This window comes from Streptomyces sp. NPDC031379 (assembly GCF_055569615.1).
In genome coordinates this window covers 78509-133057 of record NZ_JBVIIT010000008.1, presented here as the reverse complement: position 1 = coordinate 133057, position 54549 = coordinate 78509, and the positions used below count along the sequence as shown (strand labels likewise).

The 54549-nt window shown below is 68.6% G+C and carries 59 protein-coding genes, 4 tRNA genes and 1 pseudogene (1 of these 64 running past the window's edge); 58 read left to right on the top strand and 6 right to left on the bottom strand.

The window, feature by feature from the left end; all coding sequences use genetic code 11:
- The 4 genes from ACZ5CW_RS14000 to ACZ5CW_RS13985 all read left to right on the top strand — a co-directional run.
- Window positions 1–16: transfer RNA gene (locus ACZ5CW_RS14000), tRNA-Tyr, on the top strand; it begins 66 nt to the left of the window's first position.
- Between the two features lie 137 nt (window positions 17–153).
- Complete coding sequence (locus ACZ5CW_RS13995) at window positions 154–507, top strand: DUF6233 domain-containing protein (protein ID WP_468600804.1); 354 nt, start codon at window positions 154–156, stop codon at window positions 505–507.
- Between the two features lie 44 nt (window positions 508–551).
- Window positions 552–776 (top strand): hypothetical protein, encoded by a 225-nt coding sequence (locus ACZ5CW_RS13990; protein WP_356940795.1) that lies wholly within the window; start codon window positions 552–554, stop codon window positions 774–776.
- 41 nt (window positions 777–817) lie between these two features.
- A complete protein-coding gene (locus ACZ5CW_RS13985) occupies window positions 818–1030 on the top strand; it encodes a hypothetical protein (protein WP_468600802.1) in 213 nt (70 codons plus the stop codon).
- 52 nt (window positions 1031–1082) lie between these two features.
- Here the strand turns inward: ACZ5CW_RS13985 and ACZ5CW_RS13980 are convergent, their stop codons facing one another.
- Together ACZ5CW_RS13980 and ACZ5CW_RS13975 are read right to left on the bottom strand one after the other, a co-directional pair.
- Entirely contained in the window at window positions 1083–1739 is a 657-nt protein-coding gene (locus ACZ5CW_RS13980) for an NAD(P)H-binding protein (protein WP_468600800.1), read from the bottom strand.
- Window positions 1740–1948: 209 nt separating this feature from the next.
- Window positions 1949–3214, bottom strand: a complete 1266-nt coding sequence (locus ACZ5CW_RS13975; protein WP_468600798.1) for an amidohydrolase family protein — start codon at window positions 3212–3214, stop codon at window positions 1949–1951.
- A gap of 453 nt (window positions 3215–3667) precedes the next feature.
- Here ACZ5CW_RS13975 and ACZ5CW_RS13970 point away from each other — a divergent pair.
- From ACZ5CW_RS13970 to ACZ5CW_RS13930, 9 genes are all read left to right on the top strand, one after another.
- A tRNA-Thr gene (locus tag ACZ5CW_RS13970) sits at window positions 3668–3740 on the top strand.
- 46 nt (window positions 3741–3786) lie between these two features.
- Window positions 3787–3859 (top strand) — tRNA-Met (locus ACZ5CW_RS13965).
- Between the two features lie 90 nt (window positions 3860–3949).
- Window positions 3950–4114 (top strand): 50S ribosomal protein L33, encoded by a 165-nt coding sequence (gene rpmG, locus ACZ5CW_RS13960; protein ID WP_003948671.1) that lies wholly within the window; start codon window positions 3950–3952, stop codon window positions 4112–4114.
- A 156-nt stretch (window positions 4115–4270) separates the two neighbouring features.
- The gene (locus ACZ5CW_RS13955; protein ID WP_468600796.1) at window positions 4271–4723 is read left to right on the top strand and encodes an FAS1-like dehydratase domain-containing protein; all 453 of its coding nucleotides are present in this window, start codon (window positions 4271–4273) and stop codon (window positions 4721–4723) included.
- A 7-nt stretch (window positions 4724–4730) separates the two neighbouring features.
- Window positions 4731–5159, top strand: coding sequence for a MaoC family dehydratase (locus tag ACZ5CW_RS13950; RefSeq protein ID WP_468600794.1), 429 nt, complete (start codon window positions 4731–4733; stop codon window positions 5157–5159).
- A gap of 121 nt (window positions 5160–5280) precedes the next feature.
- The gene (locus tag ACZ5CW_RS13945; protein WP_468600792.1) at window positions 5281–5850 is read left to right on the top strand and encodes a TetR/AcrR family transcriptional regulator; all 570 of its coding nucleotides are present in this window, start codon (window positions 5281–5283) and stop codon (window positions 5848–5850) included.
- Between the two features lie 86 nt (window positions 5851–5936).
- Window positions 5937–7394, top strand: coding sequence for a DHA2 family efflux MFS transporter permease subunit (locus ACZ5CW_RS13940; RefSeq protein ID WP_468600790.1), 1458 nt, complete (start codon window positions 5937–5939; stop codon window positions 7392–7394).
- Window positions 7395–7522: 128 nt separating this feature from the next.
- Window positions 7523–7903, top strand: coding sequence for a DUF3291 domain-containing protein (locus ACZ5CW_RS13935; RefSeq protein ID WP_468600788.1), 381 nt, complete (start codon window positions 7523–7525; stop codon window positions 7901–7903).
- A gap of 126 nt (window positions 7904–8029) precedes the next feature.
- Window positions 8030–9115 (top strand): UDP-N-acetylmuramate dehydrogenase, encoded by a 1086-nt coding sequence (locus ACZ5CW_RS13930; protein WP_468601104.1) that lies wholly within the window; start codon window positions 8030–8032, stop codon window positions 9113–9115.
- A 538-nt stretch (window positions 9116–9653) separates the two neighbouring features.
- Here ACZ5CW_RS13930 and ACZ5CW_RS13925 read toward each other — a convergent pair.
- On the bottom strand, window positions 9654–10286 hold the full coding sequence (locus tag ACZ5CW_RS13925; RefSeq protein WP_468600786.1) for an NAD(P)-dependent oxidoreductase: 633 nt from the start codon (window positions 10284–10286) through the stop codon (window positions 9654–9656).
- 104 nt (window positions 10287–10390) lie between these two features.
- On the opposite strand from ACZ5CW_RS13925, the gene ACZ5CW_RS13920 reads away from it, so the two are divergent.
- A complete protein-coding gene (locus ACZ5CW_RS13920) occupies window positions 10391–11002 on the top strand; it encodes a TetR/AcrR family transcriptional regulator (RefSeq protein ID WP_468600784.1) in 612 nt (203 codons plus the stop codon).
- A 45-nt stretch (window positions 11003–11047) separates the two neighbouring features.
- Window positions 11048–11764, top strand: a complete 717-nt coding sequence (locus tag ACZ5CW_RS13915; protein WP_468600782.1) for a hypothetical protein — start codon at window positions 11048–11050, stop codon at window positions 11762–11764.
- Here the strand turns inward: ACZ5CW_RS13915 and ACZ5CW_RS13910 are convergent.
- Window positions 11709–12749, bottom strand: a complete 1041-nt coding sequence (locus ACZ5CW_RS13910) for an adenosine deaminase (protein ID WP_468600780.1) — start codon at window positions 12747–12749, stop codon at window positions 11709–11711. The two genes, ACZ5CW_RS13915 and ACZ5CW_RS13910, sit on opposite strands and share 56 nt — an antisense overlap.
- A gap of 134 nt (window positions 12750–12883) precedes the next feature.
- Window positions 12884–14110, bottom strand: coding sequence for a pyridoxal phosphate-dependent aminotransferase (locus tag ACZ5CW_RS13905; protein WP_468600778.1), 1227 nt, complete (start codon window positions 14108–14110; stop codon window positions 12884–12886).
- A gap of 262 nt (window positions 14111–14372) precedes the next feature.
- On the opposite strand from ACZ5CW_RS13905, the gene ACZ5CW_RS13900 reads away from it, so the two are divergent.
- The 14 genes from ACZ5CW_RS13900 to tuf all read left to right on the top strand — a co-directional run bounded on the left by ACZ5CW_RS13900 (window position 14373) and on the right by tuf (window position 32613).
- Window positions 14373–14445, top strand: a tRNA-Trp gene (locus ACZ5CW_RS13900).
- Window positions 14446–14551: 106 nt separating this feature from the next.
- Complete coding sequence (secE, locus tag ACZ5CW_RS13895) at window positions 14552–14839, top strand: preprotein translocase subunit SecE (RefSeq protein WP_404049961.1); 288 nt, start codon at window positions 14552–14554, stop codon at window positions 14837–14839.
- An 80-nt stretch (window positions 14840–14919) separates the two neighbouring features.
- A complete protein-coding gene (nusG, locus tag ACZ5CW_RS13890; protein WP_468600775.1) occupies window positions 14920–15783 on the top strand; it encodes a transcription termination/antitermination protein NusG in 864 nt (287 codons plus the stop codon).
- Between the two features lie 168 nt (window positions 15784–15951).
- Entirely contained in the window at window positions 15952–16386 is a 435-nt protein-coding gene (gene rplK / locus ACZ5CW_RS13885) for a 50S ribosomal protein L11 (RefSeq protein WP_030747472.1), read from the top strand.
- A 97-nt stretch (window positions 16387–16483) separates the two neighbouring features.
- A complete protein-coding gene (gene rplA, locus ACZ5CW_RS13880) occupies window positions 16484–17209 on the top strand; it encodes a 50S ribosomal protein L1 (RefSeq protein ID WP_161298209.1) in 726 nt (241 codons plus the stop codon).
- A 165-nt stretch (window positions 17210–17374) separates the two neighbouring features.
- On the top strand, window positions 17375–18316 hold the full coding sequence (locus ACZ5CW_RS13875; protein WP_468600772.1) for an SCO4651 family lipoprotein: 942 nt from the start codon (window positions 17375–17377) through the stop codon (window positions 18314–18316).
- Between the two features lie 316 nt (window positions 18317–18632).
- Window positions 18633–19163: a 50S ribosomal protein L10 gene (rplJ, locus tag ACZ5CW_RS13870; RefSeq protein ID WP_468600770.1), complete on the top strand. Its 531-nt coding sequence runs from the start codon at window positions 18633–18635 to the stop codon at window positions 19161–19163.
- A gap of 116 nt (window positions 19164–19279) precedes the next feature.
- On the top strand, window positions 19280–19669 hold the full coding sequence (rplL, locus tag ACZ5CW_RS13865) for a 50S ribosomal protein L7/L12 (RefSeq protein WP_468600767.1): 390 nt from the start codon (window positions 19280–19282) through the stop codon (window positions 19667–19669).
- A gap of 568 nt (window positions 19670–20237) precedes the next feature.
- Complete coding sequence (gene rpoB, locus ACZ5CW_RS13860) at window positions 20238–23723, top strand: DNA-directed RNA polymerase subunit beta (RefSeq protein WP_468600765.1); 3486 nt, start codon at window positions 20238–20240, stop codon at window positions 23721–23723.
- A 98-nt stretch (window positions 23724–23821) separates the two neighbouring features.
- Window positions 23822–27721 (top strand): DNA-directed RNA polymerase subunit beta', encoded by a 3900-nt coding sequence (locus tag ACZ5CW_RS13855; RefSeq protein ID WP_468600763.1) that lies wholly within the window; start codon window positions 23822–23824, stop codon window positions 27719–27721.
- Between the two features lie 531 nt (window positions 27722–28252).
- On the top strand, window positions 28253–28624 hold the full coding sequence (gene rpsL / locus ACZ5CW_RS13850; protein WP_003948652.1) for a 30S ribosomal protein S12: 372 nt from the start codon (window positions 28253–28255) through the stop codon (window positions 28622–28624).
- A gap of 2 nt (window positions 28625–28626) precedes the next feature.
- Window positions 28627–29097, top strand: coding sequence for a 30S ribosomal protein S7 (rpsG, locus tag ACZ5CW_RS13845; protein WP_003992340.1), 471 nt, complete (start codon window positions 28627–28629; stop codon window positions 29095–29097).
- Window positions 29098–29136: 39 nt separating this feature from the next.
- Window positions 29137–31263, top strand: coding sequence for an elongation factor G (gene fusA, locus ACZ5CW_RS13840; protein WP_468600761.1), 2127 nt, complete (start codon window positions 29137–29139; stop codon window positions 31261–31263).
- A gap of 156 nt (window positions 31264–31419) precedes the next feature.
- Entirely contained in the window at window positions 31420–32613 is a 1194-nt protein-coding gene (gene tuf / locus ACZ5CW_RS13835) for an elongation factor Tu (RefSeq protein WP_073901448.1), read from the top strand.
- A 133-nt stretch (window positions 32614–32746) separates the two neighbouring features.
- Here the strand turns inward: tuf and ACZ5CW_RS13830 are convergent, their stop codons facing one another.
- A complete protein-coding gene (locus tag ACZ5CW_RS13830) occupies window positions 32747–33037 on the bottom strand; it encodes a hypothetical protein (RefSeq protein ID WP_468600758.1) in 291 nt (96 codons plus the stop codon).
- 903 nt (window positions 33038–33940) lie between these two features.
- On the opposite strand from ACZ5CW_RS13830, the gene ACZ5CW_RS13825 reads away from it, so the two are divergent.
- From ACZ5CW_RS13825 to ACZ5CW_RS13685, 29 genes and pseudogenes are all read left to right on the top strand, one after another.
- Window positions 33941–36970, top strand: a complete 3030-nt coding sequence (locus ACZ5CW_RS13825) for a glycosyl hydrolase 115 family protein (RefSeq protein WP_468600756.1) — start codon at window positions 33941–33943, stop codon at window positions 36968–36970.
- Between the two features lie 174 nt (window positions 36971–37144).
- Window positions 37145–37567, top strand: coding sequence for a hypothetical protein (locus tag ACZ5CW_RS13820; protein WP_468600754.1), 423 nt, complete (start codon window positions 37145–37147; stop codon window positions 37565–37567).
- Between the two features lie 51 nt (window positions 37568–37618).
- Window positions 37619–39847 (top strand): hypothetical protein, encoded by a 2229-nt coding sequence (locus ACZ5CW_RS13815; RefSeq protein ID WP_468600752.1) that lies wholly within the window; start codon window positions 37619–37621, stop codon window positions 39845–39847.
- A gap of 38 nt (window positions 39848–39885) precedes the next feature.
- Complete coding sequence (locus tag ACZ5CW_RS13810) at window positions 39886–40977, top strand: hypothetical protein (protein WP_468600750.1); 1092 nt, start codon at window positions 39886–39888, stop codon at window positions 40975–40977.
- Between the two features lie 440 nt (window positions 40978–41417).
- Window positions 41418–41726, top strand: coding sequence for a 30S ribosomal protein S10 (gene rpsJ, locus ACZ5CW_RS13805; RefSeq protein ID WP_003948644.1), 309 nt, complete (start codon window positions 41418–41420; stop codon window positions 41724–41726).
- 17 nt (window positions 41727–41743) lie between these two features.
- The gene (rplC, locus tag ACZ5CW_RS13800) at window positions 41744–42388 is read left to right on the top strand and encodes a 50S ribosomal protein L3 (RefSeq protein ID WP_020135811.1); all 645 of its coding nucleotides are present in this window, start codon (window positions 41744–41746) and stop codon (window positions 42386–42388) included.
- An 8-nt stretch (window positions 42389–42396) separates the two neighbouring features.
- Window positions 42397–43053, top strand: a complete 657-nt coding sequence (gene rplD, locus ACZ5CW_RS13795; RefSeq protein ID WP_468600747.1) for a 50S ribosomal protein L4 — start codon at window positions 42397–42399, stop codon at window positions 43051–43053.
- A complete protein-coding gene (rplW, locus tag ACZ5CW_RS13790) occupies window positions 43053–43472 on the top strand; it encodes a 50S ribosomal protein L23 (protein ID WP_145886671.1) in 420 nt (139 codons plus the stop codon). Before rplD ends, rplW begins: the two co-directional genes overlap by 1 nt.
- Window positions 43473–43512: 40 nt before the next feature.
- The gene (gene rplB, locus ACZ5CW_RS13785; protein ID WP_031167077.1) at window positions 43513–44349 is read left to right on the top strand and encodes a 50S ribosomal protein L2; all 837 of its coding nucleotides are present in this window, start codon (window positions 43513–43515) and stop codon (window positions 44347–44349) included.
- Between the two features lie 12 nt (window positions 44350–44361).
- The gene (gene rpsS / locus ACZ5CW_RS13780) at window positions 44362–44643 is read left to right on the top strand and encodes a 30S ribosomal protein S19 (RefSeq protein ID WP_003992359.1); all 282 of its coding nucleotides are present in this window, start codon (window positions 44362–44364) and stop codon (window positions 44641–44643) included.
- A gap of 44 nt (window positions 44644–44687) precedes the next feature.
- Window positions 44688–45035 (top strand): 50S ribosomal protein L22, encoded by a 348-nt coding sequence (gene rplV, locus ACZ5CW_RS13775; RefSeq protein WP_003974262.1) that lies wholly within the window; start codon window positions 44688–44690, stop codon window positions 45033–45035.
- Window positions 45035–45856: a 30S ribosomal protein S3 gene (gene rpsC, locus ACZ5CW_RS13770; RefSeq protein ID WP_003998826.1), complete on the top strand. Its 822-nt coding sequence runs from the start codon at window positions 45035–45037 to the stop codon at window positions 45854–45856. Before rplV ends, rpsC begins: the two co-directional genes overlap by 1 nt.
- Before the next feature lie 5 nt (window positions 45857–45861).
- A complete protein-coding gene (rplP, locus tag ACZ5CW_RS13765) occupies window positions 45862–46281 on the top strand; it encodes a 50S ribosomal protein L16 (RefSeq protein WP_030967307.1) in 420 nt (139 codons plus the stop codon).
- Window positions 46281–46505, top strand: coding sequence for a 50S ribosomal protein L29 (rpmC, locus tag ACZ5CW_RS13760; protein ID WP_018564811.1), 225 nt, complete (start codon window positions 46281–46283; stop codon window positions 46503–46505). Before rplP ends, rpmC begins: the two co-directional genes overlap by 1 nt.
- Window positions 46505–46789: a 30S ribosomal protein S17 gene (gene rpsQ / locus ACZ5CW_RS13755; RefSeq protein ID WP_004984524.1), complete on the top strand. Its 285-nt coding sequence runs from the start codon at window positions 46505–46507 to the stop codon at window positions 46787–46789. The genes rpmC and rpsQ overlap by 1 nt, the downstream gene beginning before the upstream one ends.
- A 100-nt stretch (window positions 46790–46889) precedes the next feature.
- A complete protein-coding gene (rplN, locus tag ACZ5CW_RS13750) occupies window positions 46890–47258 on the top strand; it encodes a 50S ribosomal protein L14 (protein ID WP_003998823.1) in 369 nt (122 codons plus the stop codon).
- 2 nt (window positions 47259–47260) lie between these two features.
- A complete protein-coding gene (gene rplX, locus ACZ5CW_RS13745; protein WP_030930498.1) occupies window positions 47261–47584 on the top strand; it encodes a 50S ribosomal protein L24 in 324 nt (107 codons plus the stop codon).
- Window positions 47584–48141, top strand: a complete 558-nt coding sequence (gene rplE, locus ACZ5CW_RS13740; RefSeq protein WP_061920719.1) for a 50S ribosomal protein L5 — start codon at window positions 47584–47586, stop codon at window positions 48139–48141. The genes rplX and rplE overlap by 1 nt, the downstream gene beginning before the upstream one ends.
- A gap of 5 nt (window positions 48142–48146) precedes the next feature.
- The gene (locus ACZ5CW_RS13735) at window positions 48147–48332 is read left to right on the top strand and encodes a type Z 30S ribosomal protein S14 (RefSeq protein WP_003948630.1); all 186 of its coding nucleotides are present in this window, start codon (window positions 48147–48149) and stop codon (window positions 48330–48332) included.
- Window positions 48333–48544: 212 nt separating this feature from the next.
- Window positions 48545–48943, top strand: a complete 399-nt coding sequence (rpsH, locus tag ACZ5CW_RS13730) for a 30S ribosomal protein S8 (RefSeq protein WP_007384075.1) — start codon at window positions 48545–48547, stop codon at window positions 48941–48943.
- 24 nt (window positions 48944–48967) lie between these two features.
- Entirely contained in the window at window positions 48968–49507 is a 540-nt protein-coding gene (rplF, locus tag ACZ5CW_RS13725; RefSeq protein WP_468600743.1) for a 50S ribosomal protein L6, read from the top strand.
- Window positions 49508–49510: 3 nt separating this feature from the next.
- The gene (rplR, locus tag ACZ5CW_RS13720; protein WP_067299854.1) at window positions 49511–49894 is read left to right on the top strand and encodes a 50S ribosomal protein L18; all 384 of its coding nucleotides are present in this window, start codon (window positions 49511–49513) and stop codon (window positions 49892–49894) included.
- Between the two features lie 39 nt (window positions 49895–49933).
- The gene (gene rpsE, locus ACZ5CW_RS13715; RefSeq protein ID WP_015658456.1) at window positions 49934–50539 is read left to right on the top strand and encodes a 30S ribosomal protein S5; all 606 of its coding nucleotides are present in this window, start codon (window positions 49934–49936) and stop codon (window positions 50537–50539) included.
- Window positions 50539–50721 (top strand): 50S ribosomal protein L30, encoded by a 183-nt coding sequence (gene rpmD, locus ACZ5CW_RS13710; RefSeq protein ID WP_003974250.1) that lies wholly within the window; start codon window positions 50539–50541, stop codon window positions 50719–50721. The genes rpsE and rpmD overlap by 1 nt, the downstream gene beginning before the upstream one ends.
- Window positions 50722–50723: 2 nt before the next feature.
- Window positions 50724–51179, top strand: coding sequence for a 50S ribosomal protein L15 (rplO, locus tag ACZ5CW_RS13705; protein ID WP_023547373.1), 456 nt, complete (start codon window positions 50724–50726; stop codon window positions 51177–51179).
- A gap of 234 nt (window positions 51180–51413) precedes the next feature.
- Window positions 51414–52727: a preprotein translocase subunit SecY gene (secY, locus tag ACZ5CW_RS13700; protein ID WP_468600740.1), complete on the top strand. Its 1314-nt coding sequence runs from the start codon at window positions 51414–51416 to the stop codon at window positions 52725–52727.
- Entirely contained in the window at window positions 52727–53389 is a 663-nt protein-coding gene (locus tag ACZ5CW_RS13695) for an adenylate kinase (protein WP_468600738.1), read from the top strand. Before secY ends, ACZ5CW_RS13695 begins: the two co-directional genes overlap by 1 nt.
- A gap of 123 nt (window positions 53390–53512) precedes the next feature.
- Entirely contained in the window at window positions 53513–54349 is an 837-nt protein-coding gene (gene map, locus ACZ5CW_RS13690) for a type I methionyl aminopeptidase (protein ID WP_468600736.1), read from the top strand.
- A 105-nt stretch (window positions 54350–54454) separates the two neighbouring features.
- Window positions 54455–54549, top strand: a pseudogene (locus ACZ5CW_RS13685) (type I methionyl aminopeptidase); the annotation flags it as partial.

Genomic DNA, 54549 nt, shown 5'->3' with positions numbered 1-54549 from the left:
AATCCTGGCGCCGCCACACGGGAGACGAGGTCCCCGTGATCTGCAAGAGCAGATCACGGGGACCTCGTCATTTTCCTTGCCCGACCGCCGGATCGGGGCATGCCCGCTCCCGCTGGTCGCGCTTTCCCGGTCGCTTTCACTAGAATCGAACGTGTGAACGATGACCGTCCGCTGACGCGTCTCGACATGCTGCGCTTCGCGCGCCGCGTCGTCGAACATCAGGCTGTCAGGCAGCTCGCGCTCATGGACCGGTGGATCGCGGACGAAGAGCGCCGGGAGACCGAACGGCAACGCCGTCTCGCGGTCCGGCGGACCGCCCCGGCCTGGCTGATCGAGCGCGGCCTGAACGGCCGGAACGCGGTCTACGTCCACATCGGCGGCTGTTCGAGCGCCGGCGGCCGCTCGAAGGGGATCGGCCGGGAGCAGGCGGTACGCGCGCTCACCGAAGGAGGTGTCACGGCATGCCCGCTGTGCCGGCCGGACACCGCGCTGGGAATTGTCGAATGACCGGCCCGGGTGCGGGACCGGGCGGTCCGGATGATGCTGGAGCCATGGCCGGGAAACGTCCCATCATCGTGCACCTGCCGTCCCCGACCGGCGGCCGCCGGGTCCGGGTGGACGGCGAGATCCTGGGCCTCGCGCACAACGTGCGGGACCTGGTGGAGTTCCTGCGCCGGGCCGGGCTGGAGATCGAGCCCGAGCAGGTGGCCGATTCGCCGCTGATCGACTGGCGCGGGGTGGGACCGGACCGGTGGGAGGCGGAGACCCGGACCTGACGGCGGTGTCGCCACCGCCCTGCCGCGGGCACACTGACGGCATGTCCTCCCGACGCAGAACCTGTCCCGTGTGCCGCCGCGAAATCGCCGTCGTCGCAGGCCGCTTCGCACGCCACGACCCGCCCGGGACGCGAGGGAGCGGAGACCTCGTCTCCTGCGCCGGATCGCGACGGCAGGCACAACTCGGGGCGGTCCAGCCGTCGTTGGACGGGTACGCCGTGCCGGACTTTCCCGGGCAGCTGCCGCTGTTCTGAGCAACGGGTCGTGCGGGGCGAGGGGTGACCGTTCAACGGGCGGGGGCCGGACTCAGTTCCCGGCCACCGACTTCACCGCGACCGACACCGGTGTCGATCCGCTGATCAGCTCCAGCGTCAGACCGGCCGTCGCCGGCGTGTCCACCAGCTCCGCGAGCACGGCCGCCACATCGTCCCGGGGGATCTCCCCGCGCCCGGTGTGCGCCTCCATCCGGACCTGCCCGGTGCCCGCGTCGTCCGTCAGCGAACCGGGGCGCAGGATCGTCCAGTCCAGCGTCTCCTGCCGGGCGACGTGCGCGTCGGCCTCGCCCTTGGCCCGCAGATACACGTCGAAGACCTCGTCTCCCCGGTGCGCGGGGTCCGCGCCCATCGAGGACACCACCACGAAGCGGCGTACGCGCGCACGGACGGCCGCGTCCGCGAACAGCACCGCCGCGCCCTTGTCCACCGTCTCCTTGCGGCCCGTACCGCTGCCCGGGCCCGCGCCCGCCGCGAACACCGCCGCGTCCGCGCCCTGCAGATGCGCCGCGACCTCCTCCACCGAGGCGGACTCCAGGTCGAGCAGCACCGGTTCGGCACCGGCCGCCCGCAGATCGTCGCCCTGCTCGGCCTTGCGGATGATTCCCGCCACCTCGTCCCCGCGCGCGGAGAGCAGACGCTCCAGCCGCAGCGCGATCTGACCATGACCACCAGCAATGACAATGCGCATGAATCCGACCGTACGCCCGAAGAGGCGCATCCGCCGCACGAGTTAACCGGCGTGGCCGGAGCGCGCCGGCTCACGCGGACAAGCGAGCGCCGGCGCGCACCGGCCGCTCACGCGCCCGGCGTGGAGTGAAAGCTCACGCGCCCGGCTCGGACCGCCGAGGCGTACGCCGAACCGCGCGCCCCGCCGGACGCCGTACCTCGCGGACCACCTCACGACAGTTCGCTCCGCCCCTGCCGCGGCAGCCCGAGTTCCGCCGCGGCCGCCGAGTTGCAGTACTCGCGCACCGCGCTGGTACGTGCCACCACCCGGCCCCGGTGCACCACGATCCGGCTGTAGGCGAGGGAGAGCGCGCCGGCCAGATGCTCTCCGCGTACGGCGAGGAGTTCCGCCGGGAAGCCCGCCTCCACGCGGACGTCCGGCAGGCCCAGCACCGCGCGGGCCGAGGCGCACACGGCGTCGTAGGCGTCCTCCGGGCGCAGGCCGTGGGCCGAGGCGAGGAGGTAGGCGGCCTCCAGCGGATCGCCGCGGCCGACGGGGTTGGAGACGTCGCGCAGCGCGCCGCTCCCGGCCGCCACCCGTACCCCGGCCGCCCGCAGCAGCCGTACCGGAGCCGTGCCCTGCCCGTCGGCGCCGCCGCAGCCGCCCTGGGGCAGACACACCACGCTCACGCCCGCCGCCGCGAGCTGGTCCGCGACGCGGGAGGCGGCGTCGGTGGGCAGGCGCGCGAGACCGGCGCACGGTCCGATCGTCACGCCGGGGCGCAGGCCACCCGCCATGGCCGCGAGCCGGGACAACCGGGCGGGGTCGGCGGCGTCCGTGTGCAGGTCCACCGGGCAGCCGTGTTCGGACGCCACCTCCAGGACGGCCTCCACATAGCCCGTGGGATCCGGGTCCAGGTCCGGGCAGCCGCCCACCACGGAGGCGCCCATCTTCACCGCGTCCCGCAGCATCGCCAGCCCGTCGGCGCCGGCCGCCCCGGTCAGCAGCCGCGGCATCGCCACCGTCGTCAGCTCCGCGAGCCCGCGCAGCGAGCGCCGCGCCTGCAGGACCGCGCCCAGCGCGCCGAGTTCCTGGACGTCGCCGACGCGCACGTGCGCGCGTGTCGCCGTCGCCCCGTGCCCGAGCTGCAGCAGGGCCGCCTCCGTCGCCCGGCGCTGGACGTCGTCGGGGGCGTACGACACCGGGCCGGGGTGTTCGGCGGACAGGGCGGTGTCGCCGTGGGCGTGCGGTTCGGCGGGCGCCGGGAGAAGCAGGTAACCGCTCAGGTCCACGCGCGTGGCGGTCCTCCGGGTCGGCCCCGGCGCGAGACTGCCGGCCGTGCCCACCGCCTCGATGCGCGCGCCGCTCAGCCGTACGTCCACGGTCCGGCCGTCGGTGAGCCGCGCCCCGCACAGCAGCAGGGCGCCCGGGTCGGCCGGTCCGGAGGATCCCGACGAGTTCGACGGCGGATGAGGCTGCGGCTGGCTGTCGGGCATCGCGCTCCAGGGTCGGGGCCGGGGGCTCGGGGCTGGCCGGAGGGAGGGCTTGGAGGCAGGACCCCAAGATCACACAGAGTGAGTCGAGCCTAGGGTGGCGCACCGTGCGGGGCGCGCAGGAGCGCAATAGTCGTACCGGCGTGGTCCACCCTTGGCGGTACACGTGTCGCCCACGCGCGTGGCGTGCGGCGTTCCCGGCGACGGCCGCCTGTCCCTCGCGCTGCTCACGCGCGCGTGGGGAGTTCCGGTCACGCCGCGTGTGCGGGGCGGCCGGCGCTCCGCGAGGCTCCGCCCACGTGCGCGTGGGCGGCGGCGCCCCGCGAGGCGCACGGTCGAAACCCGTACTTCCCGGGGCTCAGGAGGCCGCGGGGAGCGCTGGGAAGCGGGTCGTGGTGGGCGGCCGGATACGGATTTGGGTGAACGGCGGCGGACCGTGTAATGTCTTCATCGCTCGCCCCAATAGCTCAGTCGGCAGAGCGTCTCCATGGTAAGGAGAAGGTCAACGGTTCGATTCCGTTTTGGGGCTCTGGTGTGTGAGGCTCCCGTCGAAAGACGGGGTCCGATCGCATCTCAGCGGTGTAGCTCAGTCGGTAGAGCAAGCGGCTCATAATCGCTGTGTCACCGGTTCAAGTCCGGTCACCGCTACTGACAGTAGCCGATTGCGGGGTCGGTCCTTCGATCGGCTACTCTTTCTTGCGTTGAATTAGTCCATCCGTTCGTCTTAGGAGCACTCACGTGGCTGCCACCGACGTCCGCCCGAAGATCACGCTGGCCTGCGTGGAGTGCAAGGAGCGGAACTACATCACCAAGAAGAACCGGCGTAACAACCCGGATCGACTTGAGATGAAGAAGCACTGCCCGCGTTGCAACGCGCACACCGCGCACCGCGAAACGCGATAAATCAGGCTCGTCCGTGAGGCCGTCCCCTTCCCAGGGGGCGGCCTCACGGCGTTTTCCCTGCTCGGCGACGTGCGCGTCGCGCGCCCCGCGCAGATTCCCCGGCTGGTTTCCGGCTAATTTGGGGCCATCACAGCAGACATCAGGAGGTGCCGGGCCATGGCGCTCGACCAGTCCTTCGTGGGACGGACCTACCCGCCCACCGCTCCCTATGAGGTGGGCCGGGAGAAGATCCGCGAGTTCGCCGAGGCGGTGGGCGAGTCCAACCCGGTGTACACGGACCCGGAGGCCGCCAAGGCGTTCGGCCACTCCGATGTGATCGCCCCGCCGACCTTCGTGTTCTCCATCACCTTCCGGGCCGCCGGACAGGTCGTCGAGGATCCGCAGCTCGGGCTGGACTACAGCCGCGTGGTGCACGGCGACCAGAAGTTCGCGTACAGCCGTCCGGTCCGGGCCGGCGACCGGCTCACGGTCACCTCCACCATCGAGGCGATCAAGTCCCTCGCGGGCAACGACATCCTGGACATCCGCGGCGAGGTGCACGACGAGGCGGGCGAGCACGTCGTGACCGCCTGGACCAAGCTCGTGGCCCGCGCGGCCGAGGAGGCGTGAGGACCTGATGACGGCGAAGATCGCGTACGACGACGTCGAGGTCGGCACGGAGCTGCCGGCGCAGAGCTTCCCCGTGACCCGGGGCGCGCTCGTGCGCTACGCGGGTGCCTCGGGGGACTTCAACCCGATCCACTGGAACGAGAAGTTCGCCAAGGAGGTCGGCCTTCCGGACGTCATCGCGCACGGCATGTTCACCATGGCCGAGGCGATCCGGGTGGTCACCGACTGGCTCGGCGACCCCGGTGCGGTCGTGGAGTACGGCGTCCGCTTCACCAAGCCCGTCGTCGTGCCGAACGACGACCAGGGCGCCCTCGTCGAGGTCAGCGGCAAGGTGGCGGCCAAGCTGGACGACAACACCGTGCGCGTGGACCTCACGGCCATGAGTGCCGGCCAGAAGGTGCTGGGCATGTCCCGGGCGGTCGTACGGCTGGCCTGACGGGCAGGAGAGCGTGCGAGGTAAGGGGCGTCCTCCCGGCGGGGCGCCCCTTACGCGTATCCGCGGGCGGCGAGGGCCGGGGCCTCTTGCTAAGTTAGTGATTGAGTACTAACTTAGCTGCATGCCCAGGATGAGTGCAGAGGAGCGGCGCGAGAGCGTCATTCGCGCGGCGACCGCCGAGTTCGCGCGCGGTGGCTACCACGGCACCTCCACCGAGTCGATCGCCAAGCGGGTCGGAGTCTCGCAGCCGTATCTCTTCCGGCTCTTCCCGGGCAAGAAGGCGATCTTCCTGGCGGCGGCGGAACGCTGCGTGGAGGACACCATCCGGACCTTCGAGGAGGCCGCCGAGGGGCTGCGGGGCGAAGAGGCCCTGCATGCCATGGCGAACGCGTACACCAGTGTCATCGCGGAACGGCCCGAGCGGCTGATGATGCAGATGCAGATGTACGTCGCCGTGGCGGCCGCCGAGCAGGAGGGCGACAGCGAGTTCGGTGAGAGCGTACGAGCCGGCTGGATGCGGCTGTGGGACACCGTGCGCCTGGCGCTCGGCGCGGACGTCAACGAGACGACCGTCTTCCTGGCGTACGGGATGCTCATCAACTGCCTGGTCGCCATGGGTTTCCCGCCCGAGCACCGGGTGTGGGAAGGGCTCTACCCGTCGGCCCGGCTGACGGGGCGCCTGGAGAAGTAGCGCAAGCGGGGAAGGCGGGGTCGCCTTTTCATGGCCACATAAGTTAGTGATCAATAACTAACTGGGGATCACTCTCAGGGGGAGAGATGTCAGAGCACACCGCACCGAACACCACACCGCGCGGGGGAGCCGTATGGGCCCTCGTCATCACCAGCGTCGCCGGATTCATGGCGGCCCTCGACAACCTCGTCGTGACCACCGCCCTCCCCTCCATCCGCGAGGACCTCGGGGGAGCGCTGGACGACCTGGAGTGGACCGTGAGCGCCTACACGCTCACCTTCGCCGTCCTGCTGATGTTCGGTGCCGCGCTCGGCGACCGCTTCGGCCGCCGCCGGCTCTTCATCGCCGGGCTCGCCGTCTTCACCGGCGCCTCCGCCGCCGCGGCCATGGCACCCGGCATCGGCTCCCTGATCGCCGCCCGCGCGGTCCAGGGCGTCGGTGCGGCCGTGATGATGCCGCTCACGCTGACCCTGCTGACCGCGGCCGTGCCCGCCGCCAGGCGCGGGACCATGTACGGCATCTGGGGCGCCGTCAACGGGCTCGCCGTCGCTTCCGGACCGCTCATCGGCGGCAGCCTCACCGAGCACGTCTCCTGGCACTGGATCTTCTGGCTGAACGTCCCGCTCGGCCTGGCCGTGCTGCCGCTCGCCCGCCTGCGGCTGGCCGAGTCCCACGGGGTCGGCGCCCGGCTCGACGTCCCCGGCACCCTCCTCGCCAGCGGCGGACTCTTCGGCATCGTGTACGGCCTGGTCCGCGGGCCCGCCGACGGCTGGACCGACACCGTGGTGCTGACCGCGCTGATCGGCGGCGGAGCCCTGCTGGCGGGATTCGTGCTCTACAGCTCCCGCGCGGCCGCCCCGATGCTGCCGATGCGCCTGTTCCGCTCGCGCGCCTTCTCCGGGATCAACGCGGCCAGCCTGCTGATGTTCGTCGGGATGTTCGGCTCGATCTTCCTGCTCAGCCAGTACATGCAGGGCGTTCTCGGCTACTCGCCCACCGAGGCCGGCCTCCGGATGCTGCCGTGGACCGGCATGCCGATGCTCGTCGCGCCGATCGCGGGGATACTCTCCGACCGCATCGGCGGCCGGCCCGTCGTCGCCGCGGGCCTGTTCCTGCAGGCGGCAGGCCTGGGCTACCTGGCCTTCGTGGCCACGGCGGACGCCTCCTACGCCGTCCAGCTGCCCGCCCTGATCATCAGTGGCGTCGGCATGGCCCTGTTCTTCGCCCCGGCGGCCAACCTGGTGATGTCCAGCGTCCGGGCTCAGGAACAGGGCATGGCCTCCGGCGCGAACAACGCGCTGCGCGAGGTGGGCGGCGCGCTCGGCATCGCGGTCATGTCGTCGATCTTCTCCGCGCAGGGCGGCTACGAGAGCGCGCAGAGCTTCGTGGACGGCCTGCGGCCCGCCCTGGTCACCGGCTCCGCGGTGGTCGCTCTCGCCGGCGCCGCGGCCCTGCTGATCCCGTCCGGCCGCAACACCACCGGCCAGGTGGCTCCCGCGGCCGAGCAGGCGCCTGCGGCGGTTCTGGAGACGACCATCCGCTGACGGGCCCCGGTCCTGGAGACCACCGTCCGCTGACGGGCCCCCGGTCCTGGAGACCACCACTCGCTGACCGGCCCGGTCCCGCAGACCACCACTCGCTGAACCGGAACCGTCCCCGCAAGGAGACCGCGATGCCCACGCTTCCCTGGACCGTGCCGAACACGCCGCCGCAGGACGCCGAGGTCCACGTCTTCGCCTCCCGCTTCGAGACCCGCACCCTGTGGGGCGCCCTCCGCTTCCTCGTCCGTACTCCGGCCGTGTGGCGGCAGGTCGCTCACGCGCCCGGCGCCCACGGCGCCTCCCTCAAGGCGCAGCCGCTGCGCCGGGTCTTCTGGACGCTGTCCGCCTGGGAGTCGGCCGATGCGCTCAAGGCCTTCGCCCACTCCGGCGCCCACCGGCCCACCTCCCGCCACCTCGCCTCCCAGATGCGCGACGTCGCGTTCGCCACCTGGCGGACCTCCGGCGACCGACTGCCGGTGAGCTGGGAGGAAGCGGTACAGCGGCTGACGTAGAACGGCGACCGACCGCAACCTCGCGCGCGTGGACCCCGACAGAGGGCCACGCGCGCGTGCGTTGTGCCGGGCCGGCCGGCTGTGGCCGCCGGGCCGGGCGGCGCCGTCGTCCGCACGCGTGCGGGGCTGTCGGAGGTGTCTCGTAGTCTTGGGCCCGTGCAGGTACTCCACGACGCCCCCCTAGCTCCGCTGACCACCTTCCGGCTGGGCGGTCCCGCGACGCGGCTGGTCACCGCCGGGACCGACGCCGAGGTGATCGCGGCCGTCCGCGAGGCCGACGACAGCGGTACGCCACTGCTGATCATCGGCGGCGGATCGAACCTGGTCATCGGCGACAAGGGATTCGACGGCACCGCCCTGCGCATCGCCACACGCGGTGTCGAACTGCGCGGCACGACGCTGGAGCTGGCGGCCGGCGAGGTGTGGACCGACGCCGTCGCCCGCACGGTCGAGGCCGGGCTCGCCGGGATCGAGTGCCTCGCCGGGATCCCGGGCTCCGCGGGCGCCACGCCGATCCAGAACGTGGGCGCCTACGGCCAGGAGGTCTCCTCCACCATCACCGAGGTGATCGCGTACGACCGGCGGGCCGGCGAGACCGTCACGCTGACGAACGAGGAGTGCGCCTTCTCGTACCGCCACAGCCGGTTCAAGGCCGATCCGGAGCGCTATGTAGTGCTGCGCGTCCGCTTCGAGCTGGAGGACGCGGACGGGCTGTCCGCGCCGGTGAAGTACGCGGAGGCGGCCCGTGCGCTCGGTGTGGAGCCGGGCGACCGGGTGCCGCTGGCCGACGCCCGTGAGACCGTGCTGAAGCTGCGTGCAGGCAAGGGCATGGTCCTCGACCCCGAGGACCATGACACCTGGTCGGCGGGGTCCTTCTTCACCAACCCGATCCTCTCGGACGAGCAGTTCGCCGCGTTCCACGCGCGCGTGCGCGAGCGGCTGGGGGAGGGCGTCGAGCCGCCCGCGTATCCGGCGGGTGAGGGCCGCAGGAAGACCTCGGCGGCCTGGCTGATCGACAAGGCGGGCTTCACCAAGGGCTACGGCACCGGGCCCGCCCGCATCTCCACGAAGCACACGCTCGCCCTCACCAACCGGGGCGGCGCCGCCACCGAGGACCTGCTGGCCCTGGCCCGCGAGGTGGTCGGCGGAGTCCGCGAGGCCTTCGGCATCACCCTGGTCAACGAGCCGGTCACGGTGGGCGTGAGCCTGTAGCGGCACGGGCTCACGCGGATCCTCGGCCCCTGCCCCGGCTCGCCCGCGCCTGGCCGCACCGGCCGGGGCCTTCAGCCCCGTACCGGCTCGGGGGCGGGCGTGCCGCCGCGCCGGTTCGCGCAGGGCCCCGTCTCCCGGGCCCTTGGCCCCGCTGCCGGTTGGCGCGGGCCTTCGGTCCGTACCGGCTCGGGCGTAGGTGTGCAGCCGTACCGGTTCGCGTAAGCCCCGACTCCCGGCCCTGGCCCCGCTGCCGGTCGGCCCGGGCCTTCAGCCCCGTACCGGCTCGGGCGTGGGCGTGCCGCCGTACCGGTTCGCGCAGGGCCCCGTCTCCCCGGCCCCTCTACCGGGTCGTCCGAGCCCTCTCGATCGCACCGGTCCGCGCAGGGCCCCGTCTCCCGGCCCCTTACCGGCTCGCCCGAGCCCTGTCGATCGCGCCGATCCGCGCAAGGCCCCGTCTCCCCGGCCCCTCTACCGGCTCGCCCGAGTCCTGTCGATCAGCCCGTACCGGCTCGGTGGTGTGAGCCCTGGGCCGTGGCCGTCAGTAGGCCACTCCCACCCCCTGCTTCACCGTCCCCTCGTCGCCGATCATCGACAGCATCGCGTGGGCGACGTCCGCGCGAGCCATGAAGCGGCCCTTGCGCGGGAAGCCGCCGACGGTGGTGCGGTAGCGGCCGGTGAGCGGCTTGTCCTGAAGGCGGGGCGGCCGCACGGCCGTCCAGTCGGTGCCGCTGCGGGCCAGCTCGGCCTCCATCTCGCTCAGATCGGCGTAGATGTCCTTGAGGATCGCCGACACCAGGCCCCGTACGCCGCGGTCCAGGGGGCCGTCGCCCTCCGGGGCGGGGCCGACGGGCGCGGCGCTGACCACCAGCAGCCGTCGTGTGCCCTCGGCCTCCATCGCGCGCAGGACCGTACGCGTCAGCCGGGTGGCGTCCCCGGCGTTCTTGCGGCCGCGCGCGCCCAGGCCGGACAGCACGGCGTCCCGGCCCGCGACGGCGGCACGCAGCCGCTGAGGATCGGTCAGGTCGGCGGGGAACACCTCCAGCGCGTCGCCCCTGACGTCCAGCCGGGCCGGATCGCGGACCACGGCCGTGACCTGGTGGCCGGCGCCGAGAGCCTGCCGGACGATCTCCCGGCCGATCCCGCCGGTGGCGCCGAAAACGGTGAGATTCATGACTGCCCCCGTACTCGGGAAGAGGTGGGTGAGTGTTTACTCACCCCATTTCCCTCTAGGGTGGGTAAGTACTCACCCACTCGTCAAGGCCGATCGGAGATCCCATGGAGACGAAGCCGGCGCGTGTCCGCATCCTCGACGCGGCCCATGAGCTGATGCTCACCGTCGGACTCGCCCGCGCCACCACCAAGGAGATCGCCAAGGCGGCCGGCTGCTCCGAAGCGGCCCTCTACAAGTACTTCGACAGCAAGGAGGAGCTGTTCGTCCGGGTGCTCTCCGAGCGTCTGCCCCGGCTCACGCCCCTGCTCGGCGGCCTCGCCGCCGAACCCGGACAGGGCACGCTGCAGGAGAACCTCACCCGCATCGCCCGCCAGGCCGCCCTGTTCTACGAGCAGAGCTTCCCGATCGCCGCCTCCCTCTACGCCGAGACCCAGCTCAAGCGGCGCCACGACGAGGCCCTGCGCAAGATCGGCTCGGGCCCGCACATGCCCATCCAGGGCCTGGACGCCTACCTCCGCGCCGAACAGGCCGCGGGCCGCGTCCGCGCCGGCGCCGACACCTTCGCGGCCGCCTCCCTCCTCCTGGGTGCCTGCGCCCAGCGCGCGTTCGCCTACGACGCCACCGACAGCGGCGAGCGGCCGCCCGTGGACGAGTTCGCCGCCCGGCTCGCCGAGACCCTGCTGGGCGGAATCTCCGTATCGGAGCCCTCCGCGTGACCCGCAGACCGGGTGCATGACGAGCAGCCGCGCAGAGGCGTCCGCATGCGGCTGAGGCTGCGCGAGTTCCGGCCCACGACGGGGCACCGCCGGCACCGTGTCGTCCAGCCCTGGCAGCCCCTGCGGCACACGTCACTGCGCGACCCCGCGCCCCACGGCGTCCTGACCGGCGACCACGACGGGCTGAACCGGCTGGCAGGCCTGTTCTCCTTCGCCGCCCGCTCCCGGCACACGATCGTCCACGTCCCGTTGCGCGACACGACGACCGCGCACCACGGAGGCGTCGGAGAACGGGTCGACCTGGTGCTGGTCCACCACAGCTACGGCCTGCGGCCCAGCCAGTGGCCCGCCCGAGCTGCGCCGCAGGCTCGTGCGGGGCCACCCCCCCTGACGGTCCGCACCGACGAGGCCCGCACCGCGCGGGACGCGGAGGCCTGGGAGCGGCGCCGCCACCGGGCGGACTTCCGGGACGAGCTGCCGCACACGACCCACGCGCGGACGCTCTTCCTCGTCGGCAGCCGTGCCGTCTTCGCCGACACGGCCCTGTCCTGCGCGTACGCGGTGGGCTGGGGCCCCCGGCAGAAAAGGATCGTCAAAGGCGGCTCAGCCCTCCTGGAGTGCGTCCGGGGCCTGAAGGACGAGCCCGGGTCCCGGCACGGCCCGGAGGTGCTGATCTGCTTCCAGGCCTATCCGCCCTACGCCCACATCAGGCGGCCGGGCGAGCCAGCCAGTCGTCCACGCCGGCCAGCAGCCGGGCCCTGACGTCCTCCGGGGCGGCCGAGCCCCGCACCGACTGCCGGGCCAGCTCGGCGAGTTCCGCGTCCGAGAAGTCATGGGCGTGCCGGGCGATCTCGTACTGGGCGGCCAGCCGGGAACCGAACAGCAGCGGATCGTCGGCACCGAGGGCCATCGGGACGCCCGCCTCGAAGAGGGTGCGCAGCGGAACGTCCTCCGGCTTCTCGTACACGCCCAGCGCCACGTTGGAGGCCGGGCACACCTCGCAGGTCACCCCCCGGTCGGCCAGCCGCTTCAGCACCCGCGGATCCTCCGCCGCGCGCACCCCGTGCCCGATCCGGGAGGCGTGCAGGTCGTCCAGGCAGTCCCGCACCGACGCCGGGCCGGTCAGCTCGCCGCCGTGCGGGGCCGACAGCAGTCCGCCCTCGCGCGCGATGTGGAAAGCCCGGTCGAAGTCCCGCGCCATGCCCCGGCGCTCGTCGTTGGACAGCCCGAAGCCGACCACACCCCGGTCCGCGTAGCGCACCGCCAGGCGGGCCAGGGTGCGCGCGTCCAGCGGGTGCTTCATGCGGTTGGCGGCCACCAGGACACGCATGCCGAGGCCGGTCTCCCGGGACGTCGTGTCCACCGCGTCCAGGATGATCTCCAGTGCCGGGATCAGGCCGCCCAGGCGGGGCGCGTACGACGTCGGGTCGACCTGGATCTCCAGCCAGCCCGAGCCGTCCTTCAGGTCCTCCTCGGCGGCCTCGCGGACCAGCCGCTGGATGTCCTCCGGCGTCCGCAGGCAGGAGCGCGCGGCGTCGTACAGCCGCTGGAAACGGAACCAGCCCCGCTCGTCCGTGGCCCGCAGCTTCGGCGGTTCGCCGCTGGTCAGCGCTTCCGTCAGCGCGTCGGGCAGACGCACGCCGTGCTTGTCGGCCAGCTCCAGGACGGTCGTCGGCCGCATCGAGCCGGTGAAGTGCAGGTGCAGATGGGCTTTCGGCAGCTCAGACAGATCACGTACACGCTCCATTCCAGGATCCTGCCGTACGCACCCGTCGTCCCGGTAGCCGTTTCCCCTTTCGTGGTCTTGCTCGCACAAAGGAACGGGCCGCCTCCCCGAAGGGAGACGGCCCGCACGCGCGCGTAAAGCGCAGGAACAGGACCTCAGTCCCGCGCCTCCGCCAGCAGCTTCTGCATCCGGCTCACGCCCTCGACGAGGTCCTCGTCACCGAGCGCGTACGACAGCCGCAGATAGCCCGGGGTGCCGAAGGCCTCGCCCGGGACGACCGCGACCTCGGCCTCCTCCAGGATCAACGCGGCCAGCTCGACGGTGTCCTGCGGGCGCTTGCCGCGGATCTCCTTGCCGAGCAGGGCCTTGACCGAGGGGTAGGCGTAGAAGGCGCCCTCGGGCTCGGGGCAGAACACGCCCTCGATCTCGTTGAGCATCCGCACGATGGTCTTGCGGCGGCGGTCGAAGGCCTCGCGCATCGTCGCCACGGCCTCCAGGTCGCCGGAGACGGCGGCCAGGGCGGCCACCTGGGCCACGTTGGAGACGTTCGAGGTGGCGTGCGACTGCAGGTTCGTCGCGGCCTTGACCACGTCCTTCGGGCCGATGACCCAGCCCACGCGCCAGCCCGTCATGGCGTACGTCTTGGCGACACCGTTGACCACGACGCACTTGTCGCGCAGCTCGGGCAGCAGGGCCGGCAGGGAGACGGACACCGCGTCGCCGTAGACCAGGTGCTCGTAGATCTCGTCGGTCAGCACCCACAGGCCGTGCTCGACGGCCCAGCGGCCGATCGCCTCGGTCTCGGCCTCGGAGTACACCGCGCCGGTCGGGTTGGACGGGGAGACGAAGAGGACGACCTTGGTCTTCTCCGTGCGCGCCGCCTCCAGCTGCTCCACGGTGACGCGGTAGCCGGTGGTCTCGTCGGCCACGACCTCCACCGGGACGCCGCCGGCCAGGCGGATCGACTCCGGGTACGTCGTCCAGTACGGCGCCGGGACGATGACCTCGTCGCCCGGGTCGAGGATCGCGGCGAACGCCTCGTAGATGGCCTGCTTGCCGCCGTTGGTGACCAGGATCTGCGAGACGTCGGGCTCCCAGCCGGAGTCGCGCAGCGTCTTCGCGGCGATCGCGGCCTTCAGCTCGGGCAGGCCGCCGGCCGGGGTGTAGCGGTGGTACTTGGGGTTCTTGCAGGCCTCGACGGCCGCCTCGACGATGTAGTCCGGGGTCGGGAAGTCGGGCTCACCGGCGCCGAAGCCGATCACCGGACGCCCGGCGGCCTTCAGGGCCTTGGCCTTGGCGTCCACGGCGAGGGTGGCGGACTCGGAGATCGCGCCGACTCGGGCGGAGACCCGGCGCTCGGTGGGAGGGGTTGCAGCGCTCATGAAGCCCATCGTTCCAGACCGGAAATACCCCCGGCACACGGGTTTCACAGACTGAACAGCATCGGGTCGAGGCGTGAACAGGGATCCGAATCCGGCCGTCGGCCAGGACGATCTTTGGTCGCACGGCTCCGGAGAGCCACTTTCTGTTCGACGCCGGGCCCCGGACCACGTACACTCTCACCTCGTTGGCCTTCAGCAGCCGCCGCCGCAACCGGTGCACACCGAGCACCCGGTCGGATGCGGTACGTTGGGGGACACACAAAGGGTCGTAGCTCAATTGGTAGAGCACCGGTCTCCAAAACCGGCGGTTGGGGGTTCAAGTCCCTCCGGCCCTGCTACACACACCGCCAGGATGTGTGCGCTTGTACGTACAGCAATGCACCGCCGTGCGGCTCAGAAACCGGGCGCGGCACGGCCACGACCCGGGATCAGGTGAGGACTATGACGGACGCCGTGGGCTCCATCGACACGCCTGATGCCCAGGACGAGGTGCCCGAGTCCAAGAAGAAGGCCCGCAAGGGCGGCAAGCGTGCCAAGAAGGGCCCGCTCAAGCGCCTCGCCATCTTCTACCGCCAGATCATCGCGGAACTCCGCAAGGTCGTCTGGCCGACGCGCAACCAGCTGACGTCGTACACCACCGTGGTGATCTTCTTCGTTGCGATCATGATCGCCCTGGTGACCGTGATTGACTATGGGCTCAACCACGCCGCCAAGTACGTCTTCGGCTGAGCCAAGAGCGAAGGGCGCCGTGGTACCGGCGCCCGTTTTCGCATGTTCCACCCCTATGTATCCAGGAAGAAGCAGCCATCGTGTCTGACCCGAACCTGAACGACGCCATCGAGCCGGACGAGACGGTGGACGACGAGCTCGACATCGTCGAAGGCGCGGATGAGCAGGACGAGTTCGAGGCTGCCGAGGCCGAGTCGGGCGAGCCGGCCGAAGAGGCCGCCCTGCACGTCGAGGACGAGGAAGGCGACGTCGAAGAGGGCGACGCCGAAGAGGGCGACGAGGAAGCCGTCGTCGCGGAGGCAGCCGAGGAGGAGCCGGCCGCGCCGGTCGACCCGATCCAGGCCCTGCGCGAGGAGCTGCGCACCCTGCCCGGCGAGTGGTACGTCATCCACACCTACGCCGGTTACGAGAACCGCGTGAAGACCAACCTGGAGCAGCGCGCCGTCTCGCTGAACGTCGAGGACTACATCTTCCAGGCCGAGGTGCCGCAGGAAGAGGTCGTCCAGATCAAGAACGGCGACCGCAAGACGATCAAGCAGAACAAGCTGCCGGGTTACGTCCTGGTCCGCATGGACCTGACCAACGAGTCCTGGGGCGTCGTCCGCAACACCCCCGGGGTCACCGGCTTCGTCGGCAACGCCTACGACCCGTACCCGCTGACCCTGGACGAGATCGTCAAGATGCTCGCCCCGGAGGCCGAGGAGAAGGCCGCCCGCGAGGCCGCCGAGGCCGAGGGCAAGCCCGCCCCGCAGCGCAAGGTCGAGGTCCAGGTGCTGGACTTCGAGGTCGGCGACTCGGTCACCGTCACCGACGGCCCGTTCGCCACGCTCCAGGCGACCATCAACGAGATCAACCCCGACTCGAAGAAGGTCAAGGGCCTGGTGGAGATCTTCGGCCGCGAGACGCCGGTCGAGCTTTCCTTCGACCAGATCCAGAAGAACTAGTTCTTTCTGGACGTACCGCTTCCGCGCAGGTCAGGCGGGCTGCAGCAGCCCACCTGACCTGCACGGTTTTTGGCCGCGCATCCATACCCGTTATCGTTGTGCGGTATGCCTGCGTCCGGGTGGTCCCCGGATGCCGGCAGGACCCGAATCGAAAGGACCCGGAGAGCTATGCCTCCCAAGAAGAAGAAGGTCACGGGGCTCATCAAGCTCCAGATCCAGGCCGGCGCCGCCAACCCGGCTCCGCCGGTCGGCCCCGCGCTGGGTCAGCACGGCGTCAACATCATGGAGTTCTGCAAGGCCTACAACGCCGCGACCGAGTCGCAGCGCGGTTGGGTCATCCCGGTGGAGATCACGGTCTACGAGGACCGTTCCTTCACCTTCGTCACCAAGACGCCGCCGGCCGCCAAGATGATCCTCAAGGCCGCTGGTGTCGAGAAGGGCTCCGGCGAGCCGCACAAGACCAAGGTCGCCAAGATCACCGAGGCGCAGGTCCGCGAGATCGCCCAGACCAAGATGCCCGACCTCAACGCGAACGACCTGGACGCGGCCGCGAAGATCATCGCCGGCACCGCGCGCTCCATGGGCGTCACGGTCGAGGGCTGAACCCACCCCCAGCAGGCAATGCGGCCGTAGCCGGTCGCACGTGGCAGGGCCCGCTCGGCCCGTACCACGACTCCTTTCAGAACACACAGGAGCAGTTGTGAGCAAGCGCAGCAAGGCTCTCCGCGCTGCGGACGCCAAGATCGACCGGGAGAAGCTGTACGCCCCGCTCGAGGCCGTCCGTCTCGCCAAGGAGACCTCCACGACCAAGTTCGACGGCACCGTCGAGGTCGCCTTCCGCCTGGGTGTCGACCCGCGCAAGGCCGACCAGATGGTCCGTGGCACCGTGAACCTTCCGCACGGCACCGGCAAGACCGCCCGGGTCCTGGTCTTCGCGACCGGTGACCGTGCTGCGGCCGCGGAGGCCGCGGGCGCCGACATCGTCGGCTCCGACGAACTGATCGACGAGGTGGCGAAGGGCCGTCTGGACTTCGACGCCGTCGTCGCCACCCCGGACCTCATGGGCAAGGTCGGCCGCCTCGGCCGCGTCCTCGGCCCGCGTGGTCTGATGCCGAACCCGAAGACCGGCACCGTCACCCCCGACGTGGCCAAGGCCGTCACCGACATCAAGGGCGGCAAGATCGAGTTCCGCGTCGACAAGCACTCGAACCTGCACTTCATCATCGGCAAGGCGTCCTTCGACGACGCCAAGCTGGTGGAGAACTACGGCGCCGCGCTGGAGGAGATCCTCCGTCTGAAGCCGTCCGCCGCCAAGGGTCGCTACATCAAGAAGGCCGCCATCACCACCACGATGGGCCCCGGCATCCCGGTCGACCCGAACCGCACCCGTAACCTCCTCGTCGAGGAGGACCCGGCCGCCGTCTGAGCCTTCCGCTCACCCCGGTAGCCGCGTCGGGTACGCGTCAGCAGAGGGCGGGCCCCGCACTGGAACCTTCCAGGTGCGGGGCCCGTCCTTTCTTTGTGCGACTTTTCGTACGACTGTCAGCGGCCTGGATCACGGTGCAGGCCCAGGACTTAGGGGTGGGACGAGATGAAGAGCACGACCGCGCGCCGGATGGGCCTCTCGATCGCGGTGGTCGCCGCGCTGACGGGCGTGGCCGCCTGCGGCTCCTCGGACGGCGACAAGGGCGGCAAGGCGGCCGGCGGGGGGACGGTGCACCTCAGCCCCATCGCGGCCCTGCGCTCCGCCGAGAAGTCCACCGACAAGGCCGACTCGGCCAAGGTGCGCTCCACCACGGCCATGGGCGACCTGATGGCGATGAAGGCCGACGGAGCCCTCACCTGGGGCAACGGCCTCAAGGGCAACCTCACCATCACGTACACCGGCGGCAAGCTGGCCGAGATGATGAAGAAGGCCGGCACCTCGTCGATGGAGGCCCGGTACCTGCCGGACGCCTACTACGCGCACATGAGTGACGCCTACGCCCAGCAGACGGGCGGCAAGCACTGGCTCAAGTACTCGTACGACGACCTCGCCAAGCTCGGCGGCGCCTCCGGTTCGTACATGAAGGACCAGATCCAGACCGCCACGCCGAACCAGTCCGTGAAGATGCTGCTGGCCTCCGGCGACGTCAAGAAGGTCGGCGAGGAGACCATCTCCGGCGCCCGCACCACGCACTACTCGGGCACGGTGGACGTCGCCGACCTCGCGGGCAAGAGCAGCAACCTCAGCGCCGACCAGCTGACGGCCCTGAAGAAGCAGCTCGACCAGGCCGGGGTGACCACGGACACCGTCGACATCTGGATCAACGAAGAGAACCTGCTGGTCAAGAAGACCGAGAAGGCGGACACCGCCAACGGCACCATGACCAACACCACGTTCTACAGCGACTACGGCGTGAAGGTCGCCGCCGAGGCGCCGCCCGCCTCCGACACCAAGGACTTCGCCGACCTGCTCAAGTCCGGCGGCACCGTGGCCGGCGGCACCACCAGCGGCGCCGGCACCAGCAGCGGCATGGGCACCAGCTCCTGAGCCCAGGGACGCAGAAGGACCGGGGCGGCCCGTACGGCCCGATTTGCTCGACCGCGCCCCGGTCCCGTATTCTCCTACAGAAGCCAAAGACCGCTGGTCGTTGCCGTGCGCTCGTTAGAGGGTGCGGTGGCCGAAGGATCCGCTGAAAAGTGGACGACCCGCGCAGGTGTCAGTGGAAGAACTCCCGGAGTGCGCGCGCCGAGCGCGTGTGCGGCCGGTCGAGTCCGCCCCGTGCGCCTGCGCCGGGGCGTTTCGTTTGCCCAGTCCTCCTTCGGGTCCGCGCGGTCCGAATCACCCGGAAGGAGGCCGAGGCTCTATGGCGAGGCCCGACAAGGCTGCCGCGGTTGCGGAGCTGACGGACAAGTTCCGCAGCTCCAACGCCGCCGTGCTGACCGAGTACCGCGGTCTCACCGTGGCGCAGCTCAAGACGCTGCGCCGGTCGCTCGGTGAGAACGCCCAGTACGCCGTGGTGAAGAACACGCTGACCAAGATTGCGGCCAACGAGGCCGGGATCACGCTGGACGACCAGCTCTTCGCTGGTCCGACGGCCGTCGCCTTCGTCACCGGTGACCCGGTGGAGTCGGCGAAGGGTCTCCGTGACTTCGCCAAGGAAAACCCGAATCTCGTCATCAAGGGCGGTGTCCTTGACGGCAAGGCGCTGACCGCCGACGAGATCAAGAAGCTTGCGGACCTCGAGTCCCGCGAGGTTCTGCTCAGCAAGCTGGCCGGTGCCTTCAAGGCGAAGCAGTCCCAGGCTGCCTCCGTCTTCCAGGCGCTGCCGTCGAAGCTCGTCCGCACCGTGGACGCGCTCCGTGCCAAGCAGGCCGAGCAGGGCGGTGCCGAGTAATTCGGCTCGCTTTCTGATCCTGGCCGCATGACGCGGCGAGGGTCTCAGCGGGCCGACGTACGCCCGCCTCACCCAGTACATCCGGCACCTGCCGATTGAGTGGAAGGACCGCCATCATGGCGAAGCTCACCCAGGACGAGCTGCTTGCCCAGTTCGAGGAGATGACCCTCATCGAGCTCTCCGAGTTCGTGAAGGCCTTCGAGGAGAAGTTCGACGTCACCGCCGCCGCTGCCGCGCCGGTCGTCGTCGCCGGTGGTGCCGCTGGTGCCGGCGCCGCCGAGGCCGAGGAGGAGAAGGACGAGTTCGACGTCATCCTCACCGGCGCCGGCGACAAGAAGATCCAGGTCATCAAGGTCGTGCGTGAGCTGACCTCGCTGGGTCTGAAGGAGGCCAAGGACCTCGTCGACGGCACCCCGAAGCCGGTCCTCGAGAAGGTCAACAAGGAGGCCGCTGACAAGGCCGCCGAGGCCCTCAAGGGCGCCGGTGCCTCCGTCGAGGTCAAGTAAGACCTTCCGGGTTCTTCGAACCCGACTGCGCGCTGACTGCGGCCTCCTAGGGCTGTAACGCGAACGCACCGAAGAGCGATCATCCATCCGGGTGGTCGCTCTTCGGCGTATCGGAGGGCCGTCCACGGTTGCCTTGCACTCGCGACGGCGAGGGGTATGGTGATCTTCGTCGTGTCTCCGGCCAGTCTCGTTTGGACTGAGGGGCCTTGACGAACCGCACGCAGCGCGCAATTCTCAGGACGCGTCGTCACAAGGATCCGAATCCGAGGCATGGATCGGCGACGAAGAGGGCAGTATCAACGTGCGTTGAGGGCAGGCATGCCGAGGGCGTTGACAAGAGCGGTGAGCACAACGAGGGTCTCGAAAAACCCGCGCTGGACATCAGTGTGCCAAGTGGCTACACTGACCCTTTGCGCTGCCTGTTAGCTGTCCCCTGCCCGTCACCAGGGGTCTGCCCTCACTCGAGCACTGATGACAAAAGCTCCCTTGACCTGGGGTTTCTGTCTCTGTGTACGGGAGAGGGGCCGGCACGCGCGTAGTGAGTCCGAGCCCTCGGAAGGACCCCCTCTTGGCCGCCTCGCGCAATGCCTCGACCGCGAATACGAACAACGGCGCCAGCACCGCCCCGCTGCGCATTTCCTTTGCAAAGATCAAGGAGCCTCTCGAGGTTCCGAACCTGCTCGCGCTGCAGACCGAGAGCTTCGACTGGCTGCTCGGCAACACCGCTTGGCAGACTCGGGTCGAGGAGGCTCTGGAGAACGGTCAGGACGTCCCCACCAAGTCCGGTCTGGAGGAGATCTTCGAGGAGATCTCCCCGATCGAGGACTTCTCCGGGTCGATGTCGCTGACGTTCCGGGACCACCGCTTCGAGCCGCCGAAGAACTCGATCGACGAGTGCAAGGAGCGCGACTTCACGTACGCGGCCCCGCTCTTCGTCACCGCCGAGTTCACCAACAACGAGACCGGTGAGATCAAGTCCCAGACGGTCTTCATGGGCGACTTCCCGCTCATGACGAACAAGGGCACCTTCGTCATCAACGGCACCGAGCGTGTCGTGGTGTCTCAGCTGGTCCGTTCCCCCGGTGTCTACTTCGACTCCTCCATCGACAAGACGTCCGACAAGGACATCTTCTCCGCCAAGATCATCCCGTCCCGGGGTGCCTGGCTGGAGATGGAGATCGACAAGCGCGACATGGTCGGCGTCCGCATCGACCGCAAGCGCAAGCAGTCGGTCACCGTCCTCCTGAAGGCGCTCGGCTGGACCACCGAGCAGATCCTCGAGGAGTTCGGCGAGTACGAGTCGATGCGCGCCACCCTGGAGAAGGACCACACCCAGGGCCAGGACGACGCGCTGCTCGACATCTACCGCAAGCTGCGTCCGGGCGAGCCCCCCACGCGTGAGGCCGCGCAGACGCTGCTGGAGAACCTCTACTTCAACCCCAAGCGCTACGACCTGGCGAAGGTCGGCCGCTACAAGGTGAACAAGAAGCTCGGTGCGGACGAGCCGCTGGACGCCGGTGTACTCACCACCGACGACGTCATCGCCACCATCAAGTACCTGGTGAAGCTGCACGCCGGTGAGACCGAGACGACCGGCGAGTCCGGCCGCTCGATCATGGTGGAGACCGACGACATCGACCACTTCGGCAACCGCCGCATCCGCAGCGTCGGCGAGCTGATCCAGAACCAGGTCCGTACGGGTCTCGCCCGTATGGAGCGCGTCGTGCGCGAGCGCATGACCACCCAGGACGTCGAGGCGATCACGCCGCAGACCCTGATCAACATCCGGCCGGTCGTCGCCTCCATCAAGGAGTTCTTCGGCACCAGCCAGCTGTCCCAGTTCATGGACCAGAACAACCCGCTGTCGGGGCTGACGCACAAGCGTCGTCTGAACGCCCTCGGCCCGGGTGGTCTCTCCCGTGAGCGGGCCGGCTTCGAGGTCCGTGACGTCCACCCGTCGCACTACGGCCGCATGTGCCCGATCGAGACGCCCGAAGGCCCGAACATCGGTCTGATCGGCTCGCTCGCCTCCTACGGCCGGGTCAACGCGTTCGGTTTCATCGAGACGCCGTACCGCAAGGTCGTCGACGGCCAGGTCTCCGACGAGGTCGACTACCTGACGGCCGACGAGGAGGACCGCTTCGTCATCGCGCAGGCCAACGCCCCGCTGAACGACGAGATGCGGTTCGCCGAGGCCCGCGTGCTGGTCCGCCGTCGTGGCGGCGAGGTCGACTACGTCGGCCCCGAGGACGTGGACTACATGGACGTCTCGCCGCGCCAGATGGTGTCGGTCGCGACCGCCATGATCCCCTTCCTCGAGCACGACGACGCCAACCGTGCCCTCATGGGCGCGAACATGATGCGTCAGGCCGTTCCGCTGATTAAGTCGGAGGCCCCGCTCGTCGGTACCGGCATGGAGTACCGCTCCGCCGCCGACGCCGGCGACGTCGTCAAGGCCGAGAAGGCCGGTGTGGTCCAGGAGGTCTCCGCGGACTACATCACCACCGCCAACGACGACGGCACGTACATCACGTACCGCCTGGCCAAGTTCGCCCGCTCCAACCAGGGCACCTCGGTCAACCAGAAGGTCATCGTCAACGAGGGCGACCGCGTCATCGAGGGCCAGGTCCTCTCCGACGGCCCGGCCACCCAGAACGGCGAGATGGCCCTCGGCAAGAACCTGCTCGTGGCGTTCATGCCGTGGGAGGGTCACAACTACGAGGACGCGATCATCCTGTCGCAGCGCCTCGTGCAGGACGACGTCCTCTCCTCGATCCACATCGAGGAGCACGAGGTCGACGCCCGTGACACCAAGCTCGGCCCCGAGGAGATCACCCGGGACATCCCGAACGTCTCCGAGGAGGTCCTCGCCGACCTCGACGAGCGCGGCATCATCCGTATCGGTGCCGAGGTCATCGCCGGTGACATCCTGGTCGGCAAGGTCACCCCGAAGGGTGAGACCGAGCTGACCCCCGAGGAGCGCCTGCTGCGCGCGATCTTCGGTGAGAAGGCCCGTGAGGTCCGTGACACCTCGCTGAAGGTGCCGCACGGCGAGACCGGCAAGGTCATCGGCGTGCGCGTCTTCGACCGCGAGGAGGGCGACGAGCTTCCCCCCGGTGTGAACCAGCTGGTGCGCGTGTACGTCGCGCAGAAGCGCAAGATCACCGACGGTGACAAGCTCGCCGGCCGTCACGGCAACAAGGGTGTCATCTCGAAGATCCTTCCCATCGAGGACATGCCGTTCCTCGAGGACGGAACTCCGGTCGACATCATCCTCAACCCGCTGGGTGTGCCGTCCCGAATGAACCCGGGACAGGTCCTGGAGATCCACCTCGGCTGGCTCGCCAGCCGCGGCTGGGACGTCTCCGGCCTCGCCGACGAGTGGGCGCAGCGCCTGCAGGCCATCGGTGCCGACCAGGTCGCCCCCGGCACCAACGTCGCCACCCCGGTCTTCGACGGTGCCCGTGAGGACGAGCTGGCGGGTCTGCTGCAGCACACCATCCCGAACCGCGACGGCGAGCGCATGGTGCTCCCGTCCGGCAAGGCGCGGCTGTTCGACGGCCGTAGCGGTGAGCCGTTCCCGGACCCGATCTCGGTCGGCTACATGTACATCCTGAAGCTGCACCACCTGGTCGACGACAAGCTGCACGCCCGCTCGACCGGTCCGTACTCGATGATCACCCAGCAGCCGCTGGGTGGTAAGGCCCAGTTCGGTGGCCAGCGGTTCGGTGAGATGGAGGTGTGGGCCCTCGAGGCCTACGGCGCCGCGTACGCCCTCCAGGAGCTGCTGACCATCAAGTCCGACGACGTCACCGGCCGAGTGAAGGTCTACGAGGCCATCGTCAAGGGCGAGAACATCCCCGAGCCCGGCATCCCCGAGTCCTTCAAGGTGCTCATCAAGGAGATGCAGTCGCTCTGCCTGAACGTGGAGGTGCTGTCCAGCGACGGTATGTCCATCGAGATGCGCGACACCGACGAGGACGTCTTCCGCGCTGCGGAGGAGCTCGGTATCGACCTGTCCCGGCGCGAGCCGAGCAGCGTCGAAGAGGTCTGACGGGAGTCCGGCGGGGCCCTGACCCACAAGGGCCCCGCCGACCCCCAGGCCCCCGTTTCAGACCAAAGACTTTCGACCCTGAGAGGGATTGACGCATAGTGCTCGACGTCAACTTCTTCGACGAGCTCCGGATCGGCCTGGCCACCGCTGACGACATCCGTCAGTGGAGCCACGGCGAGGTCAAGAAGCCCGAGACGATCAACTACCGCACCCTGAAGCCCGAAAAGGACGGACTCTTCTGCGAGAAGATCTTCGGTCCGACCCGGGACTGGGAGTGCTACTGCGGCAAGTACAAGCGTGTCCGCTTCAAGGGCATCATCTGTGAGCGCTGTGGCGTCGAGGTCACGCGCGCCAAGGTGCGCCGTGAGCGGATGGGCCACATCGAGCTGGCCGCGCCCGTCACGCACATCTGGTACTTCAAGGGTGTCCCGAGCCGTCTGGGCTACCTGCTCGACCTGGCTCCCAAGGACCTCGAGAAGGTCATCTACTTCGCGGCGTACATGATCACGTTCGTCGACGAGGAGCGCCGCACCCGCGACCTGCCCTCCCTGGAGGCGCACGTCTCGGTCGAGCGCCAGCAGATCGAGAACCGTCGCGACGCCGACCTGGAGGCCCGCGCCAAGAAGCTCGAGGCCGACCTGGCCGAGCTGGAGGCCGAGGGTGCCAAGGCCGACGTGCGCCGCAAGGTGCGCGAGGGTGCCGAGCGCGAGATGAAGCAGCTGCGCGACCGTGCGCAGCGCGAGATCGACCGCCTCGACGAGGTGTGGAGCCGGTTCAAGAACCTCAAGGTCCAGGACCTCGAGGGCGACGAGCTGCTCTACCGCGAGCTGCGTGACCGCTTCGGCACGTACTTCGACGGCTCGATGGGTGCCGCGGCGCTGCAGAAGCGCCTGGAGTCCTTCGACCTCGAGGAGGAGGCCGAGCGGCTCCGCGAGATCATCCGTACCGGCAAGGGCCAGAAGAAGACCCGTGCGCTCAAGCGCCTGAAGGTCGTCTCCGCGTTCCTGCAGACCAGCAACAGCCCCAAGGGCATGGTGCTCGACTGCGTGCCGGTCATCCCGCCGGACCTGCGTCCGATGGTGCAGCTGGACGGTGGCCGCTTCGCGACCTCCGACCTGAACGACCTGTACCGCCGTGTGATCAACCGCAACAACCGTCTGAAGAGGCTTCTCGACCTCGGCGCGCCCGAGATCATCGTCAACAACGAGAAGCGCATGCTTCAGGAGGCTGTCGACGCCCTCTTCGACAACGGTCGTCGCGGCCGTCCGGTGACCGGTCCCGGTAACCGCCCGCTGAAGTCCCTCAGCGACATGCTGAAGGGTAAGCAGGGTCGATTCCGTCAGAACCTGCTCGGTAAGCGAGTCGACTACTCGGCGCGTTCCGTCATCGTCGTCGGCCCGCAGCTGAAGCTGCACCAGTGCGGTCTGCCCAAGGCCATGGCGCTGGAGCTGTTCAAGCCGTTCGTGATGAAGCGTCTGGTCGACCTGAACCACGCGCAGAACATCAAGAGCGCCAAGCGCATGGTGGAGCGCGGCCGCACGGTCGTGTACGACGTCCTCGAAGAGGTCATCGCCGAGCACCCGGTGCTGCTGAACCGTGCTCCCACCCTGCACCGCCTCGGCATCCAGGCCTTCGAGCCGCAGCTGGTCGAGGGCAAGGCCATCCAGATCCACCCGCTCGTCTGCACCGCGTTCAACGCGGACTTCGACGGTGACCAGATGGCCGTGCACCTGCCGCTGTCCGCGGAGGCGCAGGCCGAGGCCCGCATCCTGATGCTGTCCTCGAACAACATCCTCAAGCCCGCCGACGGCCGTCCGGTGACGATGCCGACCCAGGACATGGTCCTCGGTCTGTTCTTCCTCACCACCGACGGTGAGCTGCGTGACACCAAGGGCGAGGGCCGTGCGTTCGGCTCCACGGCCGAGGCGATCATGGCGTTCGACGCCGGCGAGCTGGCGCTGCAGTCGCCGATCGACATCCGCTTCCCGGTGGGCACCATCCCGCCGCGCGGCTGGACCCCGCCGGCGCGCGAGGAGGGCGAGCCCGAGTGGCAGCAGGGTGACTCGTTCCGCCTGCGCACCACGCTGGGCCGCGCGCTCTTCAACGAGCTGCTGCCCGAGGACTACCCGTTCGTCGACTACTCGGTGGGCAAGAAGCAGCTCTCCGAGATCGTCAACGACCTGGCCGAGCGCTACCCCAAGGTCATCGTGGCGGCGACGCTCGACAACCTGAAGGCGGCCGGCTTCTACTGGGCGACCCGTTCCGGTGTCACCGTGGCCATCTCCGACGTCGTCGTTCCCGAGGCGAAGAAGGAGATCGTCCGCGGGTACGAGGCGCAGGACGAGAAGGTCCAGAAGCAGTACGAGCGCGGTCTGATCACCAAGGAAGAGCGCACTCAGGAACTCATCGCGATCTGGACCAAGGCGACCAACGAGGTCGCCGAGGCGATGAACGAGAACTTCCCCAAGACGAACCCCATCTTCATGATGGTTGACTCGGGTGCCCGAGGAAACATGATGCAGATGCGGCAGATCGCCGGTATGCGTGGTCTGGTGTCGAACGCGAAGAACGAGACCATCCCGCGTCCGATCAAGGCCTCGTTCCGTGAGGGTCTGTCCGTGCTGGAGTACTTCATCTCCACGCACGGTGCCCGTAAGGGTCTGGCGGACACCGCCCTGCGTACCGCCGACTCGGGTTACCTCACCCGTCGTCTGGTCGACGTCTCCCAGGACGTCATCATCCGCGAGGAGGACTGCGGCACCGACCGTGGCCTCAAGCTCAAGATCGCGGAGCGGGGCGCGGACGGCGTGCTGCGCAAGACGGAGGACGTCGAGACGTCCGTGTACGCGCGCTGCCTCGCCGAGGACATCGTGGTCGACGGCCAGGTGCTGGCCCCGGCCGGCACCGACCTGGGCGACGTCCTCATCGAGGAGCTGGTCGGCCGTGGCGTCGAGGAGGTCAAGACCCGCTCGGTCCTGACCTGCGAGTCCGCCGTCGGTACCTGCGCGATGTGCTACGGCCGTTCGCTCGCCACCGGCAAGCTGGTCGACATCGGTGAGGCGGTCGGCATCATCGCCGCCCAGTCCATCGGTGAGCCCGGTACCCAGCTGACGATGCGTACCTTCCACACCGGTGGTGTGGCCGGTGACGACATCACCCAGGGTCTGCCCCGTGTCGTCGAGCTGTTCGAGGCCCGCACCCCGAAGGGTGTCGCCCCGATCTCCGAGGCCTCCGGCCGCGTGCGGATCGAGGAGACCGAGAAGACCAAGAAGATCGTCGTCACCCCGGACGACGGCAGCGACGAGACGGCGTTCCCGATCTCGAAGCGTGCCAAGGTCCTGGTCCGCGAGGGCGACCACGTCGAGGTGGGCCAGCAGCTCACCGTGGGTGCCACCAACCCGCACGACGTGCTGCGCATCCTGGGTCAGCGTGCCGTCCAGGTCCACCTGGTCGGCGAGGTCCAGAAGGTCTACAACTCGCAGGGTGTGTCGATCCACGACAAGCACATCGAGATCATCATCCGGCAGATGCTCCGCCGCGTGACGATCATCGAGTCCGGCGACGCCGAGCTGCTGCCCGGTGAGCTGGTCGAGCGCTCGAAGTTCGAGACCGAGAACCGTCGTGTGGTCCAGGAGGGCGGTCACCCGGCCTCCGGTCGTCCGCAGCTGATGGGTATCACCAAGGCCTCGCTGGCGACGGAGTCCTGGCTGTCGGCCGCCTCCTTCCAGGAGACGACCCGAGTTCTGACGGACGCGGCGATCAACGCCAAGTCCGACAGCCTCATCGGCCTCAAGGAGAACGTCATCATCGGTAAGCTCATCCCGGCCGGTACGGGTCTGTCCCGCTACCGCAACATCCGGGTCGAGCCGACCGAGGAGGCCAAGGCCGCGATGTACTCGGCCGTCGGCTACGACGACATCGACTACTCGCCGTTCGGCACCGGCTCCGGCCAGGCCGTTCCGCTGGAGGACTACGACTACGGTCCGTACAACCAGTAAGCGAGCAGCTTGAACCGAAGGGCGACCACTCCCGCTGGGGGTGGCCGCCCTTCGGCGTCTGCCGGGCCACCAGCGACCTGGACAGCCGTCAGGGGGCCGTGGAGGGGGACGACGGCCGTGCGGGCGCGCGCCGGCCGCAGGGTGCCCTGCGGGGGCGTCGGGGGGCCTGCTGCCGGCTCGCGGGGAGCGGGGAGGCGACGCCCGGCCGAAACGGCCTGTTCGAAGATCGACAACCGTCGATTCGAAGATCACGTAGCGTACAGGGGCTTGACATGGCCCGCAGAGCGAGGCGGGCGGGTCGCATTTGTTTTGACCACAGCGAATGAGGTAGGTACGCTCAGACCTTGTGCCTGGGGTGTGCCCTGGCTCTCGTGCGTGCCTTCGACCGCATGGCGAGCCGTCATCGGCCACCGTAATCTGCGCCCTTTCCGCCTTGCGGCGGGAGTCTGCGGGATTCGACACACCCGACCGCGTGGGTCGGCGAAGTTCCAGGTTAGCTGTACCTATCGGCACACAGAAACCGGAGAAGTAGTGCCTACGATCCAGCAGCTGGTCCGCAAGGGCCGGCAGGACAAGGTCGAGAAGAACAAGACGCCCGCACTCGAGGGTTCCCCTCAGCGTCGTGGCGTCTGCACGCGTGTGTTCACGACCACCCCGAAGAAGCCGAACTCGGCCCTGCGTAAGGTCGCGCGTGTGCGTCTGACCAGCGGCATCGAGGTCACCGCTTACATTCCGGGTGAGGGACACAACCTGCAGGAGCACTCCATCGTGCTCGTGCGCGGCGGCCGTGTGAAGGACCTGCCGGGTGTTCGCTACAAGATCATCCGTGGCTCCCTCGACACCCAGGGTGTCAAGAACCGCAAGCAGGCCCGTTCCCGCTACGGCGCCAAGAAGGAGAAGTAAGAATGCCTCGTAAGGGCCCCGCCCCGAAGCGCCCGGTCATCATCGACCCGGTCTACGGTTCTCCTCTGGTGACCTCCCTCATCAACAAGGTGCTGCTGAACGGCAAGCGCTCCACCGCCGAGCGCATCGTCTACGGCGCCATGGAGGGTCTGCGTGAGAAGACGGGCAACGACCCGATCATCACGCTGAAGCGCGCGCTGGAGAACATCAAGCCGACCCTCGAGGTCAAGTCCCGCCGTGTCGGTGGTGCGACGTACCAGGTTCCGATCGAGGTCAAGCCCGGTCGCGCCAACACGCTCGCGCTGCGCTGGCTGGTCGGTTACTCGCGCGCCCGTCGCGAGAAGACCATGACCGAGCGTCTGCTCAACGAACTCCTCGACGCCTCCAACGGCCTGGGTGCCGCTGTGAAGAAGCGCGAGGACACGCACAAGATGGCCGAGTCCAACAAGGCCTTCGCGCACTACCGCTGGTAGTCGCTACCCACATCGAGACCGAGAGAAGACTGAAGCCTTATGGCTACCACTTCACTTGACCTGGCCAAGGTCCGCAACATCGGGATCATGGCCCACATCGACGCGGGCAAGACGACCACCACCGAGCGGATCCTGTTCTACACCGGTGTGTCTTACAAGATCGGTGAGGTCCACGACGGCGCTGCCACCATGGACTGGATGGAGCAGGAGCAGGAGCGTGGCATCACGATCACCTCTGCTGCCACCACCTGTCACTGGCCGCTGGAGAACGTCGACCACACGATCAACATCATCGACACCCCGGGTCACGTCGACTTCACCGTCGAGGTGGAGCGCTCCCTGCGCGTGCTCGACGGTGCCGTGACGGTGTTCGACGGCGTCGCCGGCGTTGAGCCGCAGTCCGAGACGGTGTGGCGTCAGGCGGACCGCTACGGCGTTCCGCGTATCTGCTTCGTCAACAAGCTCGACCGGACCGGTGCCGAGTTCCACCGCTGCGTCGACATGATCACTGACCGCCTGGGCGCTCAGCCGATCGTCATGCAGCTGCCGATCGGTGCCGAGGCCGACTTCAAGGGCGTCGTCGACCTCGTGACGATGAAGGCCCTGGTCTGGTCCGCCGAGGCCACCAAGGGCGAGATGTACGACACCGTCGACATCCCGGCCACGCACACCGAGGCTGCCGAGGAGTGGCGCGGCAAGCTGCTCGAGGCCGTCGCGGAGAACGACGAAGAGATCATGGAGCTGTACCTGGAGGGCGAAGAGCCTTCCGTGGAGCAGCTGTACGCCGCGATCCGTCGTATCACCATCGCGTCCGGCAAGGGCACCGGCACCACCGTCACCCCGGTGTTCTGCGGCACCGCGTTCAAGAACAAGGGCGTCCAGCCCCTGCTCGACGCGGTCGTGCGCTACCTGCCGTCCCCGGTCGACATCGAGGCCATCGAGGGCCACGACGTCAAGGACGCCGAGGTCGTCGTCAAGCGCAAGCCGTCCGACGAGGAGCCCCTCTCGGCGCTGGCGTTCAAGATCATGAGCGACCCGCACCTCGGCAAGCTCACCTTCGTCCGGGTCTACTCGGGCCGCCTGGAGTCCGGCACCTCGGTGCTGAACTCCGTCAAGGGCAAGAAGGAGCGCATCGGCAAGATCTACCGCATGCACGCCAACAAGCGTGAGGAGATCGAGTCGGTGGGCGCCGGCGACATCGTCGCCGTCATGGGCCTGAAGCAGACCACCACCGGTGAGACGCTGTCCGACGACAAGAACCCGGTGATCCTGGAGTCCATGGACTTCCCGGCCCCGGTCATCCAGGTCGCCATCGAGCCCAAGTCGAAGGGCGACCAGGAGAAGCTCGGCGTCGCGATCCAGCGCCTGGCCGAGGAGGACCCGTCGTTCCAGGTCCACTCGGACGAGGAGACCGGCCAGACCATCATCGGTGGTATGGGCGAGCTGCACCTCGAGGTGCTGGTCGACCGTATGCGCCGTGAGTTCAAGGTCGAGGCCAACGTCGGCAAGCCGCAGGTGGCGTACCGCGAGACGATCCGCAAGGCCGTCGAGCGCGTCGACTACACCCACAAGAAGCAGACCGGTGGTACCGGTCAGTTCGCGAAGGTGCAGATCGGCATCGAGCCGCTCGAGGGTGGCGACACCTCGTACGAGTTCGTGAACAAGGTGACCGGTGGTCGTATCCCGAAGGAGTACATCCCTTCGGTCGACGCCGGTGCGCAGGAGGCCATGCAGTTCGGCATCCTCGCCGGTTACGAGATGACCGGTGTCCGCGTGATCCTGCACGACGGTGCCTACCACGAGGTCGACTCCTCCGAGCTGGCCTTCAAGATCGCCGGTTCGCAGGCCTTCAAGGAGGCCGCGCGCAAGGCCAGCCCCGTGCTGCTCGAGCCGATGATGGCCGTCGAGGTCACCACGCCCGAGGACTACATGGGTGAGGTCATCGGCGACATCAACTCCCGCCGTGGTCAGATCCAGGCCATGGAGGAGCGGGCTGGTGCCCGCGTCGTGAAGGGCCTCGTGCCCCTGTCGGAGATGTTCGGCTACGTCGGCGACCTCCGCAGCAAGACGTCGGGTCGCGCAAGCTACTCGATGCAGTTCGACTCCTACGCCGAGGTTCCGCGGAACGTCGCCGAGGAGATCATCGCGAAGGCCAAGGGCGAGTAACGCACCGCGTTCACACGCCGTAGGCTTGACTCCGGAGCCTCGAGGGGCAAACGTCCGCAATCGTGAGCGTTTGCCCCGGGTTCCGGGCCTTTACAGCAAAGATCACCTGGCGCCGATGAAGTAAGGCGTACAGAACCACTCCACAGGAGGACCCCAGTGGCGAAGGCGAAGTTCGAGCGGACTAAGCCGCACGTCAACATCGGCACCATCGGTCACATCGACCACGGTAAGACGACCCTCACGGCCGCCATTACCAAGGTGCTGCACGACGCGTACCCGGACCTGAACGAGGCCACCCCGTTCGACAACATCGACAAGGCGCCCGAAGAGCGTCAGCGCGGTATCACCATCTCCATCGCGCACGTCGAGTACCAGACCGAGGCGCGTCACTACGCCCACGTCGACTGCCCGGGTCACGCGGACTACATCAAGAACATGATCACCGGTGCCGCGCAGATGGACGGCGCGATCCTGGTGGTCGCCGCCACCGACGGCCCGATGCCGCAGACCAAGGAGCACGTGCTCCTGGCCCGCCAGGTCGGCGTTCCGTACATCGTCGTCGCCCTGAACAAGGCCGACATGGTGGACGACGAGGAGATCCTGGAGCTCGTCGAGCTCGAGGTCCGTGAGCTCCTCACCGAGTACGAGTTCCCCGGCGACGACGTTCCGGTCGTCCAGGTCTCCGCGCTCAAGGCCCTCGAGGGCGAGCAGCAGTGGGTGGACTCCGTCCTCAACCTGATGAAGGCCGTCGACGAGTCGATCCCGCAGCCGGAGCGCGACGTCGACAAGCCGTTCCTCATGCCGATCGAGGACGTCTTCACGATCACCGGTCGTGGCACCGTCGTCACCGGTCGTATCGAGCGCGGTATCCTCAAGGTCAACGAGACCGTGGACATCATCGGCATCAAGACCGAGAAGACCACCACCACGGTCACCGGCATCGAGATGTTCCGCAAGCTGCTCGACGAGGGCCAGGCCGGTGAGAACGTCGGTCTGCTCCTCCGTGGCATCAAGCGCGAGGACGTCGAGCGCGGCCAGGTCATCATCAAGCCGGGCTCGGTCACCCCGCACACCGAGTTCGAGGCGCAGGCCTACATCCTGTCCAAGGACGAGGGTGGCCGCCACACGCCGTTCTTCAACAACTACCGTCCGCAGTTCTACTTCCGTACGACGGACGTGACCGGCGTCGTGACCCTCCCCGAGGGCACCGAGATGGTCATGCCGGGCGACAACACCGAGATGACGGTGTCGCTCATCCAGCCCGTCGCCATGGAAGAGGGCCTGAAGTTCGCCATCCGTGAGGGTGGCCGCACCGTGGGCGCCGGCCAGGTCACCAAGATCGTCAAGTAAGTTCGCTTGCTTGCGGGTCACCAGCTGACCTGAAGGTCTCAGACCTGGGAGAGGCCCGTACGACTTCGGTCGTACGGGCCTCTTCTGCTGTTCCCGGGTTCTTCCGGGGTCTTCCAGGGTCTTCCGGGGCCGCTCACTGCAGGGAGCGCAGGGGCGGATGGGCGTACGACGCCTCGCACACGTACAGCTGCATGCCGTACCCCCGGCCGAAGTCGAGTCCGGTCTCCAGGGCCGGGCCGAGGAAGTGGAGGCCGGTGTAACCGGCGTCCTCCAGCGGGCGCCAGCTCCCGCTGCCGCCGTCCCACTCGGCGCCGTCGAAGGTGAGCAGGGGCCGCACGGCCGAGCCGCACTCGGTACAGGCCATGGGATACGGGTCGGAGAAGCTCCAGGGCGCGTGCCCGCCGAGCTTGGTGCCGGGTGCCACGGCGAGGTCGTACTGGTAGCAGACGCGCTCGTCCTCCAGCCCCTCCTCCCAGGCCTCGATCCGGTCCGCCAGTTCCTCGGGCAGCTCGTGCGGGGCCGGTACTCGGTGACGGTTTCCGGGTGCAGCAGGCAGGGCTCGGGCAGGTAGTCGTCGTTACCGATCACCGCGGGCCGCGGGGGTGTGCCGAGCGGCGTGCCGATGCCGGCGGAGTCCCGCCAGCGCAGCTCGACGCGGGGCAGATGGTCCGGGGCGTGGTCGCACGGGCACCACAGCACCTGGAGCAGATCGGTGCCCTCGGGGCGGGGCAGCGCCGGCAGGTCGGCCGCGTGGATCTGCAGCGCCGGCACCATCGGCACCGGCCCGTCCTGGGGTATGCGCACCGCCTTCCGGCCCCGGTCGACCACGGCTTCCTCCTCCTCGGTGAGCAGGTCGGCACCCTCCGGGCGAGGCCGGGCCCACGCCTCGCGCAGCACCCGCCGGCTCTGCCGTACGTCGTCGGGGTCCAGACCCCGGTGCCAGGGACCGGCATGCTCCGGGCAGACCGGCCAGGCCTCCTCGGCCGGCCAGAGCAGCGGGCCGCCGAGGGAACTGTGTGCCGCGGTCGGCGCGCCGGCTCGTGGATGCAGCCGTACGGCGGACCGGGCGAGCGGGGCCAGCTCGGGGAAGACGGCGGTGATGTCGAGGGGGCGCGGCGGTGTCGTGCGGGTCATGGCCGGAGGCTACTGGCCGCCCCTGACACCGGCCGGCCGCCCCGACACCGGCTTCGTGCGGCGCGGGCCGAGGGCCGTGGCCCGCGGGGTCGCGGCCCGAAACTATTCGGCGCGTACGACCCGTTCCCCCCACCGCTCCCTCCCTCCACTATTTGTCATGCCGCTGAGCAAATAGGAGCTGGAGGGGTGACGTATGTCGTCTGTGCACGTCAGCCGCAGGACGGTACTGGGCGGGGCAGTCCTGGCCACCGGGCTGGCCGCGGGGGCTTCGGGGACCGCGTCCGCCGCCGGGGAGGGGCTCCGGGTGACGGAGCCGGGGGCGTACATCTCCTTCACGGGCGGGGCGTTCTCCCTGGTCGGGGCGCCCGTGGTGGTCAGCTCCGAGGACCATCCCGGTGTCGTGCGGGTCGCGGGTGACCTGCGCGACGACCTCGCCCGGGTGACGGGCGTGCGCCCCGGCTCCACGATCGGCCGCCTCCCGGTGCTGCTCGGCACGATCGGCCGCAGTCCGCTGATCGACGGCCTGGTGCGTTCCGGGAAGCTCGACGCCACGGGCGTGCGCGGGGAGTGGGAGACCTCGCTGCAGACGGTCGTGGAGCACCCGATGCCGGGGGTGGAGCGGGCCTTCGTCATCGCGGGCAGCGATCCGCGGGGCACGATCTTCGGGGCGTACGACGTCTCGTACGGCATCGGGGTCTCGCCCTGGCACTGGTGGGACGACGTGCCGCCGGTGCGGCGCGAGGCGGTGTGGGTGCGGCCGGGCCGGTTCAGCCAGGGCGCGCCGGCGGTGAAGTACCGGGGCATCTTCGTCAACGACGAGAACCCGGCCCTCGGGACCTGGGCGCCGGCGTACTTCGGCCCGGGGAAGGCCCCGGGGTATCCCGGCGGCTTCACCGCGGACTTCTACGCGAAGGTCTTCGAGGTCCTGCTGCGGCTGAAGGGGAACTACCTGTGGCCGGCGGTCTGGGGGCGGGCCTTCGCGGAGGACGACCCGGACAACCACCGGCGGGCCGCGGAGTACGGCATCGTCATGGGCACATCCCACGAGGCGCCGATGATGCGGGGCATCGAGGAGTGGAACCGGCACGCCGGCTCCGGCCACGACCCCTACGGGGGCACCGGCGAGTGGTCGTACCGCCGCAACGCGGAGGCGATCAGGAAGTACTGGCGTGAGGGCATCCAGCGGATGGTGGACCAGGGCTTCGAGGGGGTCGTGACGCTCGGTATGCGCGGCAACGGCGACACCGGTCTCCCCGACGGCGACGGCATCGAGCTGATGCAGGAGATCATCACGGATCAGCGCCGGATCATCGAGGAGGTGACGGGACGGCCCGCGGCGCAGACACCGCAGGTGTGGACGCTGTACAAGGAGGTGCAGCGGTACTGGGACCGGGGCCTGCGCGCACCGGACGACGTCACGGTGGTCCTCACGGACGACAACTGGGGCAACATCCGCAAGCATCCCGACGGTTCCCGGAGCGGCGGCTTCGGCCTCTACTACCACTTCGACTACGTCGGCGCCGGCCGCAACTACAAGTGGGTCGACACCGCCAACCTCCGCAACGTCTGGGACCAGCTCCACCAGGCGCACGCGTACGGCAACCACGGGCTGTGGGTGGCGAACGTGGGCGACCTGAAGGGCAACGAACTCCCCACGGAGTTCTTCCTCGGCTACGCCTGGAACCCCTCGAGATGGCCGCTCGAACGGCTCGGCGACTGGGAGGAGCGCTACGCCCGCCAGAACTTCGGCGAGGCCGCGGCCAGGGACGTCGCGGACGTGCTGGCGGCCTACGGCCGCCTCCAGGCACGCCGCAAACCCGAGTTGCTGAACCGCCGGATCACCCTGTCCGGCGGCCAGGTGGTCAACGACGACCAGCGGTCCCCCTACTACTTCGCGCACCGCGAGCTGGAGCGGGTGACAGGGGAGTGGCGGCGGCTGGGGCGGCGGGCGGAACGGATCGCCCGCCGGCTGCCCGCGGAACGGCAGGACGCGTGGTTCGAGCTGGTCGGCTACGAGGTGACGGCGACCGCGAACCTCTACGCCCTGCGCGAGGCCGAGTTCACCAACCTCCTCTACGCCCGGCAGGGCCGCGCGGCGACGAACGACCGCGCGGCCGCCGCGGAGGCCGCCCTGGCACGGGACCTCGCCCTGACGGACCGGTTCAACTCCTCGGTGGCCGGCGGCAAATGGCGGGGATTCCAGACCCAGCCGCACATCGACTACGGGGACGTCGACCGCTACGGCCCCGACGCGGGCTGGCAGCAGCCGGAGAAGGACAACGTGGCGCTGCCCGACGTGCTCTTCCCGGCGGTGCGCCGGATCGACCTGCCGGCGGCCGCGGAGCTGGGGGTGTCGGTCGACGGTGCGGAGGACGCGGGGGAGTGGTGGCCGGGGGGCGCGACGGGTGAGGCGTCGCTGCCGCCCTTCAGCCCGCACCAGACCCGCCCCCAGCAGTACGTGGAGATCTTCAACCGGGGCCGCACCCCCTTCGACTACGAGGTGGAGACCTCGGTGCCGTGGCTCCTGGTGGACCGGCCGCGGGGGCGGGTGGGGCAGCAGGTCCGGGTGGAGGTCGGGGTGGACTGGTCCCGGGCGCCGGCGGGCCGCTCGGAGGGGGCGCTGACGGTGACCGGGGCGGGGGCGTCGGTGCGGGTCGGGTGCGTGGCGCAGAAGCCGTCACGGAGGGGACTGCGCGGGTTCGTCGAGGCCGGCGGGTACCTGGCGATCGACGCGGAGCACTACGACCGCGCGGTGGGAGAGTGGCGGCGACTGGACGGTATCGGCCGGACGGGCGCGGGAATGACCCCGTGGCCGGTCACCTCACCCCGCCGGACGCCCGGCGGACCGTCGTCCCCTCGGCTGGAGTACGAGGTGAGTCTGCTGACGGGGCCGGGTGAGGTGACGGTGTGGGCGTACCTGTCCCCCCGCAATCCGGCACTGCCGACCGGGGGTCTGCGTTACGCGGTGTCCTTCGACGACGCCGACCCCCAGTCGGTGGACATCACCGCGGGCGCCGACGACGGGCTCCTGAACGCGATCTGGGCGAGGAACACCTCGGACAACATCAACGCGACGGCGACGCGGCACACCCTGCGGAAGGCCGGCGTCCACCGGCTGACGTTCTGGATGGTGGATCCGACGGTCGTGCTGCAACGGCTCCTGATCGACACGGGGGGTCTGCCGGCGCTGTACCTGGGCCCGCTGGAGAGCCGGCGGCTGTAGCGGGCGGGCGCGGCGAGGAGGCCGGGGGTTCTGCGGGCCAACGTCAACCGCGCCCCATCGGCGAGCCATGGACGGTTAAAGAAAGGCCAGGAGGGAGGGGGTCAACTGCCCTTGTTCTGCTCGGCGTTGTTAGCGTGACGCGGGCACGCCAGAGACGCACACGGGGGTTGCATCATGGCAGGAAGTGGCGGTGAACAGGCCGTAGGGATGCGGCTGAACCAGTACCCGGCGGACCCGGGCGGCGGCGGGTCCAGCGGCGGAGGCGGGCCGGACCTCGCCTCCTCGCCCGCCGAGAAACGCGCCGCGGCGAACTCGATCGAGCAGAACATCGAACCCGGCACCAAGAAGGCCGGTGACGCCGCCGACGAGCAGACGAACGCGGTGGTGAAGGCGTTCGACGCGAAGGACGGGCACGGCTGGGTCACGTCCGCCGCCGTCGGCAAGGCGCTCAAGACCTGGGGCGAGCAGGTCCAGACCCTGATGACCCGGCTGTCGTCGGAGAAGGCGTCCCTGCGCGGCACGAACACCGTGCTGTCGGGAACGGACCTCGGCGTCGCGTCCGGCGTCCGCACCTCGTCCGCGCTCGACGGGTACTGAGCCGGCGCCCGACCGCCGCCGGAACACCATCGCTTCACTCAACGGGGAACCATGCCGAGCTACCACGAGATCCTGGCCACCGACCTGTCCACGCTCGGCACGGCCGCCGAGCACTGGGACGCCGTGGCCGAGGGCTTCCACACGCAGGAGACCACCTACCGGCGCGACGTGCACGGGATCTCGCTCGCGCCGACCTGGCAGGGCCTGAGCGCGAGCGCCGCCAACGCGCGGTTCGACATCACGCTGAAGGAGTTCCAGAAGGCCCAGACGGAGGCGAAGGCGATCGCCTCGCTCTTCCGGGACGCGCACACGCAGTTCGTGGACCTGCGCAAGAGGCTGGAGTCGGCCCGCGACGACGCCGTGGCCAAGGGCATGAAGGTCTCGGACCAGGGCGTGGTCTCGTACGACACCGGCAAGCTCAGCCAGGGGGACCGTCAGGCGCTGGCCCACGACCCCGACTACCAGCAGAGCGTCCGTACGGCCGTCGCCTCCTGGCAGGCCCGGATCGACCAGTGCGTGAAGGACGTCGACGACGCCGACAAGGGCGTCGAGATCGCCTTCCACGCCGTGGTGGTCGACTCCGACACCGCCGACGGCACGTTCGGCGGGTTCAACGGCAAGGCGCAGGGCGACATCGAGAAGTACGAGGCGGACGAGGCCAAGGACATCGCCACCCGCGTCAACTCCGGCAAGGCGACCGCGAGCGACTACAAGGAACTGCAGCGGCTCTTCCACGACAACTCCGGCGACAAGGCCTTCAGCCAGACCCTGCTGGACGACCTCGGCGCCCGGGGCACGCTGCAGCTCTCCAACAGCCTCGACAGCCTCGCCCACTACGACGACAAGAAGCACGGCGGGCAGTACCTGGACATCCAGAAGGGCCTCGCCGGCACGCTGGCGACCGCGACCCAGGACCCGCACTCGTCCTTCTACAAGGACTTCCGCGCGGACATGCGCAAGGCGGGAACCGAGCAGTTCAAGGTCGACGGCCTCAGCCCCCTCCCGGACGAGAAGGTCCGCGGCTACCAGAGCCTCGTCACGCTGATGCAGCAGGGGAACGGCTACTCCGGCCCGTTCCTCGAGGACACCGCGGACGACATCCGGCACGCGGAGGAGTCGTACACGGCCAAGGGCAACACCCAGTCCATCTGGGCCCTGCGGGACACGTTCAGCGGCGAGGACCGCGGCTGGTTCGCCAACGACCCGCTGGACGGCGTGCTCGGCATCATGTCCCACGACCCGAAGACCAGCACCGCGTACCTGGACCCGGCCCACAACGACAACCTGCAGTACCTGCTCCACGGACGGGACTGGGACACGGTCGTCGACCACTTCGCGACCCCGCCGGGCGGCACGACGACCGGCATGCCCGTCATGGCGGAGGACGGCGACGTCCGCACGGGCTTCGGCGCGGCCCTGGAGGCGGCGACGACCGGGGAGGCGCCGGGTTCCTACCACGCGGCCACCCCCCACACCGAATCACAGGCCCGCATCCTGCAGCACACCATCGACACCCTGAACACGTCGGACCAGGCGCAGAAACTGCCCAAGAACCTGACGGTCCCGCTGGCGCACATCCTGACGTCGTACACGCCCGACACCCACGAGATCAACGCGCAGTCGGACTCCCGCTACGAGATCTCCCCCGGCACCGCGGGGTCGGTCTGGAGCGACAAGGACGGGGCGCACGTCACCGTCGCACGGGACTACCTCACCAAGGTGATGCGGGGCGTCGCCGACGATCCCGCGGCCTTCGGGCACCTCTACGGGGCCGAGCAACGCCATGCGCACGACATACTCGAGGGGCTGCCGCAGGACGCCGGGAAGACCCAGATCGGCAACCGCATCAGCGACTGCTCCCGGGCCATGGGCGCCTACGACGGGGTCCGCGCCGACATCATCTTCGACGAGCGGTTCGACAAGACCCAGTGGGCCGCCGACTTCAACCACGGCATCAGCAGCTCGCTCAGCACGGCCCTGATGTTCAATCCGGTGTCCGACCTCGGCCCGGTCGGGGACGTCGCCACGAGGACCGTCGACCTGTGGACGTACGAGTCCAACAAGGAGCACACCGCCGAGGCGAACCTCAAGGCCACGGACGACAACGTGAAGCTCTACGCGGCCGGACAGCACGACGTGGAGAACATGGTCCGGATGTGGGGGCACAGCCGCGGTCATGACATCAACAGCGACTGGACGAAGCAGTGGGTGCACACCGGCCAGGGCGACTACGACTACGGCCGTGACCGGGCGCTCGACGTCCTCCGAGCCGACCGGTGACGCCGGGGCGGACCACCGCCCACGACAGGAAGAGCACGATGAAGTTCTTTGCAAGCCGACGACGGCGCCTGGCCGGCTGGTCAGCGGGCGGGCTCCTGCTGACGCTGGCGATCGTGGCCCAGGTGCTCTACAGCACGGGCTACTACGCCTCCTGGCGGGACCAGCGTTCCCTGGACTCGGCTTGCGACGGCACTCTGGCCCAGGGAGGACTCGGCGACGCCCTGAACTCCTCGCACGTGCGGGCCAGGGCCGATCACGACCCGGACTACCCGATCGCCTGCCTGGTCAACAGGCCCGACACCGGCCGGCACGGTGGTGCGCTGCAGATCAGGCTCCGCTGGAGCGATCGGTCGGCCCCGTCCGAGGCCCTCGCGCCGTTCGGCAGGAACTCCGAGGGGATCAAGGGGCAGGCGGCGCCGCTCGGCAACGGCTGGCCGGGCATCGTCCGCTACGACGGGAGCGCGCAGGTGGTGGTCGCGCTCGACTGCCGGGACGACAGGAACAGGGCCCTGCTCGCGTACGGCGACCTGATCGAGTGGCCGCGGGACGCCGAGGAGAGCGGTCCCGTCCTCACCGGACTGGGCCGGGTGACCACCGAGACGGCGCTGAAGGCGTCGGCGAAGCTCGGGTGCCGGGCCGAGGGAGGCAGGCAGCTCACCCGGGTGTCCCTCCCGTCCACGGGCGGGAAGGCGGACCCCCGGCCACTCGCACGGGCCCAGGGCTCCTGCGTCGCGCTGCGGGGGCTCGCCGGCCGGGCGTCCGGCGCCGGTACGCCCGAATTCGTCGCCTACCCCACGGACGCCGACGCGCCGCAGGTCAACTGCTACCTCTTCACCCGGGCCGGAAAGCCGGGCTACGGCCTGTACGCGTACTACGGCGCAGTGGCCAAGGACTTCCGGGCGGCCGGGCTCCCCGGCCGCGACGACGACTACGCCCTGGCCACTGCCAGGTGCCCGGGGTCGGCCCAGGAAGCGGTGTTCGTGCTCTACCACCTCTACGACCGGGACACCGACAGCTACCCGGTCCCGCACTACTCCCCGTCCTTCGCCGCATCCGCGCTGACGGCGTTCGCCGCCCACGAGGCGAAGCAGCGTGGCTGCACTGACGTGCGCATGGCATCCCGGTCGTGAGGTGCCGGCCGTCCTCCGGGCGCCCCGGTTTGACCTACGTCACCTTCGGGGTAATCTCTTCGGCTCGATTGGCCAGGCCCCTGCCCCATATGGCAGACTAGCGGGGTTGCTCGGTCGAGTGTTGATGCTGCGCGCCTCCCGCCGGGAGGACCGGAAGCGAGTCCCACAGTACTCGTCGCCCTAACTGCCTGATGGCAGCACTGGGGCGGACGTACGGGAATCTTCCGGGAAGTGTCAGCGCGGCACCGACCAGGCACCCGGTGGGCCTTCCGCCCTCGGCTTGCGGTTCCGGAAGGGCCGTGTGCATTCCCCGCAGGGATGTTCGAACAAGGGGCATCTGTGTCAGCGGGAGCGCGACACGCCCGACCGCGTGGGTCGGAGAAGGAAAGGCGGAACCACCGGGTTCCGGAGCGTAAGAGAGACAGGACTACTGAGTAGCCATGGCGGGACAGAAGATCCGCATCCGGCTCAAGGCCTACGACCACGAGGTCATCGACTCCTCGGCGAAGAAGATCGTCGAGACGGTGACCCGCACTGGTGCGTCGGTCGCGGGCCCGGTGCCGCTGCCCACTGAGAAGAACGTGTACTGCGTCATCAAGTCGCCGCACAAGTACAAGGACTCGCGCGAGCACTTCGAGATGCGCACGCACAAGCGCCTGATCGACATTCTCGACCCCACCCCCAAGACCGTTGACTCTCTGATGCGACTCGACCTCCCGGCCGGTGTCGACATCGAGATCAAGCTCTGAGGGTCGGTGAGCTGAGAATGGCTAAGCAGATCAAGGGCATCCTGGGCGAGAAGCTCGGCATGACGCAGGTGTGGGACGAGAACAACCGTGTTGTTCCGGTCACCGTCGTCAAGGCCGGCCCCAACGTCGTCACCCAGGTCCGTACGAACGATGTCGACGGCTACGAGTCCGTCCAGATCGCTTTCGGCGAGATCGACCCGCGCAAGGTGAACAAGCCCCTCAAGGGCCACTTCGCCAAGGCCGACGTCACTCCCCGCCGCCACCTCGTCGAGATCCGTACCGCTGACGCCAGCGAGTACACCCTCGGCCAGGAGATCACCGCCGAGGTGTTCGAGGCCGGCATCAAGGTCGACGTGACCGGCAAGAGCAAGGGCAAGGGCTTCGCCGGTGTCATGAAGCGTCACAACTTCAAGGGCCTCGGCGCCGGACACGGCACCCAGCGCAAGCACCGCTCGCCCGGTTCCATCGGTGGCTGCGCCACCCCGGGTCGCGTGTTCAAGGGCCTCCGCATGGCGGGTCGCATGGGCAACGAGCGGGTCACCACCCAGAACCTGACCGTCCACGCCGTTGACGCGGAGAAGGGTCTGCTGCTCATCAAGGGCGCGGTTCCCGGTCCGAACGGCGGCCTCGTCCTGGTCCGCACCGCGGCCAAGGGGGCCTGAGGTAACCGATGAGCACTGTTGACATCCTTTCGCCGGCGGGCGAGAAGGCCGGTTCCGTCGAGCTCCCCGCGGAGATCTTCGACGTCGAGAAGATCAGCATCCCGCTGATCCACCAGGTCGTCGTCGCGCAGCTGGCTGCTGCCCGCCAGGGCACGCACAAGACCAAGACCCGTGGCGAGGTCCGTGGTGGTGGCCGCAAGCCGTACCGCCAGAAGGGCACCGGTCGCGCCCGTCAGGGTTCGACGCGTGCGCCGCAGTTCGCCGGTGGTGGCGTCGTGCACGGTCCCGTGCCGCGTGACTACTCGCAGCGGACCCCGAAGAAGATGAAGGCCGCGGCCCTGCGCCACGCCCTCACCGACCGGGCGCGTCACAACCGCATCCACGTCGTCTCCGGCGTGGTCGAGGGTGCGAACCCGTCCACCAAGGCCGCCAAGAGCCTGTTCGGCAAGATCTCGGAGCGCAAGAACCTGCTCCTGGTCGTCGAGCGCGCCGACGAGGCCGCGTGGCTGTCCGCCCGCAACCTGCCCCAGGTCCACATCCTGGAGCCGGGCCAGCTGAACACGTACGACGTTCTCGTCTCGGACGACGTGGTCTTCACCCAGGCCGCTTTCGAGTCCTTCGTGTCCGGCCCGAAGGCCAATGACACCGAAGGGAGCGAGGCCTGATGGCTACGCGTCACCCGAGCATCGCCTCGAAGGCCGCCAAGGCCGCCAAGGCCGCGCGCGTCGCCAAGGCGCGTCGCCACGCCACCGAGGGCAAGAACACCGTCGAGACCCCGCTGAGCAAGTCGTACACGGACCCCCGTGACGTGCTGCTCAAGCCGGTCGTCTCGGAGAAGAGCTACGCGCTCCTCGACGAGAACAAGTACACGTTCATCGTCGACCCGAACGCCAACAAGACCCAGATCAAGCAGGCCGTCCAGGCGGTCTTCTCGGTCAAGGTCACCGGGGTCAACACGATCAACCGCCAGGGCAAGCGCAAGCGCACCAAGACCGGCTTCGGTCAGCGTGCCGGCAGCAAGCGCGCGATCGTGACCCTCGCCGAGGGCGACCGTATCGACATCTTCGGCGGTCCGACCGCCTAAGGGCGGTCCGGATCGTCCGATATCGGACGAGGACTGAGAAATGGGAATCCGCAAGTACAAGCCGACTACGCCGGGCCGTCGTGGCGCCAGCGTCGCCGACTTCGTCGAGGTCACGCGGTCCACGCCGGAGAAGTCGCTGGTCCGCCCCCTGCACAGCAAGGGCGGCCGTAACAACGCCGGTCGTGTGACCGTTCGCCACCAGGGTGGCGGACACAAGCGCGCCTACCGTGTGATCGACTTCCGTCGTCACGACAAGGACGGCGTGCCGGCGAAGGTCGCGCACATCGAGTACGACCCCAACCGCACCGCGCGCATCGCGCTGCTGCACTACGCCGACGGCGAGAAGCGCTACATCCTCGCCCCGCGCAACCTGCAGCAGGGTGACCGCGTCGAGAACGGTCCCGGGGCCGACATCAAGCCGGGCAACAACCTGGCCCTCCGCAACATCCCGGTCGGTACCACGATCCACGCGATCGAGCTCCGTCCCGGTGGCGGTGCCAAGTTCGCCCGCTCCGCCGGTGCCTCCGTGCAGCTGCTCGCGAAGGAGGGCTCGATGGCCCACCTCCGCATGCCGTCCGGTGAGATCCGCCTGGTCGACGTCCGCTGCCGCGCCACCATCGGTGAGGTCGGCAACGCCGAGCAGAGCAACATCAACTGGGGTAAGGCCGGCCGTAAGCGGTGGCTGGGCGTTCGCCCGACCGTCCGTGGTGTCGTCATGAACCCGGTCGACCACCCGCACGGTGGTGGTGAGGGCCGGACCTCCGGTGGTCGCCACCCTGTGTCCCCGTGGGGCAAGAAGGAAGGCCGTACTCGTTCGCCCAAGAAGGCGTCGAACAAGTACATCGTCCGCCGCCGCAAGACGAACAAGAAGCGCTAAGGACGGGTTGAGATGCCTCGTAGCCTGAAGAAGGGGCCCTTCGTCGACGACCACCTGATCAAGAAGGTGGACGCCCAGAACGAAGCCGGCACCAAGAACGTCATCAAGACCTGGTCCCGCCGCTCGATGATCGTCCCGGCCATGCTGGGCCACACGCTCGCGGTGCACAACGGCAAGACCCACATCCCGGTGTTCGTCACCGAGTCGATGGTCGGTCACAAGCTCGGCGAGTTCTCGCCGACGCGCACCTTCCGGGGTCACGTCAAGGACGACCGGAAGTCGAAGCGCCGCTAACCGCGGATCGCATTCAGACACGTAAGTAACTGAGAGGGACAACCATGGAAGCCAGGGCCCAGGCGCGGTACATCCGCGTTACGCCCATGAAGGCCCGCCGCGTGGTGGACCTTATCCGTGGCATGGACGCCACGGAGGCTCAGGCGGTCCTGCGATTCGCTCCGCAGGCCGCCTCCGTGCCCGTCGGCAAGGTGCTCGACAGCGCCATCGCCAACGCCGCGCACAACTACGACCACACCGACGCCGACAGCCTCTTCATCTCCGAGGCGTACGTCGACGAGGGCCCGACCCTGAAGCGGTTCCGGCCGCGCGCCCAGGGCCGTGCCTACCGGATCCGCAAGCGGACCAGCCACATCACCGTGGTCGTCAGCAGCAAGGAAGGAACCCGGTAATGGGCCAGAAGGTTAACCCGCATGGGTTCCGGCTCGGTGTCACCACGGACTTCAAGTCCCGGTGGTACGCCGACAAGCTGTACAAGGACTACGTCAAGGAAGACGTCGCCATCCGTCGGATGATGACGTCCGGCATGGAGCGCGCCGGTATCTCGAAGGTTGAGATCGAGCGCACCCGTGACCGCGTGCGTGTGGACATCCACACCGCTCGTCCGGGCATCGTCATCGGCCGCCGTGGCGCCGAGGCCGACCGCATCCGCGGCGACCTCGAGAAGCTCACGGGCAAGCAGGTCCAGCTGAACATCCTCGAGGTCAAGAACCCCGAGACCGACGCTCAGCTGGTTGCCCAGGCCGTTGCCGAGCAGCTCTCCTCCCGCGTCTCCTTCCGCCGCGCCATGCGTAAGAGCATGCAGTCGGCGATGAAGGCCGGCGCCAAGGGCATCAAGATCCAGTGCGGCGGCCGCCTCGGCGGCGCCGAGATGTCCCGCTCGGAGTTCTACCGCGAGGGCCGTGTGCCCCTGCACACGCTCCGTGCGAACGTGGACTACGGCTTCTTCGAGGCCAAGACGACCTTCGGCCGCATCGGTGTGAAGGTCTGGATCTACAAGGGCGACGTCAAGAACATCGCCGAGGTCCGCGCCGAGAACGCTGCGGCCCGTGCGGGTAACCGCCCGGCCCGTGGTGGTGCCGACCGCCCGGCCCGTGGTGGCCGTGGTGGCGAGCGGCGCGGTCGCAAGCCGCAGCAGGCTGCCGGCGCCGAGGCCCCCAAGGCCGAGGCTCCCGCGTCCGCTCCGGCTGAGAGCACCGGAACGGAGGCCTGACCGAAATGCTGATCCCCCGTAGGGTCAAGCACCGCAAGCAGCACCACCCGAAGCGCAGCGGCGCTGCCAAGGGTGGCACGACGGTTGCGTTCGGCGAGTACGGCATCCAGGCGCTCACCCCGGCGTACGTGACGAACCGTCAGATCGAGGCCGCTCGTATCGCCATGACGCGTCACATCAAGCGTGGTGGCAAGGTCTGGATCAACATCTACCCGGACCGTCCCCTCACCAAGAAGCCTGCCGAGACCCGCATGGGTTCCGGTAAGGGTTCTCCGGAGTGGTGGATCGCCAACGTCAAGCCCGGACGCGTGATGTTCGAGCTGTCGTACCCCAACGAGAAGATCGCCCGTGAGGCCCTGACTCGCGCAGCCCACAAGCTGCCGATGAAGTGCCGGATCGTCAAGCGCGAGGCAGGTGAAGCGTGATGTCGGCCGGTACCAAGGCGTCCGAGCTGCGCGAGCTGGGCAACGAGGAGCTTCTGGGGAAGCTCCGCGAGGCCAAGGAAGAGCTGTTCAACCTCCGCTTCCAGGCGGCGACTGGTCAGCTTGAGAACCATGGCCGTCTGAAGGCGGTCCGCAAGGACATCGCGCGGATCTACACCCTGATGCGCGAGCGTGAGCTGGGCATCGAAACGGTGGAGAACGCCTGATGAGCGAGAACAACGTGACTGAGAACACCGAGGCGCGCGGCTTCCGCAAGACCCGCGAGGGTCTCGTCGTCAGCGACAAGATGGACAAGACCGTCGTCGTCGCCGTCGAGGACCGCGTCAAGCACGCGCTGTACGGCAAGGTCATCCGCCGTACGAACAAGCTCAAGGCGCACGACGAGCAGAACGCTGCGGGTGTCGGCGACCGTGTCCTCCTCATGGAGACCCGGCCGCTGTCCGCGACGAAGCGCTGGCGCGTCGTCGAGATCCTCGAGAAGGCCAAGTAATTTCCTGCGGGGCTAACCTCGCAGGTCAGTTCCGCCAGGCTCGGCCGGGGTTCCGTGAAGGAACCCCGGCCGGGAACCGGCAGACAAACAGGAGATAGACGTGATCCAGCAGGAGTCGCGACTGCGCGTCGCCGACAACACTGGTGCGAAGGAGATCCTTTGCATCCGTGTGCTCGGTGGCTCCGGTCGCCGCTACGCGGGCATCGGTGACGTCATCGTCGCCACCGTCAAGGACGCGATCCCCGGTGGCAACGTGAAGAAGGGTGACGTCGTCAAGGCGGTCATCGTTCGCACCGTCAAGGAGCGCCGCCGTCCGGACGGCTCGTACATCCGCTTCGACGAGAACGCCGCCGTCATTCTGAAGAACGACGGCGACCCTCGCGGCACCCGTATCTTCGGCCCGGTCGGCCGTGAGCTGCGCGAGAAGAAGTTCATGAAGATCATCTCGCTCGCGCCGGAGGTGCTGTAAGCATGAAGATCAAGAAGGGCGACCTGGTCCAGGTCATCACCGGCAAGGACAAGGGCAAGCAGGGCAAGGTCATTGCCGCTTACCCGCGCGAAGAGCGTGTCCTGGTCGAGGGTGTCAACCGGGTCAAGAAGCACACCAAGGCCGGCCCGACCGCCAGCGGTTCCCAGGCCGGCGGCATCGTGACCACCGAAGCCCCGATCCACGTGAGCAACGTTCAGCTCGTCGTGGAGAAGGACGGCAACAAGGTCGTCACGCGTGTCGGTTACCGCTTCGACGACGAAGGCAACAAGATCCGCGTTGCCAAGCGGACGGGTGAGGACATCTGATGGCTACCACCACCACTCCGCGTCTGAAGCAGAAGTACCGCGAGGAGATCGCGGGCAAGCTGCGTGACGAGTTCAAGTACGAGAACGTCATGCAGGTTCCCGGCCTCGTCAAGATCGTGGTCAACATGGGTGTGGGCGACGCCGCCCGCGACTCCAAGCTGATCGAGGGCGCCATCCGCGACCTCACGACGATCACCGGTCAGAAGCCGGCCGTCACCAAGGCCCGCAAGTCCATCGCGCAGTTCAAGCTGCGTGAGGGCCAGCCGATCGGTGCTCACGTCACGCTTCGTGGCGACCGCATGTGGGAGTTCCTGGACCGCACCCTGTCGCTCGCGCTGCCGCGCATCCGCGACTTCCGCGGCCTGTCCCCCAAGCAGTTCGACGGCCGTGGCAACTACACCTTCGGTCTCACGGAGCAGGTCATGTTCCACGAGATCGACCAGGACAAGATCGACCGCACCCGGGGTATGGACATCACCGTGGTGACCACGGCGACCAACGACGCTGAGGGCCGTGCGCTCCTTCGTCACCTCGGCTTCCCGTTCAAGGAGGCGTGAGCGAGATGGCGAAGAAGGCTCTGATTGCCAAGGCTGCTCGTAAGCCCAAGTTCGGTGTGCGTGGCTACACCCGCTGCCAGCGCTGCGGCCGCCCGCACTCCGTGTACCGCAAGTTCGGCCTCTGCCGCGTGTGCCTTCGTGAGATGGCTCACCGTGGCGAGCTGCCGGGCGTGACCAAGAGCTCCTGGTAGTCCCGGCTTTTAGGGATTCCGGAAGCTCTCGGTAAGCATCTGGGTCGGCAGAGGCCCTTCTCCGCATGCCGTAGGCTTGTGGGGTTGGGCGTCTGCCATGCCCGTACGACTTACTACGCCGTAGGTCCACCGCGCCGCACCCGTCCCGTCTCGGATCGGGGAGAGGGATGGCGCACCAGGAAACCCCGGCGAGAGAGGCCGAAGGCCAATTCATGACCATGACTGATCCGATCGCAGACATGCTTACGCGTCTGCGTAACGCGAACTCGGCATACCACGACTCCGTGACGATGCCGGCGTCGAAGATCAAGTCGCACATCGCGGAGATCCTCCAGCAGGAGGGCTTCATCACGGGCTGGAAGGTCGAGGACGCCGAGGTCGGCAAGAACCTCGTTCTCGAGCTGAAGTTCGGCCCGAACCGTGAGCGCTCCATCGCGGGCATCAAGCGGATCTCCAAGCCCGGTCTCCGGGTGTACGCGAAGTCCACCAACCTGCCCAAGGTGCTCGGCGGCCTCGGCGTGGCGATCATCTCCACGTCCCACGGGCTCCTCACCGACAAGCAGGCCGGCAAGAAGGGCGTAGGCGGAGAAGTTCTCGCCTACGTCTGGTAACGGAAGGGAACGGAGGAAACAGCTATGTCGCGTATTGGCAAGCTCCCCATCACGGTTCCCGCCGGCGTGGACGTCACCATCGACGGCCGTACGGTCGCGGTCAAGGGACCCAAGGGCACCCTGACGCACACCGTCGTCGCGCCGATCGACATCGTCAAGGCTGAGGACGGCACCCTCCAGGTGACCCGTCCCAACGACGAGCGTCAGAACAAGGCCCTGCACGGCCTGTCCCGCACGCTGGTGGCGAACATGATCACCGGCGTGACCCAGGGTTACGTGAAGAAGCTCGAGATCAGCGGTGTCGGTTACCGCGTGACGGCCAAGGGTTCGAACCTCGAGTTCGCGCTCGGCTACAGCCACCCGATCGTCGTCGAGGCGCCCGAGGGAATCACCTTCAAGGTGGAGACCCCGACCCGCTTCCAGGTCGAGGGCATCGACAAGCAGAAGGTCGGCGAGGTTGCGGCCAACATCCGCAAGCTGCGCAAGCCCGACCCGTACAAGGCCAAGGGCGTCAAGTACGAGGGCGAAGTCATCCGCCGCAAGGTCGGAAAGGCGGGTAAGTAAGCCATGGCATACGGGCAGAAGATCCTCAAGGGCGACGCCTACAAGCGCGCCGCGATCAAGCGCCGTCACATCCGGATCCGCAAGCGGATCGCCGGTACGGCGGAGCGTCCCCGTCTGGTCGTGACCCGCTCCAACCGCCACATCGTGGCGCAGGTGATCGACGACCTCAAGGGCCACACCCTGGCGTCCGCGTCCACCCTGGACGCGTCCGTCCGCGGTGGCGAGGGCGACAAGTCCTCGCAGGCCAAGCAGGTCGGCGCCCTGGTCGCCGAGCGCGCCAAGGCCGCCGGTGTCGAGGCTGTCGTGTTCGACCGTGGTGGCAACCAGTACGCCGGGCGCATCGCCGCCCTGGCGGACGCCGCCCGCGAAGCCGGGCTCAAGTTCTGAGCCTGCCGTAGCTAGCGGAAACAGAGAGAGGTAATTCCAATGGCTGGACCCCAGCGCCGCGGTGGCGGTGCCGGTGGCGGCGAGCGGCGGGACCGGAAGGGCCGTGACGGCGGCGCTGCTGCCGCCGAGAAGACCGCGTACGTTGAGCGCGTTGTCGCGATCAACCGCGTCGCCAAGGTTGTGAAGGGTGGTCGTCGCTTCAGCTTCACCGCGCTGGTCGTGGTGGGCGACGGTGACGGCACCGTGGGTGTCGGTTACGGCAAGGCCAAGGAGGTGCCGGCCGCCATCGCCAAGGGTGTTGAGGAGGCCAAGAAGCACTTCTTCAAGGTCCCCCGTATCCAGGGCACCATCCCGCACCCGATCCAGGGTGAGAAGGCTGCCGGCGTCGTGCTGCTCAAGCCCGCGTCCCCCGGTACCGGTGTTATCGCCGGTGGTCCGGTGCGTGCCGTGCTCGAGTGCGCCGGTATCCACGACATCCTGTCGAAGTCGCTCGGCTCCGACAACGCGATCAACATCGTGCACGCGACCGTGGAGGCCCTGAAGGGTCTGCAGCGTCCCGAGGAGGTCGCGGCCCGCCGTGGTCTGCCGCTCGAGGACGTCGCCCCCGCGGCCCTGCTGCGTGCGCGTGCCGGGGCGGGTGCGTGATGGCTCAGCTCAAGATCACGCAGGTCAAGTCCTACATCGGCAGCAAGCAGAACCACCGCGACACCCTGCGCTCCCTTGGTCTCAAGGGCATCAACACGCAGGTCGTCAAGGAGGACCGCCCCGAGTTCCGCGGCATGGTGCACACCGTCCGCCACCTCGTGACGGTCGAGGAGGTCGACTGATCATGGCGGAGCAGAACCCGCTCAAGATCCACAACCTCCGTCCCGCCCCGGGCGCCAAGACCGCCAAGACCCGTGTCGGTCGTGGTGAGGCGTCGAAGGGTAAGACGGCCGGTCGTGGTACCAAGGGTACGAAGGCCCGTTACCAGGTTCCGGAGCGCTTCGAGGGTGGCCAGATGCCGCTCCACATGCGCCTCCCGAAGCTGAAGGGCTTCAAGAACCCGTTCAAGACCGAGTTCCAGGTCGTGAACCTCGACAAGCTGGCCGCGCTCTACCCCGAGGGTGGCGAGGTCACGGTCGAGGGTCTGGTGGCCAAGGGTGCCGTTCGCAAGAACAGCCTCGTCAAGGTCCTCGGCCAGGGCGAGATCTCCGTGGCGCTGCAGGTGACGGTCGACGCCGTCTCCGGCTCCGCCAAGGAGAAGATCACCGCCGCCGGCGGTACGGTCACCGAGCTGGTCTGAGTCCCTCAGGCGCCTCGATGACGTGAGCGATCCCGACCGGGGATACCCCACAAATGGGGTATCCCCGGTCGGTCGTTCCTAGGGCGGTGCTCTCGCCGGTAAGGTGGCCTGCACTGCCCACTTTCACTGGGTGCTTCCCATGGGGCACCCTGAGCGGCAGTTGACCGTTACCTATTCGTCGAACCTCAAGACCGTCACCCTTGACGCAGTTGCGCGGGGGTCGCAGGAGGCACCGTGCTCACCGCGTTCGCCCGGGCGTTCAGGACGCCCGACCTGCGCAAGAAGCTGCTCTTCACGCTGGGCATCATCGTGGTCTACCGGGTCGGTACCCACATCCCGATCCCCGGCGTCAACTACAAGGCCGTCCAGACCTGTGTGAACGAGGCACAGGGCAACCAGGGCCTGTTCGGCCTCGTGAACATGTTCAGCGGTGGTGCGCTGCTGCAGATCACGGTCTTCGCGCTCGGCATCATGCCGTACATCACGGCCAGCATCATCCTTCAGCTGCTGACCGTGGTCATCCCTCGCCTGGAAGCCCTGAAGAAGGAAGGCCAGGCAGGCACGGCGAAGATCACGCAGTACACCCGCTACCTGACCGTGGCGCTCGCCATCCTTCAGGGCACCGGCCTGGTCGCCACCGCCCGCAGCGGCGCGCTGTTCAACGGATGCTCGGTCGCCACGAGCATCGTCCCGGACCAGGCGATCTTCACCACGATCACCATGGTCATCTGCATGACCGCCGGTACGGCCGTCGTGATGTGGCTCGGTGAGCTGATCACCGACCGCGGCATCGGCAACGGCATGTCGATCCTGATGTTCATCTCGATCGCCGCCACGTTCCCGTCCGCGCTGTGGGCCATCAAGAAGCAGGGCACCCTGGCCGGCGGCTGGATCGAGTTCAGCACCGTGATCCTGGTCGGCCTGGTCATGGTCGGGCTCGTCGTCTTCGTCGAGCAGGCCCAGCGCCGCATCCCGGTGCAGTACGCGAAGCGCATGATCGGCCGTCGCTCCTACGGCGGTACGTCCACGTACATCCCGCTCAAGGTGAACCAGGCAGGTGTGATTCCTGTCATCTTCGCCTCGTCGCTGCTCTACATTCCGGCGTTGATCGCGCAGTTCGCCGGGGGCAAGTCGGGCTGGAAGACCTGGGTCGAGCAGAACCTGACCAAGGGCGACCACCCGATTTACATCACTATGTACTTCTTGCTCATCGTTTTCTTCGCGTTCTTCTACGTGGCGATCTCCTTCAACCCCGAGGAAGTCGCCGACAACATGAAGAAGTATGGTGGCTTCATCCCGGGCATCCGGGCTGGCCGACCGACCGCTGAGTACCTCAGCTACGTGCTCAACCGGATCACCTGGCCGGGTTCGCTGTATCTGGGTCTGATCGCTCTCGTACCGACAATGGCGTTGGTCGGCTTCAATGCAAGCCAGAACTTCCCCTTCGGCGGGACCAGCATCCTGATCATCGTGGGTGTGGGTCTTGAGACGGTGAAGCAGATCGAGAGCCAGCTCCAGCAGCGCAATTACGAAGGGTTCCTCCGCTGATGCGTATCGTCCTCGTCGGTCCGCCGGGTGCCGGTAAGGGAACGCAGGCCGTCCGGCTCGCAGAGAAGCTGGCCGTTCCGCACATCTCCACGGGCGACCTGTTCCGCGCCAACATCAGCCAGCAGACCGAGCTGGGCAAGCTCGCGAAGTCCTACATGGACGCGGGCAATCTCGTGCCCGACGAGGTCACCATCGCGATGGCCAAGGACCGCATGGAGCAGCCGGACGCCCAGGGCGGGTTCCTGCTGGACGGCTTCCCGCGCAACGTCTCGCAGGCGGAGGCGCTGGACCAGCTGCTGCAGACCGAGGGCATCACGCTGGACGCCGTCCTGGACCTGGAGGTCCCCGAGGCCGAGGTCGTCAAGCGGATCGCCGGCCGGCGCATCTGCCGCAACGACTCCTCGCACGTCTTCCACGTGACGTACAGCCGGCCGAAGCAGGAGGGCGTCTGCGACGTCTGCGGCGGCGAGCTGTACCAGCGCGACGACGACTCCGAGGACACGGTCCGCAAGCGGCTGGAGGTCTACCACACGCAGACCGAGCCGATCATCGACTACTACAAGGCGCAGGGCCTGGTCGTGACGATCTCCTCCCTGGGTCCGGTGGACGAGATCACGCAGCGGGCGCTGGAGGCGCTGAAGCGCGAGAAGGCCGACAAGTAGATCGCGGTTCTTCCGGCCGCGGTGCCCTTCTCCGGACCTGGTCCGGGGGACTCCCAGGGCGCCGCGGCCGTACTGTTGTACAGGTAACCCAGCCGACGAGAGCGACGGAGAGCGTAGGCCCCCATGGTGCAGATCAAGACCCCCGAGCAGATCGCCAAGATGCGTGCGGCGGGCCTGGTCGTAGCCGCCATCCACGCGGCCACGCGTGAAGCCGCCGTTCCCGGCGCCTCCACCAGGGATCTGGACGAGGTCGCCCGCAAGGTCCTCGCCGAGCACGGTGCCAAGTCGAACTTCCTGGGTTACGGCGGCTTCCCGGCGACGATCTGCACCTCGGTCAACGACGTGGTCGTCCACGGCATCCCTTCGGAGGACGTCGTCCTCAAGGACGGCGACATCATCTCCATCGACTGCGGCGCGATCGTCGACGGCTGGCACGGTGACGCCGCCTACACGGCCTTCGTGGGCTCCGGTCACGCTCCGGAGCTGGTAGAGCTGTCCCGAGTCACGGAAGAGTCCATGTGGGCCGGTATCGCGGCCATGAAGCAGGGCAACCGGCTCGTCGACATCTCCCGGGCCGTCGAGACGTACATCCGCCGCCAGCCGAAGCCCGGCGGCGGCCGTTACGGCATCATCGAGGACTACGGCGGCCACGGCATCGGCACCGAGATGCACATGGACCCGCACCTGCTGAACTACGTCGACCGCCGTCGCGGCAAGGGCCCCAAGCTGGTCCCCGGCTTCTGCCTCGCGATCGAGCCGATGGTCTCCCTCGGCACCCCGAAGACCGAGGTCCTCCAGGACGACTGGACGGTCATCACCACGGACGGCACCTGGTCCTCCCACTGGGAGCACTCGGTCGCCCTCACGGAGCAGGGCCCCCTGGTCCTGACGGCCCCGGACGGCGGCAGGGCGAAGCTCGCCGAGTACGGGGTGACCGCGGCGCCCGACCCCCTGGCCTGACGACGGCGCGCCCCTGCGACCGCCGGCCGGAGGCCGGCGCAGCCGCTCGAAGCCTGTGAGGCGCTCCAGGCGCCGAGCCCGCGAGAGCGGCGTCTAGGATTGTCCGACTGGACGGTCATCACCACGGACGGCACCTGGTCCTCCCACTGGGAGCACTCGGTCGCCCTCACGGAGCAGGGCCCCCTGGTCCTGACGGCCCC

Excerpts from the sequence above, each read along its gene's own strand:
- ACZ5CW_RS13975 (WP_468600798.1), bottom strand. The coding sequence starts at position 3,214 with ATGCCCGACAGCCAGCCGCAGCCTCATCCGCCGTCGAACTCGTCGGGA.
- ACZ5CW_RS13935 (WP_468600788.1), top strand. The coding sequence starts at position 7,523 with ATGCCCACGCTTCCCTGGACCGTGCCGAACACGCCGCCGCAGGACGCC.
- secE (WP_404049961.1), top strand. The coding sequence starts at position 14,552 with ATGACGGACGCCGTGGGCTCCATCGACACGCCTGATGCCCAGGACGAG.
- ACZ5CW_RS13815 (WP_468600752.1), top strand. The coding sequence starts at position 37,619 with ATGCCGAGCTACCACGAGATCCTGGCCACCGACCTGTCCACGCTCGGC.
- rplF (WP_468600743.1), top strand. The coding sequence starts at position 48,968 with ATGTCGCGTATTGGCAAGCTCCCCATCACGGTTCCCGCCGGCGTGGAC.
- ACZ5CW_RS13955 (WP_468600796.1), top strand. The coding sequence starts at position 4,271 with ATGGCGCTCGACCAGTCCTTCGTGGGACGGACCTACCCGCCCACCGCT.
- rpsC (WP_003998826.1), top strand. The coding sequence starts at position 45,035 with ATGGGCCAGAAGGTTAACCCGCATGGGTTCCGGCTCGGTGTCACCACG.
- ACZ5CW_RS13905 (WP_468600778.1), bottom strand. The coding sequence starts at position 14,110 with ATGAGCGCTGCAACCCCTCCCACCGAGCGCCGGGTCTCCGCCCGAGTC.
- rplB (WP_031167077.1), top strand. The coding sequence starts at position 43,513 with ATGGGAATCCGCAAGTACAAGCCGACTACGCCGGGCCGTCGTGGCGCC.
- rplV (WP_003974262.1), top strand. The coding sequence starts at position 44,688 with ATGGAAGCCAGGGCCCAGGCGCGGTACATCCGCGTTACGCCCATGAAG.
- rpsJ (WP_003948644.1), top strand. The coding sequence starts at position 41,418 with ATGGCGGGACAGAAGATCCGCATCCGGCTCAAGGCCTACGACCACGAG.
- ACZ5CW_RS13820 (WP_468600754.1), top strand. The coding sequence starts at position 37,145 with ATGGCAGGAAGTGGCGGTGAACAGGCCGTAGGGATGCGGCTGAACCAG.
- rplL (WP_468600767.1), top strand. The coding sequence starts at position 19,280 with ATGGCGAAGCTCACCCAGGACGAGCTGCTTGCCCAGTTCGAGGAGATG.
- rplK (WP_030747472.1), top strand. The coding sequence starts at position 15,952 with ATGCCTCCCAAGAAGAAGAAGGTCACGGGGCTCATCAAGCTCCAGATC.
- ACZ5CW_RS13990 (WP_356940795.1), top strand. The coding sequence starts at position 552 with ATGGCCGGGAAACGTCCCATCATCGTGCACCTGCCGTCCCCGACCGGC.
- rplR (WP_067299854.1), top strand. The coding sequence starts at position 49,511 with ATGGCATACGGGCAGAAGATCCTCAAGGGCGACGCCTACAAGCGCGCC.
- rpsG (WP_003992340.1), top strand. The coding sequence starts at position 28,627 with ATGCCTCGTAAGGGCCCCGCCCCGAAGCGCCCGGTCATCATCGACCCG.
- rpsQ (WP_004984524.1), top strand. The coding sequence starts at position 46,505 with ATGAGCGAGAACAACGTGACTGAGAACACCGAGGCGCGCGGCTTCCGC.
- ACZ5CW_RS13940 (WP_468600790.1), top strand. The coding sequence starts at position 5,937 with ATGTCAGAGCACACCGCACCGAACACCACACCGCGCGGGGGAGCCGTA.
- ACZ5CW_RS13695 (WP_468600738.1), top strand. The coding sequence starts at position 52,727 with ATGCGTATCGTCCTCGTCGGTCCGCCGGGTGCCGGTAAGGGAACGCAG.
- rplC (WP_020135811.1), top strand. The coding sequence starts at position 41,744 with ATGGCTAAGCAGATCAAGGGCATCCTGGGCGAGAAGCTCGGCATGACG.
- rpsS (WP_003992359.1), top strand. The coding sequence starts at position 44,362 with ATGCCTCGTAGCCTGAAGAAGGGGCCCTTCGTCGACGACCACCTGATC.
- ACZ5CW_RS13910 (WP_468600780.1), bottom strand. The coding sequence starts at position 12,749 with ATGGAGCGTGTACGTGATCTGTCTGAGCTGCCGAAAGCCCATCTGCAC.
- rplJ (WP_468600770.1), top strand. The coding sequence starts at position 18,633 with ATGGCGAGGCCCGACAAGGCTGCCGCGGTTGCGGAGCTGACGGACAAG.
- ACZ5CW_RS13810 (WP_468600750.1), top strand. The coding sequence starts at position 39,886 with ATGAAGTTCTTTGCAAGCCGACGACGGCGCCTGGCCGGCTGGTCAGCG.
- rplW (WP_145886671.1), top strand. The coding sequence starts at position 43,053 with ATGGCTACGCGTCACCCGAGCATCGCCTCGAAGGCCGCCAAGGCCGCC.
- map (WP_468600736.1), top strand. The coding sequence starts at position 53,513 with ATGGTGCAGATCAAGACCCCCGAGCAGATCGCCAAGATGCGTGCGGCG.
- rplO (WP_023547373.1), top strand. The coding sequence starts at position 50,724 with ATGGCGGAGCAGAACCCGCTCAAGATCCACAACCTCCGTCCCGCCCCG.
- ACZ5CW_RS13945 (WP_468600792.1), top strand. The coding sequence starts at position 5,281 with ATGCCCAGGATGAGTGCAGAGGAGCGGCGCGAGAGCGTCATTCGCGCG.
- rpmD (WP_003974250.1), top strand. The coding sequence starts at position 50,539 with ATGGCTCAGCTCAAGATCACGCAGGTCAAGTCCTACATCGGCAGCAAG.
- rplE (WP_061920719.1), top strand. The coding sequence starts at position 47,584 with ATGGCTACCACCACCACTCCGCGTCTGAAGCAGAAGTACCGCGAGGAG.
- ACZ5CW_RS13920 (WP_468600784.1), top strand. The coding sequence starts at position 10,391 with ATGGAGACGAAGCCGGCGCGTGTCCGCATCCTCGACGCGGCCCATGAG.
- ACZ5CW_RS13980 (WP_468600800.1), bottom strand. The coding sequence starts at position 1,739 with ATGCGCATTGTCATTGCTGGTGGTCATGGTCAGATCGCGCTGCGGCTG.
- rplX (WP_030930498.1), top strand. The coding sequence starts at position 47,261 with ATGAAGATCAAGAAGGGCGACCTGGTCCAGGTCATCACCGGCAAGGAC.
- ACZ5CW_RS13915 (WP_468600782.1), top strand. The coding sequence starts at position 11,048 with ATGCGGCTGAGGCTGCGCGAGTTCCGGCCCACGACGGGGCACCGCCGG.
- rplD (WP_468600747.1), top strand. The coding sequence starts at position 42,397 with ATGAGCACTGTTGACATCCTTTCGCCGGCGGGCGAGAAGGCCGGTTCC.
- ACZ5CW_RS13950 (WP_468600794.1), top strand. The coding sequence starts at position 4,731 with ATGACGGCGAAGATCGCGTACGACGACGTCGAGGTCGGCACGGAGCTG.
- ACZ5CW_RS13735 (WP_003948630.1), top strand. The coding sequence starts at position 48,147 with ATGGCGAAGAAGGCTCTGATTGCCAAGGCTGCTCGTAAGCCCAAGTTC.
- rpsE (WP_015658456.1), top strand. The coding sequence starts at position 49,934 with ATGGCTGGACCCCAGCGCCGCGGTGGCGGTGCCGGTGGCGGCGAGCGG.
- ACZ5CW_RS13985 (WP_468600802.1), top strand. The coding sequence starts at position 818 with ATGTCCTCCCGACGCAGAACCTGTCCCGTGTGCCGCCGCGAAATCGCC.
- ACZ5CW_RS13875 (WP_468600772.1), top strand. The coding sequence starts at position 17,375 with ATGAAGAGCACGACCGCGCGCCGGATGGGCCTCTCGATCGCGGTGGTC.
- ACZ5CW_RS13825 (WP_468600756.1), top strand. The coding sequence starts at position 33,941 with ATGTCGTCTGTGCACGTCAGCCGCAGGACGGTACTGGGCGGGGCAGTC.
- rpmC (WP_018564811.1), top strand. The coding sequence starts at position 46,281 with ATGTCGGCCGGTACCAAGGCGTCCGAGCTGCGCGAGCTGGGCAACGAG.
- fusA (WP_468600761.1), top strand. The coding sequence starts at position 29,137 with ATGGCTACCACTTCACTTGACCTGGCCAAGGTCCGCAACATCGGGATC.
- rplP (WP_030967307.1), top strand. The coding sequence starts at position 45,862 with ATGCTGATCCCCCGTAGGGTCAAGCACCGCAAGCAGCACCACCCGAAG.
- rpsH (WP_007384075.1), top strand. The coding sequence starts at position 48,545 with ATGACCATGACTGATCCGATCGCAGACATGCTTACGCGTCTGCGTAAC.
- ACZ5CW_RS13925 (WP_468600786.1), bottom strand. The coding sequence starts at position 10,286 with ATGAATCTCACCGTTTTCGGCGCCACCGGCGGGATCGGCCGGGAGATC.